The organism is Microcystis sp. LE19-195.1E, from assembly GCF_027532095.1.
In the GTDB taxonomy this organism is placed as follows: domain Bacteria; phylum Cyanobacteriota; class Cyanobacteriia; order Cyanobacteriales; family Microcystaceae; genus Microcystis; species Microcystis aeruginosa.
The window spans coordinates 1-50192 of sequence record NZ_JAPZSZ010000088.1 but is presented as its reverse complement, the minus strand read 5'-3'; the positions used below and the strand labels follow the sequence as shown (position 1 = coordinate 50192).

Genomic DNA, 50192 nt, shown 5'->3' with positions numbered 1-50192 from the left:
CACCGCAAGAACGGTCATCTTCAAAAATAATAATTGTTCCTGTAGGAAGACGTTCTCCTTGTAACTGCCCTCGATTCCACATTCTCCAAGCAGTGTCATAACTGATCCCTTTTTTCTTAGCATAATCTGATAGTTTCATGTTAACTGCAATGTAAACTTGTACTAACCATATTAGCAGTTGTTTGCAGTCATTTGCATATATTTTTTACAAAACTTTACAATACCATTTTTCGGCATGGATGAGAAGCACCTGCGATTGATACCAGCAATTGACGCAGAGGATTGGAAAAAAGCAGGTTGGGAAAAATCTACGGTTCAATCAAATTCTGGGATTCTTGGCGGCGGTGTTGGGCTTTTAATCTTACCAGTTTCAACGGTGGATAAATTAACATTCCTGCTAGGGGTAAAGCAGCAGCAGTTAAACCAGCAAGCAGATAAGAATTAAAGCCAATTACTGCACCAATTCCTGTTAAAATACCTGTAGCTGCCGTCAAAACAGACAAAGCGACAGCCAGCCCCCCATTCCAGGGAATTGCCCTAATTGCTCTGCCAATCGCCCAGCTAATCGCCAGCACCACGCCAAACCCCAGTGAAATCGCCAGCGGTATCTTAATTGAGTCGATAATCTCAAAAGTGTCAATCACTCCCGTACTCGCCCAGCGAATCACCACGCCAATCACCACGCCAATCATCCAGCCAATCGGCCCCAACACTCCTAAAAACATAAACAAAAGCAGGTAAGCCGAAAGCGGATCATCGAACCAATGCCTATTCTTTGACGAGTAAATCCCCAGGGCAATCGCCGTGAAAATCCCCACGGCAATCCACCTGCCAATCACATTTTCCAACAGCCCAACCTGTAACCCAATACCTGAAATGAGCGCTAAAACTAAACCAAAAGCTAATATAAACCCATAAGGCGGAAGAGAAACATTGGGTTGGAGGGGGGCAGTTTTAACCTTAACTTTTAAATAATACTTTTCCTGTCTTGCATTACTGTTTAAAACAATCTCCCTTTCATAATTTTTATTGGCTTTTAACTTGCTGGTATCAACCCTAAGCAAACAATTAACCTGATTACTCTCAAATTTTCGTGGCGAAAAACTAATCCAACTGTGACTATCGGGAGTATGCGGCGGATCTTTAGGATGAGGAGAAACTGACCATTCTCCTTGTAGCATAGTATCAGGAATAGTATTAGTAACTGTGATAGTTTTGCTCAGTTCTTGACCAACGGAATTGGCTACAAAATCTAATTCTAATTTATCTAAACTAACCTCTGGAATGCGGATTAAATCTAGAGATTTTAACGCTTCCAAAGCTAACCGGGCATTTTGGTAACGGTTAGCTGGATTAGGCTCAACCATTTTTTCTAACCATTGAATAAACCCTAAACTAAACTTAGATACTTTGTCTTTGAAAGTAATTTTGTTAGTAGAAAAATCAACCAAAGTACCAATATCAGCCGATTTAGTTTGAGTGATTAAACAGATTAAGGTCGCTCCTAATCCATATAAATCAGAAGCTTTAGTTAATTTTTGATTATGGACTTGTTCGGGAGGCATAAATCCAAGTGTACCCCCTATCAGACTGCTCAAAGCCATTGTACTATTGCCAATTCTCGCCAAGCCAAAATCAATTAAATAAGCTTTTATCTCTCCCCCATCTGCAAGAGACGAGACAGAAGAAATCTCATCAACTAAAACATTTTCTGGTTTAATATCGCGGTGGAAAATGCTCGGCTTTCTCTTTTGCAAATAAATCAAAATTTCTAAGACTTGTGTGGCAATACTTTTGATCTCTTCAGGACTAAAACCACGAAGTTTTGATAAAGGTTGAGCCTCTTTATATTCCTGGACTAAACATAAACCATTACTTGGATCAAATTGCGCCAAATATCGGGGAATACCAGGATGATTTAACCCTTGTAAAACCTCAATTTCTCTTTCAATTGCCTTGTAACTATCCCAATCACTCCTAGTAGCAAAGCGAAACTGTTTAATCACCACTGGCTTTTCGTTGGCGATTTCAAGAGCCTTATAGGTAATTATACCTCCTTGAAGATTCTGATTGAGTTGCTCAGTAACTTGATAACCGTAGGCACTAAAATCAGGCAGGGTAGTCATGGCTGTCAGAGAAAAACAATATAAGTAGGTAGGTGCAATTAATTTTCTGGGGAATTGAGTCACAGCAAGCCTTTCAAGGCTATCCATCTTATATCTAATTCCAACTACCTACTTAGTAACCGTTCAGAGCGGGTCAAGTAGCCACTGGTCTTGACTCTGTGGAAGGACTCTCTTGGGGCAGCAGAGTCAGCATTAATTGTTGGTATCGACCGTAGGTACTTTTCATCGATGTCTCTCAGATTACCAGATTTCGTCCCCCCCTGAACGATTATTAAGTTTCTAACCTTCTTTTTAGGTAGGAGAATTGCCAGATTCTTTCTTGGAGCCTCTTGCCGGTTGCCCCTTGCTCTCAGAAGCTGTTTACTGTTTCCTGATTACCTTAAATATCGGCTTCTCCCCCGACGACCACATCGCGGATACGGAGACTGGGGCCACCGCAGCCGACGGGTAAACCACTTTGACCCCCTTTTCCGCAGCCTCCTGACTCGTCCCAGTAGAAATCATCAGCAATTGCCTCAATATTGGCTAGGGTTTTAAAGACATTACCGGAGAGAGTCACATCTTTAACGGGTTCAGCAATTTCTCCATCGCGAATCATCCAAGCTTCCCCGGCACTAAAAGTGAACATTTCGCCGTTAGTCATGCCTCCCTGCCAATTTTGGGCATAAACTCCCGTTTTTATCCCCGAAAATAACTCTTTAACGGCAGTGGTTCCCCGTTCAATCCAAGTGTTGGTCATGCGGACAATGGGCGGATAATGATAATTGAGACAACGGGCGTTACCGGTCGGTTTTTCGCCTAATTTGCCCGCCGTTTCCCGCGAATGCAGTCTTCCCACCAAAACCCCATCTTTAATTAACTGAGTCGTGGTCGCGGGGGTTCCCTCATCGTCATAAAAATAACTGCCCCGATGACCTTCCGGATAGGCCCCGTCAAAGATTTGCAGGTTATCTGGTCCAAAACGTTTGCCCATACTCATCACTTCCAAAAGGTCGGGATTTTCGTATAACATATCTGCCTCGGAAAGGTGGCCAAAAGCCTCATGGACGAACAGACCGGTTAAAATGGGATCGATGACGACGGTGTAGGTATCGCCCTTGACAGGGGGCAAAACTAGGGCTTGTAGGGCCCGTTTAGCCGACCCTTGCACCTGTTCTTCTAAATTGACCAGATCCTCGAAAGCTTTTCGGGATCCCGTGGTTTCCCGGCCTGTTTGTACGCTGTCCCCATCCCTAGCGGTGGCCGAAAAACGCATTTCTAAGTCTGACCATTTTTGTTCGATTAAAGTCCCGTCAGAAGTGGCTAAAAGAATATGTTGACTGCTATCGCTGTAACGGACGGAAGTGGTGGCAATACTGGAATGGTGTTGACGCAGTAAGTTATTATAGCGATCGCAGAGGGCTTTTTTATCAGCTAATGGTACTAAACGGGGATCCGTTCCTGTTAAAGGCAATTCACAACTAATAATTACAGGTTCTACCGGAGCAATCAGGGTTTCTTCTTCCCCAATTAAACGGGCAGCAGCGATCGCATCTTCTAATCGTTCCTGTAAACTGGATAATTGATTAAAGCTGGCAAATCCCCAACCTCCTTTATAACAGGCGCGTACCTGACCACCGATAGCAATACCTTCGCTGAGGGTTTCCACTCGTTCGGAACGTAGTAGAATATTTGTCCCCCGCGCTTCTTCCAGACGAATTGTCAGAAAATCGACGCGGTTTTTATAACGGTTAATCAGTTCACTAATTAGGTTTTTATAATCGTTTAGAGTATCGGTCATGGGAATTAGGAAGTGGGGTGTGGGGTGTGGGGTGTGGGGTGTGGGGTGTGGGGTATTTGGCTGAAATTTCCCTAAATCCCTATATCCCCTTTCTAACTGATAACTGATAACTGATAACTGAAATTAGGCGAGATAATCCTGTAAAGCTTTCACCTCTAAAGGTTGGGATTGCAGGGATTTTAAGGCCGCTACTGTCGCTTTTGCCCCGGCGATAGTGGTGATAATTGGTAACTTATAATCGAGGGCAGTGCGGCGAATTTGTCGGCCATCGTTTTGGGATTCTTCACCACTGGGAGTATTGACAATAAACTGAATCCAGTCATTTTTGATCCAATCGATAACGTGGGGGCGGCCTTCGTGAATCTTTAGCACTAAATCGATATTTTCGCAACCGTTTTCTAACAAAACTTCACGAGTTCCGGAAGTGGCGACGACGCGAAAACCGAGGGATTGCAGATCCTTAACTACGGGAACCATGGGGGTTTTATCGCGATCGTTCATCGAGACAAAAACCGTCCCACTGGTGGCTAAAATCACGCCAGCGGCCATTTCCGCTTTAGCGAAAGCTTTGCCAAAATCGCTGTCAATCCCCATTACTTCCCCTGTAGAACGCATTTCTGGTCCCAGGAGAGTATCAGCACCGGGGAACTTCTGGAAGGGTAAAACCGCTTCTTTCACGGCGATATGACGGGGAATTGCTTCGCTGATGATGCCCAATTCTGCTAGGGTTTTGCCCGACATGACGAGGGAGGCAACTTTTGCCAGAGGAACTCCCGTTGCTTTGGAAACGTAGGGAACAGTACGACTAGCGCGGGGATTCGCTTCTAAGATATAAACTGTCTCCCCCTGCACCGCATACTGGATATTCATCAAACCGATTACTTTTAAAGCTTTCGCTAGTTCCACCGTCCATTGTCGAATTGTGGTTAAAACCGAGGCGCTCAGGGACGTATGGGGGATAGAACAGGCAGAATCGCCCGAATGTACGCCCGCTTGTTCGATATGTTCCATTAATCCCCCGATAACTACCGTTCCCGTGGCATCTGAGAGGGCATCCACATCCACTTCGATGGCATTTTCGAGGAATTTATCGATTAAAATCGGGTGATCCGGTTCTATCTGTACTGCGTACTTCATATAGCGTTCCAATTCGCTATCGGAATAGACGATTTCCATCGCCCGACCGCCCAAAACGTAGGACGGACGTACTACCACAGGATAACCGATGCGTTGAGCCACCGCTTGGGATTCTTGGAAATTGCGGGCAATACCGTTGAGGGGTTGTCGGATATCTAATTCTCGGAGGATTTTTTCAAAACGTTCCCGATCTTCGGCGGCATCGATCGAATCGGGTGAAGTTCCCCAAATTTTGGTATTTACGGGACAATTAGGCGATTCTAAATATTTTTGCAGGGGAACCGCCAGTTTTAAGGGAGTTTGCCCACCGAATTGAATAATTAAACCCTCTGGTTGTTCCGCTTCGATGATATTTAAGACATCCTCTTTGGTCAGGGGTTCAAAGTAAAGGCGATCGCTGGTATCGTAATCGGTGGAGACAGTTTCCGGGTTAGAGTTGACCATAATCGTCTCAAAACCGGCGTTACTGAGGGAAAAAGCGGCATGACAACAACAGTAGTCAAATTCTATCCCCTGGCCGATGCGATTAGGACCACCACCGAGGATCATCACTTTACGTTTATCGGAGGGTAAAACTTCCGATTCTACCTGTTCGTAGGTGGAATAATAGTAGGGTGTTAGGGCTTCAAATTCTGCCGCGCAGGTGTCCACCATTTTATAGACTGGAACAATACCCAAACCCTTGCGATAACTTCTTACTTCGTCCTCGCTGCTGTTGGTGGCGAAGGCGATTTGGCGATCGCTAAATCCCTGTTGTTTAATAGCGAATAGGTCCTCTTTGCCGAGACTTTTCAGGGGAGTTCGTTTGAGAAACTTCTCGGTTTCCATTAAATCGGCCAATTTATCGAGGAACCAGGGATCAATCCCGGTTAGTTCGTGGATTTCCGACCCATTCATGCCCAATTTAAAAGCATGATAGATACTATAAACTCGTTCGGGGTTAGGTGTCCGCAAACCGGCCCGGACTTCCGAGAGGGGGGGGAGAGTTTCGACTTTATCGCAACCAAAGCCAAAACGTCCCGTTTCTAGGGATCGAAGTGCTTTTTGAAAGGATTCTTGGAAAGTTCGACCGATAGCCATGGCTTCCCCGACGGATTTCATCTGGGTAGTTAGAATCGGTTGGGAGCCGGGGAATTTCTCGAAGGCAAAGCGAGGAATTTTGGTGACGACGTAATCGATAGTCGGTTCAAAGGAAGCCGGGGTTTTTTTGGTGATATCGTTGGGAATTTCGTCTAAAGTGTAGCCTACTGCTAGTTTAGCGGCAAATTTAGCGATCGGGAATCCCGTGGCTTTCGATGCCAGGGCCGAAGAACGGGATACCCGGGGATTCATCTCAATCACGATTACGTCGCCGTTAGTGGGATTAACGGAGAATTGGATGTTCGATCCGCCGGTTTCTACGCCAATTTCCCGAATAATTGCCTTAGAATAGTCCCGGAGGCGTTGGTATTCTTTATCGGTTAGGGTTTGGGCGGGCGCAACCGTAATCGAGTCGCCGGTATGGACCCCCATAGCGTCAAAGTTTTCGATCGAACAGATGATCACCACGTTATCGGCTAGATCGCGCATTACCTCTAATTCGTATTCTTTCCAGCCAATTAGAGATTTTTCGACGAGAATTTGCGATGTAGGCGAACAATCTAGACCATACTGGGCCATCGGTTCAAATTCTTCTTGGTTATAGGCAATACCGCCCCCCGTTCCTCCTAAAGTGAAGGCCGGCCGGATAATGAGAGGATAGGAACCGATCTGATGGGCGATCGCTTTTGCCTCTTCTAAATTGTTGGCAATCCCCGAAGGACAAACGGGAACACCGATTTTCTCCATTGCTTTTTTGAATAGTTCCCTATCTTCGGCTTTTTCAATAGCGGGAAGTTTTGCCCCGATCAGTTCCACGTTATATTTTTCTAAAACGCCGCTTTTGGCCAAAGCTACGGCAGTATTGAGGGCAGTTTGGCCGCCCATAGTCGGTAGAATCGCATCAGGACGTTCTTTGGCGATAATTTTCTCGACAATTTCCGGCAGAATTGGTTCAATGTAGGTGCGATCGGCCATTTCTGGATCGGTCATGATCGAGGCGGGGTTAGAATTGACTAAAATTACCTCATAACCTTCTTCTCGTAGGGCTTTACAGGCTTGAGTTCCCGAATAGTCGAATTCACAGGCTTGTCCGATGACAATCGGGCCAGCGCCCAAGATTAGGATTTTCTGTAAGTCATCACGGCGTGGCATAGGCTTAGGGTTGCTTGAGGATAAACCCCAATCATTGTATATGTTGTCACCCCTCTATTCCCTAAAGCTTTATTTAGGTTTAATGACCTTATTCTAGCTGTCAGCCTTGAATCAGTGATCGGTGATCAGATCTGAGCCTTGCACTAGCGACTGTTCACTATCTCCCCGCTCCCCAACACCCAACCGATCACCGGATAGGTACTGATACTATTTGGGAACGATTGTCAAACAATTGTAAAACTTCGTTATATTTAAGGAACATTTGAGAGACTAAGGAGCATCGGAGTTGTGGCTTTATACGCAGATTTGCATCGGCATTTAGGGGGATCGGTAGTACCGAGAATTCTCTGGCGCTACTTTCACAGACATGAGCGGGATTTAGCGGCCAAATTCCAGGAATACCCCGCTTTTGAGGAATTTTACACCCGTGAACGCAATAGTTTAGATGAGTATTTGGAATTACATACCCTAGTCGAAAGTGTTCAAACCGCCCAAACTTTGCCCTATTTTATCTATCGTCTGATTCGCGGCGCTTACATCTTCGAGAATCTTGCCTATTTAGAATTGCGCTATACTCCCTACTATCGCACCGACGAACATTTGAACCAAACAGAGCGAATCGAGCAAATGCGCTCGATTGTCGAGATCGTCGGTCAAGCCTCGAAAATGAGCGAATATCCGATTATTACCAGTCAAATTCTCTGTATGCACTCGCGACTTCCCTCCGAAGTCAACAAAGCGATCGTTGATCTGGCCCTAGAGATGAAAGAATACGTCTGTGCGATCGATATTGCCGGGGGTGATTCCTACTACCAAACTCGACTAGAGGAATTTGCTGGTTTATACAGTTATGCCAGGGAAGAGGGTTTAAATACCACCGGCCATCTTTACGAAACAAAGGACGGTTGTTATCCCCAATTACTGCCCTATCTGCAAAGAATTGGTCACGGTATTCAAATTCCCCTACAATATCCGGAATTGCTGCCGGAAGTTGCCCGTCGTCATCAATGTTTAGAAGTCTGTCCCACCACCTATTTAAAAACTGGCACCCTCAAAAGTTTATCGCAATTAAAGATAGTCTTTGATCGCTGTTTTGAAGCGGGGGTTGATATTGCTATCTGTACCGATAATGCCGGTTTACACAATGTCCGGCTGCCCTTCGAGTACGAAAATTTACTCACCCTGGACGTGATCGATTTTCGACAATTACAAGCTTGTCAAGATGCGGCTTTTCGTCATGCTTTTGCCTGGCCCTACAGTCAAAAACCCGCCTCACTTTTAACTGGTTTGTTATCAGTGGATAATCCCAAATTACCGGTTTATCAGTAACAGAATTAACCTTAGTTCGGGTTAAGCAACTTCTTGACCGCTCCCGAACTATAGCATTTTTCGACTCTCCTGCATCTGGTTTGGGGAATTCTACTGAATCTTGATTAAACTCAACCCAAAGAGAGTATAGGTACAGAGAGAGCCGAGACCGAACATCAGGGAACGAGCGATCGGGACATTAGTGATATAAAAAAGGGAAAATAAAAGCCGGAGGATCACGAAAGCGATCGCACAGGTAGCGGCCAGGGAGGAGGAGACTCCTGTAACGTAGGCCATGAGAGCGGCGGCACTATAGATCATAAAGGTTTCAAAACCATTTTGATGGGCCCAAGTTGCTCGTTTAGCGTAGTCTGGGAGTTGGTCGAACATTGCCCGGGGGGCGGAGGTATTGTAACCCACCTTAGCCCTAGCGTAAGCGACCAGCAGAAAAGGTAGATAGACAGAGATAGCGGCAGCCACTATCGAATAGAGAAGAATGGCACTGACGGAGAGATTCATCGCTGAATTTAGTCAAAATAAAATAGGGTAACTAGCTTGCGTTGATCTTCCGCTTCCGCGCAGGTTTGCAAAAGGGTCTGACTGTCGTGGAAAGCAAAACAGATTAACTGTTGACAACGATTGATAATCTCGCGATTACAGAGGCTGCTGGCTTCCCCTAGGGATAGATGGTCATTTTCGGGACATTCCACCAGATGGATAACCTGCTGGAGTTGTTCTTGGGATTCCAGGGGCTGGCGATCGAGACTTTGGGGTAAGATCACGGTTAACAGATTAGGATCTGCCCGCATTGCCCCCTTAATGACGGCGGAATTGGTTCCCGTCGCCCCGGAGGTCATAATCCGATTGCCCGCCAGCACGAGGGCATAGGCCATCATTTCGATCAATTGCTGGTGCGTGATGGGAACGTGACGGGAACCCAATAAAGCGACGCGCTTAGAACCGGTCTGCTGAATGGCGGCTAGTTCTTGAGCTAGAGTGTCTAGGGTGTTAGTGGTATCTACAGATTGACTCAAAGACTTTTACTGCAAATTCGGACTGATTAACCGTCCGTTATTGTAGCATCGAATTGTCATGATCGGAAATTTGGCCCAAAAAACCCCAGCGACCGATCGAGGTGTTCTTTCGGTGGTGGTCCCCTATGATCCCTCAGAAATTGTTATTGGTGGGGAAGTGCCTCTAGATTCTGCGGTAAGATAGGTGCATAGACGATATTTACCCCAGAGCCATGACCACTTCTCCTGTTCCCCAAGGGGACGATTTTAGCGATCGCCAGATCCGTCCCGTACAATATCGGGATTTGGAAGACATTGAAGCTTTAACCCTGGATGACTTCGATGAGGATATTGATCGTCGCGCCCAAAATTTCCGCACGCAGGTGCAGCAGGTGCGGCCTTGGTTTGGGTTGTTTAAAATTCTCAGTTTTTTTCCCAATCCTCTCCAACACCGTTTTCATGTCTATGTGGCTGAGTCCATGGCCAATCGGGGAGAAGAAGGGAAAATTCGCGGGGCAATCCAAGTCACCCCTTTTAATAGTAGTCGCAGCACTTGGCGGGTGGAACAGGTGCGGGTGCATCCGGCGGAGTCTTTAAGCGAACCCAAGGGCATCGGGGCGCAATTACTGCGTTATTGTCTAGAAACGGTTTGGGAAGCGCGCACCTGGGTGTTAGAGGTTAATATCAATCAAAAGGACAGTTTGGCACTTTTCCGGCAACACGGTTTTCAGCCTTTGGCGGAATTAACCTATTGGTCTTTACCGCCGCAATTATTACAGGAATTGAGCAAACAAGAGGCAGATTTACCGAATTTACTGCCCGTGAGCAATGCTGACGCTCAATTACTTTATCAGTTAGATTGTGTGTCTATGCCGCCGCTACTGCGTCAGGTATTTGATCGCCATATCCAGGATTTTAAAATCAGTTTAGTTGATAGTTTGCTCTATCGCTGTCAAAGTTGGTGCGGCAGTCCGCAAATTAGTCGCGGTTACGTTTTTGAACCGCAACGAAAAGCGGCGATCGGTTATTTTGAATTAATTCTATCTAATCGGGATGAGCGACCCCATCAAGCGAAATTAATTGTCCATCCCGCCTACACTTGGCTCTATCCTAAGTTATTAATCCAGATGGCCCAGATCACTCGCAAGTATCCCCCTCGCTCGCTAGAGTTGATATCTGCCGATTATCAGCACGAAAGACGGGAATATCTGGAACAATTGGGAGCGATCCGCAGTTCCCACACCCTGATGATGTCGCGCTCGGTATGGCACAAAATCCGCGAAACTAAGCCAGAAAATTCCGCCCTCGCAGAAATGCTGCAGGGTTTACAACCGGTGCCGCGAACTCCTATCCCTAGTCGGATGTCTTGGTTAAAATGGCCCAATAATCCCCCCCTGGACCCCCTCGACAGTCCGGGGGAACTTCCCCCGGTCAAACCGCCCTCAGACCCCCCCGATCAGGGGCATCCAGTGTGATGGAAAGAGTCGCCGCCCTCGGCTTAGATATCGGCAAAAAACGGGTAGGAGTGGCAGGATGTGACGGTACAGGTTTAATCGCCACCGGTTTAACCACGATTATCCGTTCTTCTTTTGTTGCAGAAATATCACAGTTTGAGGCAATTGTCAAGGAAAGAAATATTAAGATTTTGGTGGCGGGACTGCCCTATACCATGGCCGGAGAGTTAGGATTTCAGGCCCAACAGGTGCAAAAATACGCCCAGAAACTAGCGATCGCCTTAGATTTGCCCCTCGAATACATTGATGAGCGTTGCACGTCCCTAGAGGCGGAAGAATTCTTAAAAGCCAAAAAACAGTTTTCCTCTTGGGATAAGGGAGCGATCGATCGGGAAGCGGCGGCGATTATTTTACAACAATGGCTCGATCGCCGACGGCGAGTTAATACTGTTGTTTGAGGAGATAACGGCAAGGGAACTGGTAGCCAAAGCCTCGACTAAAAACTCTCGAATATTTGTCTTGCCGATCGCTGCCATGATGGGGGATCGGATTAACTTGCGGGCGATTTTCGGGGGGATTATTGCTTGGCTAGGAATCGGGATTTTATGCCAATGATTGGTTTATTCATCGGTTTGTAGTCTTGTTTTAGCAATAATGCGGGTTTTCTTTAAATCTCCCTCGCTCAATTCTTCTCCCACCTGTAAACGGGTGGCATTAGTTTGGAGGACAGTGGCGGCGTTTTTTTCTCCCAATTGTAAGGCGGTTTTGGCCGCAGTTTGTAGCATGGTAGCGGCGGCTGCTCGATCGCCCTGTTTTAATTTTTCTTCAGCGATTTGGGTTTGACGATATTTGGCTAAAGTCAGAATCGATTTCTGAACTTGATCGTTTAATTGGGATTGATAGATAGCTTGGGAGGCGATATTAAGGCTAACAGTCGCAGTTTCTAGCCCTTTTTGACCGGAAGCGGGATCATCGTAGCGAATCTTCACCTTAGCTATGGTGTGAGTACCGGGGGGAATTTGGTCAATATAGAGATTGAGGAGGAGAATTTTTTCTTCATCTATCATTAAATCACCCAAACGGGTGATGTAAAAATTGCCCTCTTTTTGTAGGCTCATTTCTATAGTTTCTGGGGCAACTTGGGCAATGGGTTTTAAGTCGGCTAAATGAGTCCGAGCATCTAATTCTAATTGCAGGAAAGCGTTAGTTAACCGGACAGATTGCAAACGGTTAAATAGACGAGTAAATTCAATTAAAGCCTGTTCGGGTCTTTCGATATAAGATAAACTTCCGCCAGCGATATCGGCAATTTTTTCTAGGATATCTTGATTCCAATGATCGCCAAAACCGAAGGTATTTAAGGTGATACCGTACTCGGCCGCCACTTCGGCTAATTTTAAACAGCGTTGATTATTTCCGTGTTCATTTTCACCATCGGTAAGCAGAAAAATATGAGACACATAACCTTTGCTGCCGGTAGAACTTTCTTGAATACCTAATTTTATCCCTTCATCGATCGCCGTACCTCCTCCCGCTTGTAATTGTTGAATTTTTGAGCGAATTAAGGTCAGATCATCCTCTCGCGATTGGGAGGGAAGAATAACTTTGGCGCGATGATCGAAAGCTATGACCGAGAGACGATCGTTAACCCCGAGGGATTCTATTAAACTGAAGGCCGCTTTTTTGACCGTTTCTAGCGGTTTTCCCTGCATAGAACCGCTATGATCGAGAACTAAACAAAGATTAATCGGTAAATTTGTGTTGATCTGTTCACTGGTGGCGGCGATCGAGAGCATCAGTTGACGTTGACTGCTGTTTTGATTAGCATCGATATGACTGTCACTCAAGGCCGATTTTAGAGTTACCCGCATAAGAGTTTTTTTATCGTGGTCGTTGATATTTATATTGTAATGAGTATAGTTAAATTTGTGCTTATTTTCCCGTCTGGCATCGAGTTAGACAAGTTCGAGCATTGAGTGCATCTCATTTTTGTCAATCTACGATGCACACCTGTGGTTGTTCATATATTGGGAATAATTTAAGAGTCACTGATAATTCCCGATTGTCGATATTTCTACAAAGTTAAGATGCGGCCCCAGCAGTTCTTGTGGGAAATTTTACCGTGGCCGGTCGGACTTATTCTTTCGTGGAAGTCATGGCAAAATCTCTTTAACGCGAACTAAAGTTATTTACTCTTTTTGAGATGATAATAAATTGGAATCGATGTTAATCAGGGGAAGGGAGCCTGAACCAGTCATGACGACGGGAAAACGTCCATCCCACTTTTCGATTGCTCGTTGTTGTAAAATTTCTGCTGTTAGGTTTTGGCGCAATAGTTTTTGAGCTTCTGCCTGTCCCTTCGCGCGGTTGATTTCCGCTTTCGCTTCCTGTGCTGCTTGTTGTGCGCGAAAAGCTGCTTCTTGTGCCTTTTGTTCTGCTACTTGTTTGGCTTCAATCGCCGCGTTAAACTCTTCGGAAAAACCAAAATTAACGAGAGATACATCATTGATAATTATCCCATAACGTCTTAATCTTTGGGCGAGGGAATTGTCAATTTCACGTTTGAGTTCTCCTCGCTCTTGCAAGATATTTTGTACGGGACGTTGTGCTGTTGCTGCTTTGACAATTTCCGATACTGCTGGGTTGATAATACTGGAGACAATCACATTGATATCCCCAACTTGTTGATAAATCTGATTGACTTTGTCGGGGTCGATGTGCCAGTTAACGATAATAGTTGTTTCCACATCTTGCAAATCTTTGGAAGAGCCTTTTGCCTTTACTTCCGTTGTTTGGACTCGAACGTTGATGGGCTTGATCTTGGTGACAATCGGTATAACGGGATGAATTCCTTCATCGAGGATTTGTTTTTGCACTTTGCCAAAGTACATGACAACGCCGCGTTCGCCAGTATCAATAACGGCAAAAGGGCGCAGTATGGTAGTAAAAGCTAATATTAAAATTCCCCCCGCCATTAATGGTATTATATTGCGATTGTAATTCATGACAACTCCTGAGATATTTGATCGGTTTTATCGTACCACTGTTATTATAAGTAAGTAATCTCAATTAATTTTTAGATAGTGGGACAAGCTTCTGGTTCTTTGTATTTTATCTTTAATTGTAATTGGCTACTTAGTTGATGATAGGTGGTGCGTTACTTCAATCATAGTCCATCACACAATCACAGTGGATGATAGGTGGTGCGTTACGAGGGATTGTTACCTTCCAGTCACAGCAGCAATTTTGGCCGTCTAACGCACCCTACGTTTTACTTTTTGTTAACCACAAAGACAGGAAGTTAGGAATTTAACTAGGGGAGAGAAGGAAGGTGAGAGGAACCATTCAAGATAAAGCTGCGATCGCTTGTTCTAGGGCCAGGGAAATATGAGTCCAATGGGTTCCCCCCTGACAAAAAACGATATAGGGTTCCCGTAGGGGTCCATCGGCGGAGAATTCCGAGGTGCTACCATCGATAAACGTGCCACCAGCCATCACTACTTGGCTCTCATAGCCCGGCATTTGGGCAGGAATGGGATCCAAGTAGGAACCGATGGGAGAATAGGCTTGAATGGCTTTACAGAAGGCAATCAGCTTATCGGGGGAACCGAGTTTAATCGCTTGAATAATATCGCGTCGAGGCACAAAAGGAGCCGGATTGACTGGATAACCCAACTTATCGCCCACATAGGCAATTAAATGACTGCCTTTCATCGCTTCTCCCACCATTTGCGGTGCTAGAAACAATCCCTGATAAAGAAGACGATTTTGGTCAAAAGTTGCCCCTCCCTCGCTACCGATACCTGGTGCTGTCAGACGATAGCAGGCCATTTCCACTAATTCCGCTTTACCTGCTATGTATCCCCCGGCCGTGACGATTGTACCTCCGGGATTTTTAATTAGAGAACCGGCCATCAGATCTGCCCCCACGTGGGTGGGTTCTTGGGTGTTGATAAATTCTCCATAGCAATTATCGACAAAACAGACCGTATTCGGGTTTTGTTGTTTAACTATACGGACAATTCTCTCGATTTCGTCAATAGACAAACTCGATCGCCAGGAATAACCGCAGGATCTTTGAATATGTACTAAACGGGTTTGGGGTTTAACTGCTGTTGCCAAGGACAACCAATCGATCGCACCGGTAGAATCTAGCTCTAATTGCCGATAACTAACGCCAAAATCCTTTAAAGAACCTTGACCACTGCCCCTAATCCCAATTACTTCCTCTAGAGTATCGTAGGGCGCACCGGCTACCGCTAACATCTCATCCCCCGGTCGAAGAACCCCATACAAGGAACAGGCGATCGCATGGGTTCCTGAAACAAATTGTACCCGCACCGCTGCCTTTTCGGCCCCCAGGGCTTGGGCGAACACTTGATCTAAAGTATCCCGTCCCAAGTCATCATGACCATAACCGCTAACACTGGCAAAATGATGCACCCCGACGCGGTTTGCACGGAAAGCAGTGAGGACTTGACGGAGATTTTCCTTGACCTGTGCGTCAATTTCCGAAAAGATGGGGAGTAGGGCCTTTTCTGCCCTGTGGAGTAGAGAGGGGATATCCATCAAACAATAGACTGTGATATTTGTTACTATTTATTAAGCGTCAAAGTTCCCCCTGTGTCAAATCGAGACAGATAAGACAATGATGCTCTGTCTCCTGTTGTTTCCCTTTGGGTTATTCAATGACTGTTGCGACTTCCGAAAAACTTCCCATTGACTGGGTGACTCTCATCTACATGGCTTTTATCCACTTAGTGGCTCTTTTAGCCTTCTTGCCTAGCAATTTTAGCTGGGGTGCTGTGGGAGTGACATTGATTCTCTATTGGATTACCGGGGGTTTAGGAATTACCCTCGGTTTTCATCGTTTGGTCTCCCATCGGAGTTTTAAGACTCCCAAATGGTTAGAATACTTTCTGGTTTTCTGCGGGACCCTCGCTTGTCAGGGGGGTGCGATCGCATGGATAGGTTTACATCGTATTCATCATAAATATTCTGATACTGCTCCCGATCCCCACGATTCTAATAAAGGTTTCTGGTGGAGTCACATGGGTTGGATGCTGCACGAAATTCCTGCCGACGAAGAAATCGCTCGTTTTACCCAAGATATCGCCGACGATCCTTTCTATAAATTCTGTCAAAATTATTTTGTTCCTATCCAAATTGTTTTAGGCTTAATTCTCTATGCTATAGGTGGTTGGCCGTTTGTAATTTGGGGAATTTTTGTTCGCTTGGTCTTAGTTTTCCACTCCACTTGGTTTGTCAATAGCGCCACCCACAAATTTGGTTATGTTAGCCATGAATCCCACGATAATTCTAAAAATTGTTGGTGGGTTGCTCTCTTAACTTTTGGTGAAGGTTGGCACAATAATCACCATGCCTATCAGTATTCTGCCCGTCATGGTCTACAATGGTGGGAAGTTGACCTGACTTGGATGACCATTCGTCTGCTGCAAATTCTGGGATTAGCTACTAATATTAAGTTACCCCCCAGCACGGCAACGGCGACAGAAAGTTAGTTTTATCCAGTTGTTAAATAGATTATAAATCTAGCCGAACTTATGTTTAAGTTCGGTTATTTTTTCTCCGACTTAACCCAAATCTAACGGCTTTTCCCACGGCACAACTGAGGAATATAGGTACGGCGAATCCTCCCCCAAAAAACGAAATCATTGATAGGATAAACTTGATTATTTCCTCCTCTGTCGAACATTGACTGGGAAAGCACAACTCATCCCAAGAGCGAAGGATAACCAACCAAAAAAGAAAACACACAGGGGAAATAAGAGGCAAAAAACCAGACCCCCCGCTAGACAGCCTAATCCATTGGCCTTTCTATTCGATTTCTTCTCTGTCACCATCTCTATCGCTAACTTTTTCTAAGCCGTAGCATAAAAAGGTCAAACTATCAACTTTTTTAACAAATGTTTAATATTTAGGCTGATGTGCCGGAAAGACCCCGGAGAACGTATATTTAAAGCTAATCCCCAAATTATATTAAGTTTCTAATGAAAAAAATCTCGATTTTAGGCTCTACAGGCTCGATCGGCACTCAAACTCTCGATATTGTCACCGATCATCCCGATAAGTTTCAAGTGGTGGGATTAGCCACGGGTAATAATATTCAACTACTATCGGAGCAAATTCGGCAATTTCACCCGCAAATCGTGGCGATTAATAACGAAGGTCAACTAGAAGACCTAAAAAGCCTAATTTCCGACCTTGACTATACCCCGATTATCCTAGCAGGAAAGGAAGGAGTAATCGAAGTGGCCCGTTATGGCGATTCCGAAAGCGTCGTCACGGGAATTGTCGGTTGTGCGGGATTGCTGCCGACAATTGCCGCTATTACTGCTGGTAAAGATATTGCCCTCGCTAATAAAGAAACCCTGATTGCTGGCGGTCCAGTGGTGCTGCCTTTAGTGGAAAAACACCGAGTTAAATTATTACCTGCCGATTCGGAACATTCAGCTATTTTTCAATGTTTACAGGGAGTTCCCACTGGGGGATTAAAAAAGATTATTCTCACTGCTTCTGGGGGTGCTTTTCGCGATTTACCCGTGGAAAAATTGCCGCAAGTAACCGTAGCTGATGCCCTCAAACATCCCAACTGGTCTATGGGCAGAAAAATCACCATCGATTCGGCTACTTTAATGAATAAAGGTCTAGAAGTTATCGAAGCTCATTATTTATTTGGTGTCGATTATAATGCGATCGATATTGTTATTCATCCTCAAAGTATTATTCACTCTTTAATTGAGTTACAGGATACATCGGTTTTAGCTCAATTAGGCTGGCCAGATATGCGTTTACCCCTGTTATATGCCTTGTCTTGGCCTGAAAGAATTTATACCGATTGGGAACCTTTGAATTTAGTTAAAGCCGGCAGTTTAACTTTCAAAGAACCCGATCATCAAAAATATCCCTGTATGGGATTAGCCTACGCAGCTGGCCGCGCGGGTGGGGCAATGCCAGCAGTATTAAACGCGGCAAATGAACAAGTGGTAGCGTTATTTTTAGAAGAAAAGATTAGCTTCTTAGATATTCCCCGGGTGATCGAAAAAGTTTGCGATCGCTTTGCAATTCATAACACTTCTACCCCTAGCCTAGATGACATTTTAGCCGCCGATAATTGGGCGCGTCAAGAGGTATCTAACTGTCTGATTGCCAATCTGGTCTAGATAGTCTAGATTCTGTAGGGATGTTAACTCTAATGTCTCTACAGGTCTAGGATAGAAAAATTACTAATTTCGGCTATTTTTTCTAGATAACCTTCAATAAACCTCTTGCCTAATTAATTTTTGAGGGTTCAAAAACGGCAAAAATAAGGATTAAATTGCCTAAAATCCGTAAATAGACCATTTAATTGATTATTATTGATTCTTAATTATCCTGACTACTGACTCCTAACCCTAACAACAATTTTTGATTTTTACAATGAGGTCTAATGACCCTGAAACTTGATCAAAAATAAGATAAAATAAACAAGATAGCGGTTATTACTTTTAATTTTCTATGGTTACAACTTCTCTATCCCTCCCCGAAATCGCCAGAGAAACCCGTCAAGCGAGTCGTCAACTGGCTATCCTGACTAACGAAGAAAGGAATGAAGCTTTAGAGGCTATTGCTGAGGCTTTGACTGCCAATGCCGATAAAATACTAGAAGCTAATATCGCCGATGTTCAAACAGCCAAGGCGATGGAATTATCCCCAGCTTTATGTGCGCGATTAGAGTTAAGTCCCAGCAAATTAAAAGCCGCTATTGCCGGGGTGCGAGATGTGGCTAAATTAGCAGATCCTTTAGCTACGATGCAAATTAATCGGGAATTAGATCAAGGTTTAATTCTGCGGAGAATAACCTGTCCTTTAGGGGTTTTAGGCGTTATTTTTGAAGCTCGTCCCGATGCTTTAATTCAAATTACCAGTTTAGCGATTAAATCTGGTAATGGCGTTATTTTAAAAGGGGGGAAAGAAGCGATCCGTTCTTGTCAAGCTTTAGTAACAATTATTCATCAGGCATTGAGTCAAACTAAAGTTAATCCAGCAGCGGTACGATTATTAACAACACGAGAAGAAATTCAGGAACTCTTAAAACTCGATCAATACATCGATTTAATAATTCCTAGAGGTTCTAACGAATTTGTGCGTTATATCCAAAATAATACCCGCATTCCCGTCCTCGGTCACGCCGATGGTATCTGTCATCTCTACATCGACAAAGAAGCCGATTTAAGCAAAGCAATTAGGATTACCGTCGATGGCAAAACCCAATATCCTGCCGCTTGTAATACCATTGAAACTTTATTGGTTCATCAAGACATCGCTAGACAATTTTTACCCGCAGTGGCACAAGCATTAGAGGAAAAAAAGGTTAAATTATTGGGAGATGAAGCAACTCGTCAGATGATTAACGTACCATCGGCCACAGAACAGGACTGGCAAACCGAATATAGTGATTTAATTCTGTCAATTAAAATTGTCGATAGTCTGGAATCAGCGATCGAACATATTAATTATTACGGTTCTCGACACACGGAAGGCATTGTCAGCGAAAATTTTAACACGGCCAAAACCTTTAGCGATCGAGTCGATGCCGCCGGAGTTTTTCATAATTGTTCCACCCGATTTGCCGATGGTTTCCGTTACGGTTTCGGGGCCGAAGTGGGTATCAGTACCCAAAAAATGCCTCCCCGTGGTCCGGTGGGATTAGAGGGATTAGTGACCTACAAATACCAATTAGTGGGAGATGGTCATATTGTCGCCGATTATTCTGGGGAAAATGCCCAATCTTTCACTCATAAGGATTTATAGTCGAGAAAAAAGCCGATGTTTACAGGATTAATTCAAGCCTTGGCAACGATTCGGGTCGTGGATACTGATAGACTATATTTGTCTGTATCCTCTGATACAATTATCCGAGATTTAATGATTGGTGATAGTGTGGCTGTGGATGGGGTTTGTTTGACAGTCGAGGAAATTCTCCCAGAGGGTTTTCTGGCCACCGCTTCCCCGGAAACCCTACAGCGCACTACTTTGGGACGAAGGATTAAAACAGAAACCAACGTTAACCTAGAAACCTCTTTGCGGGTGGGTAGTAAAATCGGCGGTCATTTTGTCACCGGTCATGTGGACGGTATTGGCTGTTTAGTCGAATCGATAATCGTGGCTAATTCGTGGGAAATGACCTTTGCTGCCCCTAGTTCCCTAGAAGAGCAGTGGAATAACTACATAGCTCGTTATATCGTCGGTAAGGGCAGTATAGCTGTTAATGGCATTAGTTTAACCGTGGCCGATTGCGATGCCTCCGGCAGCTGGTTTAAAGTGGCTGTCATCCCCCACACCTACGCCGAAACCAATCTTTCCCATTTAAAATTAGGCGATTGGGTGAATCTAGAAGGGGATATTTTAGGCAAATATGTGGAAAAATTGTTAGGAATGCGCTCTTATCACCCTCCTACCGAGATTAGCCTTGAATTTCTGACTGAACATGGTTATTAGTTTTCCAGAAAAAGCCTTTTCAACATATAAATTTATTGGCAATTTATCCATTAATTTTAGTTTTAAAATTGCCAACCTTCCCGCTCCATTAAACCCTGAACATTGGTACAATCGATAGAAAAGTGTTGACAGACTGTGGGGATTTTGGGAGCATTAGGCTTCAAGGCTTCTTCGGTAATTACGCAACCGTCTTTTATCTTGGCACAGGCAATAATAAATGGGTCAGCCACTGGCTTTCCTTGTAATCTTGCTTTTTCACTCACTAAATCCTTAAAGTTTCTTATAGAAAAAATTTCAGCAATAAATAAAGTTTCCTGAGCAGTGGGTGGTAAAAATATTTGTTGATTGGAGTCTATCCAATCTAAAACAAATTGTTTATTATTGCCATATTCTACTTCGTTAAGCACTTCGCGTACTGATTTTAGCCTACCTTCTGACACAAGCAAATTAATTTTTTGCCAAACGGTAGGAAAACTTTGGGGAAAATAGTTTCCTAAAACCTTAAAACTACTTGTGTCAAAAATGTAAACCATCAAAACAGTCCTTTCTTTAATAAATATTTTTCAAGTTTTTCCACCGTAGCAACTTTTTTAATGTTTAGATAATCAGCAACGCGCTCAATATCGTATTGGCCTTGATAGTATTTATTGAACACCAGTTTTAGGTAATTTTCTCCCAAATATGTCGCCTGATTAGCATAGTAATCACCTCCAGATTTTTTATTTTTGTCCTGACTTTTTCTCACCTGCTCACTGTACCACTCGGTTACTTTAAGACTATATTCTTTCTGAGAAATAAAGTTATTATCTAATAGTTTTCGTAGAACTACTTCTCGACTAACCTTATAATCACTGGAAATTTTCGAGATAATTTTATCGTTAACTATTGTTTCTCTGATTATCTCAGAAAAGACATGATTAGGAAGCAAAAACTCTGCAGCAAATTTATTACAAAATATCTCGATATATTTATTTTCTCCTTGCAAACTATTAATATATCTATCGTCAGACTTAGTAATTCCATTAGTCTGCAAAAGAATATGTGCTAATTCATGAAAAATGGTAAATATTTGTCTAGATTTTTCCGTGCTATTATTAAGATAGATGATCGGAAATTCAATATCTATCAAGCAAAATCCCGAAATTTTTCGCTGCTTAAAAGAACGCTTAAAAATAAAAATACCGGCTTCTTCCACGGCACTCCGCCATTTTTTTAAGGCAGTTTCCTGATCATTCCAGGTCAGTTGTTCTTCTAGAGTAACGTTTAAATAATTTCTGATCTGTTCGGCTAATATCCTTAAATCATCACTAGAGCTAACCGCAATATCCTGAAAGATTTTCTTGGTACTAGGATTAATACCATTATTAATTTCCTGTAGCGACAATTGCATCGCTTTTGCTTGTCTTAAAGCATAGATAGTATCGGCGGCCAGGTTTTCGATTTCAAAGTCTGGCAAAGTTCTAAATTCTTGTTTTTCCTCCGCTTCTAGGGGAGGTTCTGGGAAAAAGAATAAAGCGAGAGGACGTTTATATATTTCTGCTAACTTTTCCAATTGACTATAGGTAGGAAAGTCCTCTCCTGACTCCCATTTCTCGATAACAGAAACCTCTTTTTTAAACTTGACCGCCACAGACTCAAGAGAATATCTCGCCCTTTCTCTTGCCCATTGGATTATCTTGGGATTAACGCCTGTCAGTTTCTCGCCCATCACTTTATCTTATCATCACCAGATAGAGATTTCTAGCTTGATTTAGATCATACAGTAGTTTTATTGTACTATATAATTACCTAAAATAGAGAAAATGTACCGATTTCTGGATAGGTCAGCGAGGGATTGATAACTTTTTACTATATAAAAAACCAGCCGAAAGCTTGACATTAGCCAAAATACCCAGACAATGTTAAGTTAAATTAACCAATAGCCTAGGCTTGTATTTAAGGAAAACCCCTTATGGTAGCAACACCAGTTCAACAGAAATACGACATCAAAGATATTAGTTTAGCCCCCATCGGCAAACAACGCATCGAATGGGCCGGTCGGGAAATGCCCGTTTTGCGTCAATTAGCCGAACGTTACGCCATCGAAAAACCCTTTGCTGGACTGCGTTTAGTCGCTTGCTGTCACGTTACCACCGAAACCGCTAATTTGGCGATCGCACTAAAAGCCGGTGGCGCTGATGCGTTATTAATTGCCAGTAATCCCCTTTCCACCCAGGATGATGTGGCCGCTTGTTTAGTCGCTGATTACGGCATCCCCGTTTATGCAATCAAAGGGGAAGATAACGACACCTATCACCGTCACGTTCAAATCGCCCTCGATCATAAACCCCAGATTATCATCGATGATGGTTGTGATGTAGTGGCCACCCTAGTTAAAGAAAGAAGTCACCAATTACCCGACATTATCGGTACTACCGAAGAAACTACCACCGGTATCGTCCGTTTGCAAGCCATGCTCAAAGCCGGGGTGTTATCCTTCCCCGCAATGAACGTTAACGACGCAGAAACCAAGCATTTCTTTGATAATCGCTACGGTACAGGTCAATCTACCCTTGATGGTATCATTCGCGCCACCAATATCCTCCTCGCCGGTAAAACGGTGGTTGTGGCTGGTTATGGTTGGTGTGGTAAAGGTGTGGCTATGCGGGCCAAAGGTTTAGGCTCTAATGTAATTGTCACCGAAATCAACGCCGTGCGGGCCATTGAAGCAGCGATGGACGGTTTCCGGGTTATGCCCATGGATGAAGCCGCTAAAGAAGGCGATATCTTCATCACTGTCACTGGTAACAAGCACGTTATCCGGGCCGAACATTTCGACCTGATGAAAGATGGGGCGATTGTTTCCAACTCCGGTCACTTTGATATTGAAATCGACCTGCAAGCTTTAGGCGCAAAAGCCGATAATGTCAAGGAAGTTCGCAACTTTACCCAACAATATAGACTAAAAAGCGGTAAATCCGTCGTTGTTATCGGTGAAGGTCGCCTAGTTAACCTCGCCGCCGCCGAAGGTCATCCTAGCGCCGTTATGGATATGAGTTTCGCTAACCAGGCGATCGGTGTAGAATACTTGGTTAAAAATCAAGGTAAATTGGCCCCCGGCATCTACTCGATTCCCTACGAATTAGACCAAGAAATCGCCCGCTTGAAACTGCAAGCCATGGGGATTGAAATCGATACTCTCACCGAAGCCCAATTAGAATATATCAACTCCTGGACTTCCGGAACCTAATATCAGTTATCAGTTATCAGTTTTCAGTTTTCAGTTTTCAGTTTTCAGTTATCAGTTATCAGTTATCAGTTTTCAGGAGTTAGGAGTCAGGAGTCAGGAGTCAGGAGTCAGTACCCGCCACTTCATAATTCATAATTCATAATTCATAATTCCCACTTCCCACTCCCTTTTTTTACTTTTAAACTGTTTTCTAAATCATAAAAAAATATGACTGAATGGATTACAAATACAATGACTTCCATGGGCTATTTAGGCATAGCCCTATTAATGTTTTTAGAGAATCTTTTTCCTCCCATTCCCTCAGAATTAATTATGCCCCTGGCGGGTTTTACCGTCCATGAGGGACAAATGGAATTTATTCCGGCAGTGGTAGCGGGGATTTTTGGTACGGTCATCGGAGCGCTACCTTGGTATTGTCTCGGTCGGGTTGTGGATGAGGAAAAAATCGAAAAACTAGCCGATAAATACGGCAAATGGATTACCGTTTCCGCTAAAGATATTCAAAAAGCTAATCAATGGTTTAACCGTCACGGTAGTAAAGCGGTTTTACTCGGTCGTTTGGTCCCCGGAGTGCGAACTTTGATTTCCCTACCCGCCGGGATGAATCACATGGCGATGATTCCCTTTTTATTTTACTCCACCATCGGCACGACCCTCTGGGTCGTTTTTTTAACAGCAGCAGGTTACTTTTTAGGGAAGAATTACCCCCTTGTGGAAGAATATCTGGCTCCCGTCTCAAAAATCGCCCTACTTGCCCTAGTTATCTGGTTTATCCTCTGGATTATCCGCAAACGTAACCGCCGGTATGAGTAAATGTTGATGAGAGGTGGTGCGTTACGACGGATTATCACCTTCGAGTCACAGCAGCAATTTTTGCCGTCTAACGCACCCTACGTTTTACTACGTTTTACTGCTTATAAAGGGGCAAAAGGATAAGAATATACGAGGTTTTAATATGCCAACAATTAAACTACGTTCTCAGATTGGTAGAGATGGAATCTTACATTTAGATATACCGTCCGATTTTAAAGACACTGAAGTAAATGTTACAGTAACCGTTGAAGCGGTTCAAGAAGTCAGTGAAGATTTAGCAAGTAGAAAAGAGGAAAGAAAACCTCGCTATAATGCCTGGGGCAACCCAGTAGTAGAGCAATCTATTACCCAAGCTATTTCAGGAATGCGCCGCCTTCAAAAAACTGTAGCTTTACCTAAAAGTGAAATTCGTGCCATGCGAGAAGAAGGGAGGCGGTTTTGATTGAGTTCGTTTTAGATTGTTCGGTAGCAATTAGCTGATGTTTGGTCGATGAAGATAACGATTATGCTAACGCAGTATTAGACATAATGCCAAACGCCGAAGCATTTGTTCCCGAAATTTGGTCTTTAGAGATTGTCAATACTCTCCTAGTCGCAGAAAGAAGAAATCGGATGACGGTCGAGCAAACTCAAGCATCGATTAATTGGTTACAGTCTTTACTTATTACTATTTTTGGATTACCGCCGCGATGATTGGATTTTTCTGGGAGGTCAGGGATTCATGAGGAAAGGATGATATATAATGATAGTCTATGACAGAGAGAGACATTAAATACTGTTTGGTATTAGGAGAAAAGCTTTGCCACTGATTAAAATACCAAGGAATTATCTGATTGCTGAAGATGAAAATTTCATTACAGCAGACGTGCCAGATTCACTGCTTCAGCTTTGGCAAAAAGATTATCAAAAGGTGGTTAAAGCCAAAGGTATTCTTAAGGATAAAAAAGCGGCAATGCTATCTCATGTAGAGTCTCTTCGTCGGGAGTGGGATGGATGAAATACGTCTATGATACCAATATTTTTATTTATTATTTAGCCGATGATGATATAGTTACTTCTTTTTTCTCCCCAGCTTTTTTGAGTTTGCATCAGATTTTTATCTCACCAATTGTCAGAATTGAGTTACTCAGTTTTCCTACTTTGTCTAAGGAAGAAGAGCAGATAATTGAAGATTTACTCTCACAGTTTGAATTAATTCCCATATTGAGAGAAATTGAAGATCTGACTATTCAACTGAAACGACAGTATAAAATCAAGATTCCCGATGCCATTATTGCCGCGACAACATTGAGCCAAAATGGATGTTTGGTAACTAGAAATGTTGATGATTTTAAGGGGATTTCCAGTTTAAATATTAAAAACCCGTTTATTGATGAGGGGTAAAGAATAGTAGAAGAGCGAGAATTAAAAGTTGACTTATCTGCAAAGTAGCTTACTACTGGAAACCGATAGATTGATGACAGCAACCAGTGCCAGGTATTGAAGTAGGAAAAAGCCTATGTTTTCGTTCTAGAAATCTCCAAAACTAAGCTTGACAAATTGCCTGAAGTTGTTATATCTTACAGGTTACGAGTCTTTGCGCGAGAGAAGAAAAAACGAGAATCGACCAAAGACCCCCTGTTCCCTTCTCAGATCCACACGCTACGGCTAGGAACATCTCGGCGGGAAAGTGCGTTAGCTAATTCGTACCAACTCCATTTTCCTTTTCCTTTTTCAACTAATTGGAGAAGCACCAATTCAAGTTGGGTTAACTGTACGGTATCTTTCATGATTAATCCTCTATACTTGGGTGAAATAAAACGCCAAATCCTTCTTTTAAACCATAATCTTCAAGGGTTGCTGTGTGAGCATTATTCCACAACTTGTAAGCCATATCTGGATCGGGTGGCTGTCCAGTGGGATAGCCTAGTTTTTTATTTCTTGATAGGATAATTTAAGAATTTTACCTCCCGCTTTAGATGGGTCAAATAGCCTGCCGCTAATAGCTCCTGTCTCTTGCATTATAGATTAATTCATCAGTCCTTTATTTTGATTTTTTAATTTTAGTAACAGCTATTTTTTATGAGAACAACCTTCCCCAAAATCATTTTTCAAGATTTTTCACCTGATTAAGGGCATCTTGGTAATCAACCATCTTGTTCTGTTGCGCGTAAAGTTGTGCCGCTTGATTGTAGTCAGCGATCGCACCTTGCTTGTCTCCTAAGTCAGACTTGGCATTCCCGCGATTGTAGTAAGCTAAACGGCTTTTACTTCGGATCACCGATATAGACTCCAAAAGGGTTATAGCTATTGGATCATGCAGGTTAAGCGCCGTTTAGCTTAGGCAGCAGCATAGTCAGGTTTGATTTTAATGGCTTGATTGTAGTCTGCGATCGCACCTTGCTTGTCTCCTAAGTTTTTCTTGGCAATCCCGCGATTGTTGTAGGCATCAGCATAGTCGGGTTTGATATTAATGGCTTGATTGTAGTCTGCGATCGCACCTTGGTAGTCTCCTAAGTCATCCTTGGCCGACCCGCGATTGTAGTAGGCAGACACATAGTCGGGTTTGATATTAATGGCTTGATTGTAGTCAGCGATCGCACCTTGCTTGTCTCCTAAGTTTTTCTTGGCAACCCCGCGATTCAAGTAGGCAAGAGCATAGTCAGGTTTGATTTTAATGGCTTGATTGTAGTCTGCGATCGCACCTTGGTTGTCTCCTAAGTCAGACTTGGCATTCCCGCGATTGATGTAGGCAGCAGCATAGTCAGGTTTGATTTTAATGGCTTGATTGTAGTCTGCGATCGCACCTTGCTTGTCTCCTAAGTCAGACTTGGCAACCCCGCGATTCAAGTAGGCAAGAGCATAGTCGGGTTTGATATTAATGGCTTGATTGTAGTCTGCGATCGCACCTTGCTTGTCTCCTAAGTTAGACTTGGCATTCCCGCGATTGATGTAGGCATCAGCATCGTCGGGTTTGATTTTAATGGCTTGATTGTAGTCAGCGATCGCACCTTGCTTGTCTCCTAAGTCAGACTTGGCAATCCCACGATTGTTGTAGGCAAGAGCATAGTCAGGTTTGATATTAATGGCTTGATTGTAGTCTGCGATCGCACCTTGGTAGTCTCCTGATTCACCTTTGTTATAGGCACTGTTAAGCCACTCCTCGGCGGTCAATTGTACAGTTTTGGGGTGTAACTCTGGCTTAACTTGGGTAATGCCCCACTGTAGCCGATAAAAAGCCGTAGCATCATCAATCTGCTCAAACTTAACCCAATTAAGTTCTTGTAGGAATAGTAAATCACTAGGAATATTATTAACCCCTGGTAACAAAACAGGAATAACAGGAATTTTTTGATTAACAAATTTAGTAATAAGCGATCGCAGTTCCATGACCTGCCACGTTCCTAATCCCTTAGTACCAATAATAATAGCTGCCGATTTAATCAGGGGAATAGCTTTTTGAATTTCATCCTGAAATGACATCCCTGGTGGGATTTGTTCCTCATCTAGCCAAGGTTTTAACCCTCGTTCCCTCAGTTTTTTAGCGATCACCCTTACTTGCGGTTTATCCACACTATTATGAGCCAGGAAAACATCAAACTGCTGAGACATTTAAAGAACCTCCTCCCCTAATTTTCAACCCCAGCAATCTCTGCTAGAGCCAGTGCATACCGACTTAAATCCCGCCTGAGAGCCTCTAACTCCCTTCGCAATTCAGATTCTTCTGTCCATTGCTGCTCGTATTCCTTCGGACTGACATCAGCAGGGCGCTTGGCCTCCCAAACCTGCAAGCGAGGATGCCACTTGGCTAGAAAACGGCGCAACCCCCGATTCAGGACAGCGATCGCAATACCGCCCACTGAATTGCGAGAAGCCCCCACATCGGGACCAGCTTCCTTGAGAATCTCGCGGGTTGTCCCAAATAAACTATACAGCGAGTTCAAATCCTCACGCAGCAGCCCTTCTTCCCCCTCCAGTGGCTCTACAGCAATGCGCGTCACCAATTCCACATAAAGTGACCATGCAGCCCTTCTCTCAGTCGGATCTGCCTCCCATTCGGCTGAACCAATACCAAAAGGAAGACTGACAGACACTTTCTTCAATACAGCCGGATCGCCCTTCATCTGTTTCCCCTCGCCTCAGCCTCTAATGTTGCCATTCTCCTTTCCAATTATATGACGGGATTTAGCTTATTACTCCCAATATTGGGCTGGGTGGAGAGTGGCGATTGTCCTGAAAAAAACGGCTCCGACTAGATGCAGAAATCGTTAGAATAATCAAAGAATGACTTCTCCTGAACGATAGTCATTTCCGAAACACAACAGGCTCTTTTCTTCTCTCTGTCTCTAGTTAAATTTGTCACCACTGGGCAAAAATTAGCCAAAATGAGCCAAATAACCTCTCGAAAAGTTCCTCTGGGAAGTTCGATTTTTCCTCATCAACATCGCCTTTCTGCTGAAGAAATAGCGAAAATTGAGGCTGAGGATAAAGCTTTAGCTCGGCGTTGTCGAGAGATTTTTGACCGCGTTTATCCACAATTAGCAGGGGAATATTATGACTGGTTTATTGTCATTGAGCCTGAGAGTGGGGACTATCGCTGGAGCAAATTCTTGATGAAGATTTTCTGCCTTTTTAAATATGATTGTTCCAAACTTACCGTACAAAATCAAAAAAAGAAGACAATTATTGCCGACCAATAAAAAACAATTTTGAGGCAGAATGATAAAGTAGCTCATGTTATCAGAGCGATCGCCGCTTGGGATCAAGGTTCTGGTCGGTAATGCGTTATCCTCAGAAAAGGGAAACTCAACTTTACTAGGCATGAGCAGATGCCCCTTGGTCATCCTGAATCATCTGCCCCAGGATGTTTGCTGCTGCTGTTGCGTCGTAGGGCCACCAAATTGGGTACTCTGATGCGGAGAAGATGAATTGTAGTTCAGCGTCTGGGATTTGTGTGGCTAGGAGTTTGAAGAGTGATAATTTGTCTGACTGGCCCAGATTATTGACCAGAGGAATTAACTCAGCGAGTGACATGGCTTAAACTTCTAGAGGTGCGAGAATAAATTCTCAATAAAATCTTAATTGGGGGTATTATCTGGAAAAATTCGTCTAGTATATAGTCAGAGAGAGTTTTAAATAGTTTAGAAACATTCTTTGGTATGTAAAACCTATGGAAGTTAGAGAGATTAAAATTCGTGTTGACGCGGAATCGGCCGAAATTTATGAATCAGCTATATTTGCTGATCGCCAAAAGCTTGATGCTCTTCTTAGTTTGAGGTTGAAAGAATTTGCTAGAAAACGCCGCCCACTAGAGGCTATTATGAGTGATATCAGTCGGAAAGCACAAGCTAGAGGCTTAACTCCCGAAATTTTGAGTAATTTGCTAAGTGAGTAAAGTGCGATACGTTTTTGATACCAACGTAATCATTAGCTCTTTGCTGTTTGAGGGCAGTAATCCTGACTTGGCAATTAGGTATGCACTCCAAAACGGCAACATTTTGTTCTCATTAGAACTAATAGAAGAAATTGACGAAGTTCTCAGTCGTGCAAAGTTTAGAAAATATATCACAGATCAAGAAAGGGAAGAATTTTTAGACAGCTTTATAGATAGGGGAATATTGATTGAGGTGGTAGATGTTGTCAACGAGTGCCGTGATGCCAAGGATGACAAGATTTTAGAGTTATCGCTTAGTGGTAAAGCTGATTTGATTATCAGTGGAGATAAAGATCTGTTGGTTCTTAATCCTTTTCGCTCAATACAAATACAATCTGTTGATCAGTTTCTAAAAAGTGTTGGTCACTATCCACCAAACAAAAAGGAGTGAAAATAATCACTCCTACTGATAATCAGAAGAAAAAATGGCTTAAACCTAGAGAGCGTTGGCTCCCGCTACTACTTCTAGCAATTCTTGGGTAATAGCGGCTTGACGCGCCTTGTTGTAGGTACGGCTTAAAGTCCCGATTAACTCGCTGGCGTTCTCGCTGGCGTTACTCATTGCCGTCATCCGGGCTGCTAATTCACTCGCTGCCGATTCCTGGAGAGCGCGCAGTAATTGGTTATTTAAGTACAAAGGTAGGAGAGAATCGAGGATTTGGACGGGATTCTGCTCAAAAATCATGTCTTGGGGAAAAACCTGCGCTGGTTGGCTGGCCATTTTTTCCCGTTGTACCTTAAATTTTCCTTCTTTAGTCACCAAACGGAAAATCTCGTCATCCTGTACCGCTAAACCTTGGGTAGTTAAAGGTAACAGGGTTTGAATCACCGGAGTGGCACTGATCAGGGAGATAAAACGAGTATAAATTAACTCGACGCGATCGACTGTTTCCGATAAAAATAAGGAAAGCAATTCATCCCCAATCGTGCCAGCTTCATCGGCAGTGGGAATCTGTTCGAGGTTAATAAATTTGGCGGCAATGGGAGCATTCCGGCGCTCGAAATACTGTGCCGCTTTCCGGCCGGCAACCACTAATTGATACTTAATCCCTTGCTCTTTTAATTCATTCATCCGTTGTTCGGCACGACGGATGACGTTAGTATTATAACCGCCACAAAGACCTCGATCGCCTGTGACTATTAACAGAGCCACGGTTTTTACTTCCCGTTGGGCCAGTAGGGGTAAATTAACATCACTAAAGGCTAAACGACCTTGGAGATTATAAAGTACCTGAGCGAGGGCATCGGCAAAAGGACGGGTACAGAGAACTTGTTCTTGGGCGCGGCGCACTTTTGCGGCCGCCACCAGACGCATGGCCTCGGTAATTTTTTTGGTATTTTTGACCGATTGAATTTGGTCGCGAATCGCTTTGAGATTAGGCATAATTCAGTTATCAGTTATCAGTTATCAGTTATCGGTTATCAGTCAAGAGTCGGGGTTTAGGAGGGAATGGAGAGGTGGGGAAACAGGGAAATGGGGAGATAGGAAAATTTCAACTCATACCCCAAAACCCCAAAACCTCAACACCCCATCCCCCAAAACCTAACCCCCATTACCAACATTCATTTACTGATTACCGAGATTATTTAAAAGCCTGTTTGTACTCGTTGATGCCATCTTTGAGCAGGCCTTCCGCTTCGTCGTTGAGTTGTTTTTCAGTGCTGACGATCTCAACGTAGCGAGGTTTGCTGGTTTTCAGGTATTCCCGTAAACCGGTGCAGAAATCGATAACTTTATCGGTGGCGATATCGTCGAGATAACCGTTTAAACCGGCATAAACCACCGCCACCTGTTCCCAAACGGCGAGGGGGAAGTTTTGGGGCTGTTTGAGGATTTGACGCAGACGTTGACCGCGAGCGAGTTGTGCTTGGGTGGCCGCATCAAGGTCAGAAGCGAATTGAGCAAAAGCTTCTAATTCGTCAAACTGGGCTAATTCGAGTTTTAATTTACCGGCAACTTTCTTCATCGCTTTCGTTTGGGCCGCCGAACCCACGCGGGATACGGAAATACCAGCGTTAATAGCGGGACGGAAACCAGCGTTAAAGAGGTCGGTGGAGAGGAAGATCTGACCGTCAGTAATCGAAATTACATTGGTGGGAATGTAGGCAGAAACGTCACCTGCTTGGGTTTCGATAATCGGCAGGGCGGTCATGCTGCCACCACCGAGGGCATCGCTGAGTTTAGCGGCGCGCTCTAGTAAACGGGAGTGGAGATAGAAAACGTCGCCGGGGTAAGCTTCCCGACCGGGAGGACGACGCATGAGCAGGGATAGCTGACGATAAGCTTGAGCCTGTTTGGTGAGGTCATCGTAGATAACTAGGGTCGCTTTGCCTTTATACATGAAGTATTCGGCGATCGAAGCTCCGGTGTAGGGGGCGATATACTGGAGGGTGGCGGGGTCGTTAGCGTTAGCGGCCACCACCACGGTGTAATCCATGGCGCCTCTTTGGGTGAGGGTGTCGATTACTTGGGCGACGGTGGAGGCTTTTTGACCGATGGCGACATAGACACAGATCACGTCTTCGCTTTTCTGGTTAATGATCGTGTCAATGGCGATCGCTGTTTTACCGGTTTTTCTGTCACCGATAATTAACTCCCGTTGACCACGACCGACGGGAATCATGGCATCGATAGCGGTAATGCCGGTTTGCATCGGTTCACAGACGGATTTGCGAGCGACAATACCGGGGGCGGGGGATTCCACCAGACGGGTTTCGCTGGCGAGGATGTCCCCTTTACCGTCGATGGGACGACCGAGAGCATCAACCACGCGGCCGACTAAGGCTTCACCCACGGGAACCTGAGCGATTTTACCGGTAGCTTTCACCGTACCGCCTTCTTTAATCCCGAAACCGTCACCCATTAACACTGCACCGACGTTATCTTCTTCGAGGTTAAGGGCGATGCCGACGGTTCCATCTTCAAATTCTAATAGTTCTCCCGACATGGCTTGTTGTAGGCCGTAGATGCGGGCAGTACCGTCACCCACTTGCAGGACGGTTCCCACGTTGGAGACCTGTACTTCTTGGTTATAGGATTCGATCTGTTGACGAATAATCGTGCTAATTTCGTCGGGTCTGATAGCTACCATAGTTTAATCTGGGAAAAAGTAAAAAATTAGAAGGTGAAAAAACGGCAAAAAAGGGAGATTAGATGACCTTAGCGCAGGGAGAGGCTGAGGCGTTGTAGTTGACCGCGAATGCTGGCATCAAAGACCTGAGAACCGACTTTGATCACCACACCACCGATCAGGCTGGTATCAACTTTGGTTTTCAGTTCGACCACATTCGCCCCGGTCAGGGTTTTCACTTTGTCGATGACGATTTGTTTTTGGCTATCGTTCAATTCGGTGGCCGAGGAAACTTCCGCTAAAACGGTGTTAGTCAGCACTCTAGCCAGGGTGAGATATTGTTGACAAACGGGTTCTAAAAATTGAATCCGACGTTTATCGACTAATAACATCATGAAGTTAGTTAAATAGGGATTGGCACTGGTTCCCATTACTTGGGAAAGAACGGCTTTTTTAGCTTCTTCTTTGATGACGGGATTGCCGATAAAAGCTCTTAGATCGGGAGCATTTTCCAACAATTCTAAGAGGGATTTAATTTCGCCGCCGATCGCTTCTAATTGTCCGCTGCTTTGGGCGACGGAAAGTAATGCTTGGGCGTAGGGTTCGGCGATTTCTGAACTGATTAAACTTCCCTGCATCTATTTACCTCCTAGGTTGGCCAAACTGCGATCAATTAGGGTTTGTTGTACCGATTCTTCCAGGCCGGTGCTTAACTGGGATTCCACGTTAGCTAAGGCTAAAGCGGTAATTCTTTGGCGTAATTCTACTAAAACGCGATCCTGTTCCGCCGAGAGATCTTTAGCGGCACTTTCGCGCATTCTTTGAATATCGAGTTCGGCTTGGGCGGCGATGTCGGCGGTGACAGCTTTAGCTCTAGATCGAGAGTTATCGATAATTTTTTCCGCCTCTTGTTTTGCCAGGGCGAGTTTTTTCTGTTCTTCGGCGAGGGCGGTAGCGGCAATATTTTTCCGGTTTTCAGCTTCGGCTAAAGCTTCCGCAATCTTCGACTGACGTTCTCCGAGGATTTGTCCGAGAACTTTGCGGCCGTAGAAGATGATTAAACCGAGCAGAATCGAGAGGTTAAATAGGTTAGTTCCTAAGATATCGGTGTTGATGCCGAATCCTTCTGCTGCCGCTTCCTTCGCCTCCGTGGCTAATAATAAAACTGTGTCGATGATCATGATTATTGAGGGCGGGGAGTAGGTTATTCAGTTATCAGTTATCAGTTATCAGAGGTAAGTTATCAGTCTTCTAACTCCTGACGACTGAGTTCTATCTTTTTACTGATCACTGTTATTAACCAATGGCTGGGGTTTAGCGAACGAGTTCGGGGCCGAGGAGTTTTTCGAGAATTTGACGGGAAAGAGAGGCCACTTGTCCTTCTAGAGAACGAAAGGCTTCTTCTTTCTGTTGGGCAATTTCGGCGGCGACGGCTTCCTTACGGGCGATCGCTTCTTTTTGGGCTGCGGCAACTCGTTCGCTGGCTAGTTTTTGGGCCTCGGCTTGCGCTTGGGCGATAATCTCTTGGGATTGTTTACGAGCCGAACTTAATTGCAATTCGTACTCTTGTACCAGTGCTTCGGTTTTGGCTAGTTGTTCTTTGGCTCCGCTTTCTGTTTGCCGAATATACTCCGCCCGTTCATCTAAAACTTTACTGAGGGGTTTATAAAAAACGGCGTTCAGGATCACTGCCAAAAGAATAAATTGTAGTGCCATCACTGGCAGGGTGGCATCGAAATCAAACATTGATTTATTCCTGATAAATAGAAGCTATAGGCAGGTTCAAAAAAGGAAGACGATCCCCCTGCTTTAACAATGAACAGTCAGGGGGGATCAGCAAAATTCCCTTAACTAGCTATCAGCCTTCCGTCCCAAAAACCAGACTTTTTAGTTGGCTCCTTTGGCGTTTTTTGAGAGTTTTGAAAACTCTGCCGCCAAGCTGGGGACTGGGGGCTGATAGCCCACTGCTTTTTTAATTAGGCGAAGGGGTTAGCGAACAGTAAAACGAGAGCGATAACCAAGCCGTAGATGGTTAAGGATTCCATGAATGCCAAGCTGAGGAGAAGGGTACCACGAATTCTTCCTTCAGCTTCGGGTTGACGGGCGATACCGGAAACAGCTTCTCCAGAAGCGGTTCCTTGACCAACGCCGGGGCCGATAGCGGCTAAACCAACGGCGAGGGCGGCGGCGATAACGGAAGCGGCAGCTACTGTGGGGTTCATGGTGATTTTTTCCTCTATTTACTAATCAATTTCAATCTGTTGTTTACAGAGCGCGTTCTCAGCCGTAAAAAATGGCTGGTTTTCTGCTCAAAACTCCCGAAAGAGTTTTTGGGAAAGAACGATCTGGGAATTCAGTTGCTCATCCTGAATTCGACCAATAATTTCTTAGTTATTATCCTATTATTTGGACACTTTTCCCTAAGAAATTTTTCTTTTTTCGTCCTTCGCTTTTAAGCGTGTTCTTCTTCGTGTTCCGATTCCAGGGCCTCATGGATATAGGCCCCGGCAAGGGTGGCGAAGACAAGGGCCTGAATAGCGCTGGTAAATAAACCGAGAGCCATCAGGGGTAGGGGTACGACTAGGGGGACAAGGAAGACTAATACGGCCACTACCAACTCGTCCGCGAGGATGTTTCCGAAAAGACGGAAGCTGAGGGAGAGGGGTTTGGTAAAGTCTTCTAAAATTTTGATCGGTAATAGCACGGGAATCGGCTCTAGGTAGTGAGCAAAGTAACCGAGTCCTTTTTTACTGATGCCCGCGTAGAAGTAAGCGAGGGAAGTCAGTAGGGCTAACGCCACCGTGGTATTGATGTCGTTAGTGGGGGCGGCTAATTCTCCTTCGGGCAGTTCGATTAACTTCCAAGGAATCAGGGCCCCTAACCAGTTAGAAACGAAAATAAATAAAAATAGGGTGCCGATGAAGGGCAACCAGGGTCGATATTCCTTTTCTCCTAGCTGGTTTTTGGCTAAATCGCGCAGAAATTCCAGAACGTACTCCATGAGGTTTTGAATACCGCTAGGAACTTTCTGGATCTTGCGGGTAGCGGCGATCGAGGCGATGATTAAGATAGCGAAGACGATCCAGGAGACCGCAATCACTTGCCCGTGAATTTTTAGTCCGCCGATGTGCCAGTACCAGTGTTGTCCCACTTCCAGGGAAGCGAGGCTATAAAAATTAAGCACACTTAAACTGTCTAACATTTTCACCTTGGAGAGATTCGGGTTCGCAAATCAGGGTTATTTTAACGGTGAAAGGGTTTAGGAATCGGCTTTCTGCTCCAACTTGAAGATGGTTTGCAGAGTATAGACGATGATCGCCCCTTTATAGGTCAAAAAACCCAAAAAAACTGGCACTATGTGCAGTTCTTGCCAACGACTGGCGATGATGATTAATCCAGCGAATAGGGCTAATCCTTTTTTGCCCACCCGATTTTTGGTTACCCCCAATTTTTCCACTTCCCCGGCCAGGAGTTTTAGGTAAACAACTCCCACCATTGCCCCTAATAGGTAATTAAGGGCGGTATTGAGGGAATAAAACCACCACACGGGAATAAAGATCAGACCGCTTAAGATCAGGGTGGTGATCAATAAGGTGTTTTGTAGTTGATAGTATTCCCGCATCGGATCTGACGGCGGGTTGGTTTCTGGGGTTGGGGGAGATTCGATCGATGGATCAGACAAGGTACACCTAAATCAGCGATAGACTAATCTCAATATCTAGATTGCTTTCCGAGCTATGACGCTCAGGTGAGCCACAAGACATATTATCACGGCAGTGGCAACAATTATTAAGCAATTGTAAATGGCCATGATTCCCCCCGCTCTCAGCCGTCATCAGCTTTTTTCTCCCCCCTCCCCTGCTCCCTTCTCCCCACTTCCCCAACTCCGGCGCTCCCTCTTGCCTGTTCCCTAAAACCAGAGACTTCCTACCTCTGCTTGGGAAAAGGTAAGGGTCACTATTTTTGGCTCTTCTGGTTTCTGTGTGGAAACGGGGTCTATACTGATAGAATATCCGCAAAATAGTCCTAAAAGTCTTTACCAGTAAACATTTCACGATTCTATAAGCAAAAATTATCACACAAAGTCGAGAAGAACCCTATTATTTTTTTCTATCTTGATTTTTAAACTGAACATCTATAAGAAAAAAAGTTTTTGTGTGCTTCTCTCTGACAACAATCTCTAGGCAAAAAGCCCGAGATTTTTTTTAAAGCTGATAACTGATCACTGATCACTGATAAAAACTAACTGGGAACAATATTTAAGAAAGCATCGAAGTCTTTTAATGCTTCTTGGAATTGAGTAGCAGCAAGACTAGCATCTTTTTCTTTGGCTGCCGCATCGATACGTTCAAAGTGAACGAAAAGATTTTTCGCTAACTGCTTGGCTTTTTCTTGGTCTTTGGGCAGTAAATTACGGGATAATCCTACCATTTCCTGACGCAATTGCCCCAAAGGACCGTGGATATAGGTGCGAGTATCTACCCAATTTTTGTCAGCGATGAGGTCTTGCAAAACGCTCATTTTTTGGCGAAATCCTTCTATGGGTTGGATGTAAACCTGTAACTGTTCGATTTTTTGCGGACTATAGACGGTGGGGATAGTTGCTTGGGGACCACTGCAACTAACCAGCAGCGTAGTAACTAGGACTAAAACTAGGGAAATAATCGAGCGAAGACGTGGCATTGGTTTATATGTACTATTTAACAAACTATTGACGTTCTCTCCCTTAACCAGTCAAGGTATCGGGACGATTTTTACTTTATCAGAATTTTGGGTTTAAAACCTCGCCCCTTTTAGGGTATCCATTGGTCACATCTTTCATTAACAAAAAGAGAAGAAACTTAAAAAAGGGCTCTTCTAGGTTCTGTGTGATAAGTTTAACTTATATAGTAGCGATCGGTCTTTGTGTCCTCTGTGTCTCTGTGGTTCGTTCGACTGAAAAGTTCCTGAACAGTAATGATTGTAACGGAAATGGAATGACGGGACGCATTAGCAATAACTTGGGGATGATTGCGAAGAATTAGGGAAATATGGTCAGTATCGAGAATATATTGAGACACAAATCTTTATCCTCTACAGATAATATGAGGGATCTACTTCACTGTCATCATCTAAAGGGTGAGGGGTTATCTAGAGGTGTTGTCCATGATATCGTTTCAATTTGGCTAATTTGTTCGATAAAGGTTGTTTGTAGTTGGGAAATGGCTTCTTGTTTGGTGGGTGCTTGGACTCGAAAATGAGGCAATTCAGCGATAGATACAGCATATTGACCATTTTTAAGGGTTTCTATCAGTATTTTTACCTTTAGATTAGCTGATGGTTGGGAGGGCGGGATATTGAGATTGATGACCATAGCATTTTGTTGATTTATCGCTTTACTTCCTTATTTTATTGGAAGTCATGATAAGTATGAGGCATTTTTTGGTAAGTTAGGATTTAGAGAGTTGCGTTGCCGAAGGCAGACTGTGTGATCACTCGTTTTCAATTATGGGTAATATCAATTATGGCTAAAATGTTTCCCCCAGATGCGCCTTCTAATCCTGATTTACGGGGAGAATCAGACGTATATCATTTACTATCTCAACTTGACGATGATTTTTACATTTTTCAAGACAGATACTGGATTTTTAAGAATAAATATGGAGCTAGAACTGAAAGAGAAACGGATTTCTTGTTAGTTCATCCCCAGAAAGGTCTATTGATTATTGAAGTCAAGGGAGGAACTCGATTTTCTTACGACGGGGAACATGATAAGTGGAAATCGGGAGATAATATTTCTTATCAAAATCCCTACAAAAAACAATTAGCTAACTCAAAGAATTTGCCGTTATTCCTAAAAAGTAAACTACCTAGTTTGACAAATCATTGGATAACTTGTGGATATGCAATTTGTTTTCCTCATATTGATATTTTAGAGGGAAATTTAGCTCCCTTTATGGAAAGAGAAGTTACTTTATTTAGAGATGATCTAAAAAATCTAGGTGAGAAAATCAACGAAATATATAGTCATTATAGTAATAATAGTCATAAACATCTTGGTAAAAATATAGTAGAAGAAATTAAAACTTTAATTACCCGTAATTCAGAATTTAGAAAATCCCTCAGTGCAGAACTAGAAGATGAGAAACAAACTATAATTAAGCTGACTAAAGAGCAACAAGAAATTTTAGATGGTTTTTATAAAGTTAAAACTCCAATCCTTATTGATGGACCTGCGGGAACAGGAAAAACTCAACTCGCAATCTCACAAGCTATTTCAGATATTCAATCTGATAGATTGGTTTTATTCATTACTAATTCTCAGGATTCAAAAGATTATATCTATAAGGAAATTTCGCTTAATGTTGCAATTAATAATGATCTTTTAAAGATATTTACGCTTAAAGAACTTAGTTTATTACAAAAAGTTTTAGAAAATAAAGAAAATTTAGAAGAAGTCAGAATTATTATTGATGAGGCACAACAATTAGATGGTGATTTTTTAAGAAAAATAGCTGACTATGCTAGTCAAATGTTTAATCGATCAATTTTAATTTTTAAAGATGATTCTCAAAAAACTAATGAAAATGATATACAAGAGATATTTAAACCCTTTAATTATACCCTGCAAAAAGTAATCAGAAACACAATTAATATTTTTGATTCTTACGAAGAATATATTAGTCCAACCTATAAAGTAAAAAAGCCTGTCAGACAGTTTAAGGAAGTCATCACAGATTATTACATAACTGATGAAGACTTAATTAAAGCCATAAAAAGCAATATTTTGGCATTAATAAACGATGAAAAGGTTTTACCTAAACACATAACAATCCTCTTTTCTAAACAACCAAGTCAAAACTTTCTTGACTCGATAGCATCAAAAATTTCTACTTTCAAATTTAAGCGATTCTCTCTCGCTAGTCCTCAAACAATTACTTGGTCAACTATTTACGATTTTCAAGGCTTAGAAAATCATATAATTTTATTAGTGGAATTAGAACCAGAACCCATTTCTGAGACCATTCGCTTAAGAAGATTAAGATATATTGGTCGCTCAAGAGCTTGTAGTATTTTATACATCTTTTTAAGAAAAGATATGTCTTCAGATATAATTAATATTGCCGATATATTTTAAAATTTGTAAAAGTCATCAAGTCATCTAATCCTTCACTCTCACTATTCTAATCCTTCACTCTCACTATTATTCGATAGCTCAGTAAAATCAAAGTAATCACAAAAGTTGAAATTATCTTTATGGGAAAAAATTGATGACAAAACCCTTGAAATAGTATGAGAAATTGGTCGAGGTAAATAATTTTCTACATTTTTACGAAATAAATTTTCATCAAAAGTCTGGCCATTATCTTGATGAGATAAGATCCATAATGCGTACAATGCGTTGAGATTTAAGTCAATGGATTTTGTAGAAAGAAAATTTTGAAATATAGCAATTAGTTTTTCACGCGATCTTTCACGATTTTTAATCATCATGAGAATATATGGCGGATCTTTTTTTCGAGGTTTTACTAAATGATGAATTAATCTTGTTCTGGCATAATCCATGATATTTTGATTCTCAAAAATATCATTCCTTGCTTTGTATGCGGAAAATATTATGTTATTAGGAAATCCAAAGATAATAAATTTAACAACAGTCCAAGTATTTTTTTTGATTGTTTTTGGATACTTAAAAATGATTTCTGGGATTTTATTGATTAATTGTATAACCAAGTTTTCATCGTAATCATGATCATCTTTTAAAGAAAATAAATAATTAGTTATTCGATGACAATCTTTTTCTTGAAGGTTGGCTGTAAGATTAATAGTATTTATGTCAAAATCTTCATCTTCATCTTTTTCTGTTTTCTGATTATCTTCCCAATGTTCCTCATTTATAAGTTCATTACCATAAGCTATTTGATGATCTTTTCTAAAAAAATCTTTGACATATTTAGGATTATGTATAATTTCCGTTTTTGCCGAGTTTAAGTTTAGTCCTATCCTATGTAGTTCTTCTTGCAAAATATTAACCGCTTTGATTACTTCATCTTTAGTATTAGTAATAATTTTAATATCATCAACGTATCGAGCATAATGAAAGCCATAAGCAATCATCAATTCATCTATTTTACTTAGTAAAATATTTGCCAAATAGCCATCAGTTATATTACCTACTAAAAGTCCTTGTTCTTTTTTTTCTAACTTTAATAATTTATCAACAACTGAGTAAAATTCAATTTCTGGCTGCAATATTTTCTGCAACAACGGTTTATATTTTTGAGGTAGAATACTCCCTGTTAAATCAAAAAGATTATTGATTAAGTAATGAGGTGATACACTATCATAAAATGATGTTATGTCGGCGTTTAATAAATAAGACTCTCTCTGCTCTTTTTTAAATTCTTTAATAAGATTTTCCCCCCATTGGATGAATTCTTTATATTGATCATTATAAAGTTTAAACAAATGGATAAATCCACTGAGTGATCGTTGAGTTCGGTTAGCATAGCTTGTTTTAATAAAAGAATTTTCAACTGCCAAGGAAAGGACATTAATCAAATGATATCTAATTGCATATTCTTTGAAAGGCAAATATACACATCTTCTAATAAAGAAATCTTCTTTGGGATAAGTATAAGCAAATGACTCATCTGGTATATAAGGTTGTTTTAAAGAGTAGATATTTTTAATATATTCAACTAAAAGGTTGATTTTATTTTGATTTTTACAATTGATACTTAGTTCAAAAAAATTACAAAATTGATCGTCATTAAGCCTACTATTCATTGCATAGTAAATCGACATTTTAATTAATTTTGTATCCGTTAAATAGTCTTCTATGTTAAAATTAAGCATAAATATCCTCTTGGCTCTAAATCTATATTAGAGCTATATTGCTATTTATTTTTCCCTTAGAGCCAAATTTTTTAAGATTCTTTCGATGTTTGCAGTTTCTCATCTCAGCAAAAGAGAGAAAACAGCGATCGCAAACTGCGCCTTCAAATTCTTCAAACTCCCACAAAGCAGCAATCTTAAACTTTCTCTCACGATTTGGACATTTAGACAACAACTTTAAGTCATGCTTCTCACACCTCCCAACCGACTTAAACTGCCATTCAATCCGATGACAAAGCAACTCATCATTTCTGTTCAAATTGTCTCATAAAAGCTCGATCGATCCGATCTTTCCATGACCATAATAACGGTGATTGCCATGCGAAACCGCCCCAAGATGCGATCGCTTTTTGGTCTCCTGTCCCAATTAAACTCAGATAATTTTTCTGGGGAAAATAGGGTTTTAAGGGCTGATTTTGCAGAATTCTGACTAAATTATCGAACAGAGGTTTTCCTTGTCGGACGGCAAAAACTCCCGCTTTCGGACGGGGATAATCTGGAATCGTGGCAATATCTCCCACGGCAAAAATATGGGGATGGGAAAGAGATTGCAGATAATTATTCACTAAAATAAACCCTTTTTCATCTGTCAGTAATCCTGACGCTTTTATCCAACTAGGGGCCGAGGCAGCCGTTACCCAAATTGTATAATCCATGGGTAAAACTAAACCCGATGAACAGATAATCCGATCTGCTTGCACTGCCGTCACATCCGTTGATAAATATAATCTAATTCCCCTTTGTTTAAAAATATTCTCTAAACGTTGGCCGACCCAATTATTATGGTTCGGTAGTAGTTTTTTTCCTCGATGAATTAGAGATAAATTCAAATTACTGATAGAGTTGAGAATTTTGGCCAAACGGGACTGCATATTTAAAGCTAATTCGACCCCGCCCGCGCCACCACCAACAATGACGATATTTAAAGTATTATTAGGGTTATTAACCGCTTTTTTGAGGATTTCTTGCCATCCTTCCCGAAAAATCGGCACCGGTTTGGCGGGAATAGTGTACTCTTTAGCACCGATAACATTATCTACTGCCGGGATGCTGCCGATATCGATCGAGAGATAATCAAAGGGAATCGGTGAAGAATTATGACAAATTACTTGACATTTTTCCGTATCTATGAAATTAGCCTTGTCTAAACAGAATTGCGCTTGAGAATACCTAGCTAGAGAAGGTAAATCGATATGAGTCTCAGCAAAATCATAAAAACCGGCGATGTGGCCGGGTAACATTCCCGAATAGGGGGTATGGGTGACATCGCTAATTAAAGTTAATTGAACGTTTTTTAGGGGTGATTGCCCCCAAAGACGAAGGGCGATCGCATGACTATGACCCCCACCGATAAAAACTAAGCGCTTGACTAAATCCATAAAAAAACGGGATTGCTGCCAGAAAAGTTAAATTCTAATGAATATATCTTCTTACACAGAAATTCTGTTGCAAAATCGAGGGTAGATAGACAAAAACTCAAGGCATCGAGGCCATAAACTTTTAACCAATGACAGTAAATTGGGATTTTGATTTTTTCGGACTCGATATTCTTAAGCAAATTCTATCTATTATCTTCGCTTCCCAATAGAGAGAAGTCTATGCAAGAAGTTTATATCGTGGCCGCAGTCCGGACTCCAATTGGTCGTTTTGGTGGGGGATTGATGGGATTATCCCCGGCCGATTTAGGGGCAACAGTGATGAAATCCGCCCTAGAAATCGCTAATTTGCCCCCAGAAGCCCTAGATTTGTACATTTTCGGCAATGTTTTGGGAGCGGGTCATGGTCAGTTAATTCCCCGGCAAGCGGCGATTAAAGCGGGAATTCCCGTAAGCGTGGACGGATATCGGGTGGATATGGTTTGTTCTTCGGGAATGATTGCCGTTAGTAACGCTGCCACCTCAATTCGCGCACGCGAAGCGGATCTCGTCCTCGCTGGTGGCATCGAATCCATGTCCCAAACCGGCTTTTTTCTCTCCCATCGGGCCCGGTGGGGTTATAAATTCCTCATGGGTGCGCCAGAACAATTAACCGATTTATTACTCCACGATGGCTTAACTGATGCTACCACGGCTGAGGGCATGGGTTCCCAAGTGGATCGCCTCTGTCTCGATCGCGGGGTTTCTCGGCAAGCATTAGACGAAATTGCCGCCTTATCCCACCAAAGAGCGGCCACAGCCACAGAAAAAGGCTGGTTTAAGGGCGAAATCGTGCCAATTGAACTTAAATCTAAGAAAGGTTCCACAATTCTTGATCAAGATGAGGGTATTCGTTCCGATAGTACCCCAGAAGGGTTAGGAAAACTGCGGCCGGCTTTTAATCCGTCGGGAGTTTTAACCGCGGGGAATAGTAGTCAGATTTCCGATGGGGCCGCCGCTATCCTTTTAGCCAGTAAAAAAGCTGTGGATCAGTACGGTTTAAAACCAATTGCCAAAATCCTTGGCGGCGCTGTGGGTGCTGGAAAAACCGAGCGCTTCCCAGAATTCCCCGTCCTAGCGGTGAAAAAATTACTATCATCTCTAGATAAAACGATCGAAGATTTCGATTTAGTGGAAAATAACGAAGCTTTTGCCTTAAATAATCTGCTTTTTGAGATGGATCTGGGGTTAGCTAGGGAAAAACAAAACGTTCACGGTGGTGCGATCGCATTGGGTCATCCTATCGGCACTTCTGGCGCGCGGATTCTGGTGACGTTAATTAATGCGTTGAAAGTACAGGATAAAACCCTCGGTATGGGGGCCATCTGTCATGGGACCGGTGGCGGAACAGCGATCGCAATTGAAAGAGTTTAGGAGGAAAAAGCTATGGTATCTCTGGGACTAGAGGAGAAAGTTATCGTCGTTACGGGCGGAAATCGAGGCATTGGGGCGGCTATTGTCTCTCTTTTGATAGATTTGGGGGCCAAGGTGGCCTACACCGATTTAGTCACCGATAATCCCCAGGGGTTAGGCATTGTGGCCGACGTGACTAAGTTGGAATCGATGGAAGCGGCAGCTAAACAAATTGAAGCGGAATTGGGGCCAGTGTATGGCATCGTCGCTAACGCGGGGATTACCAGAGATAACTTTTTCCCTAAATTAACGCCGCTAGATTGGGATTTAGTGATTAATGTCAACCTAAAAGGGGTTAATCACACGATTAAGCCGTTTATTGAGGGAATGTATCAACGACAAGCGGGATCGATCGTTTGTATTAGTTCTATTTCCGGTGATCGCGGTAATGCCGGCCAAACTAATTACGCGGCCACAAAAGCGGCAGTTATCGGTTTGGTCAAATCCTTAGCCCGGGAAGCTGCCCGTTATAATATTCGCGCCAATGCGATCGCACCGGGGTTTATTAACACCGAAATGACTTTAGCGATTCCCGATAAAGTTCGCGATAAAATCACCGCCGAAATTCCCTGTCGTCGCTTCGGTGAACCCGCAGATATCGCCTGGGCAACTGCCTATTTACTCTCTCCTGTTGCCAGCAGTTATGTCTCTGGAGAAGTCCTCAGAGTTAATGGGGCCCATCACACCTAATCAGTTATCAGTTATCAGTTATCTAATTCAAAGATGGAAAATGTGTTGGTTATTGTCCCTGCTAAGTTGCTTGATAGTAGCATAAATCTATGAAATTTCAATGGGATCAAGACAAGGCAAATAACAACATCAAAAAACATAGTATATCTTTTGAAGAAGCAGTGACCGTATTTGGGGATCCATTGGCCGTAACGATTTTAGATCCCGATCATTCAGTGGGCGAGTTTCGTTTTCTGACGATAGGACAGTCAAAATCACAAAAGCTGTTAGTCATATCCCATACAGAAAGAGAAAATGAGATTCGCTTAATTAGCGCCCGTTTAGCTAGTAAACAGGAGAGAAAAAATTATGAATCAGGAGTCTGAAGAAACGGTTAATGACGAGATGCGGACTGAATATGACTTTTCTGGTGGTATTCGTGGCAAATATTATCAAGCTTATCGACAGGCTAGTAATGTGATAATTCTCGATCCCGATGTGGCGGAAATTTTTCAAGATTCAGCCTCAGTCAATGAAGCGTTAAGATTACTAGCAAAAATTGCCAAGTCTGGAAAAATATGACTTATCAGTTATCAGTTATCGGGTGTAGGGTGGGTTAGTAAACTAGCGAAATCAGCGTTAAAGGAAAAGGGCAAAAATAATGGATAAACCGACACAAGCTTGGAGTGAGATGGCCGCCGATTACGTCAATCTTTGGACAGAAACCGGGGCAAAAATGTGGTCAAGTTGGTTTGATATGATGGGGGCGATACCGACTCCTATGGGCAATATTAAACCAGAATTGCAAGAGGCAACCCAGCGCTATTTTGATAATCGGGATTTATTGATCAAATTCCTAAAATTATCGATGGAAGCTTGGGAAAGTATCTTCCCAAAAATGCAAACAGGAGAAGACTGGCAAACAATTTTAGATAATTATACCCAACAGATGCGCGGTCAACTGAATAGTTTTACTACCACCACTTCCCAAAGTAGTCAAGATGTCAGTCAACTATGGACAATTTACCTGCAACAATTGCAAAGTATCAATCATTTATGGTTCGATCCTTTCGTCCTGTCAAATGATACAATAACTAAAGCTTGGTTAGGTAATACTTCTTCTTTGATCGAACTCAATAATATCTATTGGCAGAAGTTTTATGATGAAACTTTTGGCCAATGGTTACAGATGCCTTTATTGGGATTGCCGCGAGAATTTAACCGCAAATTACTCGATAGTTTTGAAACTTGGCGGGTTCTTTATCAAGCTAGTATTAACTATCAAATTGTGCTGGCTGATATTCAAGTTAAATCCTTTGAAGCTTTAACTAAAAAATTAGTTTTCCTAGCAGAAAAAGGTCAACCTGTCAAGGATTGGCGAGAATTTCAAGATCTGTGGAGTGTCGTCGCTGATGATATTTTTGAAAAGGCTTTTTGTCAACCAGAAAACCTAAAAGTAAGGGGAAAATTTATTAATTCTCTCAATGATTATCGCCTCAAACAGCAGGATTTAATGGAAATTTACCTGCGCTCAATGAATCTGCCTACCCGCAGCGAAGTCGATGAAATTCATCGAACCATCTATGAATTACGCAAAGAGGTAAAAAGTCTCAAAAAAGCTTTAGGAGAAAAAAAAGCAGTAGAAAGTAACAATTAGTTAATTGTGCTTGACAATATCAGGAGTCACTTATCAGTTATCAGTTATCGGATTGCAGTTTTAAGTATATAGTGTTAGGTGAAAACTTCGGAACTTTCTTTTCACTGATTACTGTTTACTGTTTACTGTTCACTGCTCACTGAAAAATCCCCACTTCCCTAGGAGAATTAAATTATGTGGCCATTTTTGACGCAAGTGAAACTGGAAGATTTTACCCAAGATTATCTAGAATTAACTCAAAAAAATCTCAAAGGTTTGGACAATCTCAAACGAGTTAAAGAAGAAGATATTCAGTGTGGAGTCTCGGAAAAAGAAGCAGTTTATCGGGAAGATAAAATCATTCTCTACCACTTTAAACCCGTGGTCGAAAAACCCTTCGAGATTCCCTTGTTGATGGTTTATGCTTTGGTCAATCGTCCCTACATGGTAGATTTACAGGAAGGGCGTTCTTTAGTAGCCAATCTGCTGAAATTAGGCTTAGATATCTACTTAATTGATTGGGGCTATCCCACCAGAAGCGATCGCTGGTTAACCCTTGATGATTATATCAATGGTTATGTGGATAATTGTGTCGATTTTATTCGTCAAAGTCACCATCTCGACAAAATTAATCTGTTAGGGATCTGTCAGGGAGGAACCTTTAGTTTATGCTATAGTTCCCTCTATCCCGATAAGGTAAAAAATCTGGTGACAATGGTGACACCAGTGGACTTTTATCAAACCGAGACCCTCTTAAATATGCGCGGGGGGTGTTCCTTGGGAGCCGAAGCATTAGACATCGATTTAATGGTAGATGCTATGGGCAATATTCCGGGAGATTTTCTCAACTTAGAGTTTCTGGAATTGAAACCTTTACAGTTAGGTTATCAGAAATACCTTGATTTTCCTGACATCATGGAAGACGAATCAAAATTAGTTAATTTTCTGCGTATGGAAAAATGGATTTTTGATAGTCCCGACCAAGCGGGAGAATCCTATCGACAGTTTCTCAAGGATTTCTATCAGCAAAATAAACTGATTAAAGGGGAAGTGATGTTAGGAGATAAACGGGTAGATTTACACAATCTGACCATGCCAATTCTCAATCTTTATGCGGATAAAGATCACCTTGTACCTCCCGCTTCTTCCCTCGCTTTAGGGAATTATATCGGTACTTCTGACTATACCGCTTGTGCTTTCCCGGTCGGACATATCGGAATGTATGTCAGTGGCAAAGTGCAACGGGATTTACCCCCCGCTATTACTGATTGGTTGAAAGCAAGAGGTTAAGAATCCTCGCACCTATCCCCTTTTCCAGTTTGGGAGAGGGGTTTAGCACTTTTTTTCTCTACGGGTGTAACACAATACAACACATCGATAAAAAAACATCTACGGGCAGTAAAATAAACTTTTGTAACAGAGGATGTTAAGCACTGTTGCAAGATCGGGCAGAATCGGAGAATCCCGTTTCTTTCGGCTAAACCCCTGTGGTACACTGCAAAGCGTACTCGCTCGTAAGTATGTAGGAGAAAACCTGAGTGTTAAGAGTCGCTGTTGTGGGTTCAGGGCCGGCCGGTTCTTCGGCGGCAGAAACATTAGCTAAAGCAGGCATTGAAACCTATTTATTTGAACGCAAATTAGATAATGCTAAACCCTGTGGTGGAGCGATTCCTCTCTGTATGGTGAGCGAATTTGACCTACCTCCTGAAATTATCGATCGCCGGGTGAGAAAAATGAAAATGATCTCCCCCTCTAACGTCGAAGTCGATATTAATCTCGATAATCAAGACGAATATATCGGAATGTGTCGTCGGGAAGTCCTCGACGGTTTTATGAGAGAACGCGCCCATAAATTAGGAGCGCATTTAATCAACGGAACCGTTTACGGTCTCGACATTCCCACCAATAGCACCGATCCCTATACCCTACACTACGCCGATCACTCCCACGGCAATTCCCAAGGGGAAATGAAATCTCTGAAGGTGGACGTGGTTATCGGTGCGGACGGTGCTAATTCTCGCATTGCCAAAGCTATTGATGCCGGGGATTACAACTATGCGATCGCTTTCCAAGAACGCATCCGTCTCCCCCAAGATAAAATGGCCTACTACGAAGACCTGGCCGAAATGTATGTAGGAAAAGACGTATCCCCCGACTTCTACGCTTGGGTATTCCCCAAATACGATCACGTCGCCGTCGGTACTGGCACAATGAAGGTCAATAAAGCCATGATTAAAGACCTACAAGCTGGTATTCGCGCTCGCGCGGCCCGTCGTCTGGAAGGGGGCGAAATCATCCGCGTGGAGGCTCACCCCATCCCCGAACATCCCCGTCCTCGTCGTGTAGTTGGTCGCGTGGCACTGGTGGGAGATGCTGCGGGAACAGTTACTAAGTCTTCGGGAGAAGGCATCTATTTCGCCGCTAAATCGGCGCGGATGTGTGCGGAAACCATTGTCGAAGTCACTAACGGCGGCCAACGTATTCCCACAGAGGACGAATTGAAACTCTACCTCAAGCGTTGGGATAAGAAATACGGTATGACCTATCTGGTATTAGATATCCTGCAACGGGTTTTCTACCGTACCGATGCCACCCGGGAAGCTTTTGTGGAAATGTGTTCCGATAAGGACGTACAGAAGATGACTTTTGACAGTTATCTCTATAAAACCGTTGTTCCCGCTAATCCTCTCGTACAGATGAAGATTACTGCTAAAACCATCGGTTCTCTCCTGCGCGGTAACGCTTTAGCTCCTTAAAATCAATTCATAACCAGAAAACCCAATCTCCCCATCGCGGTGGTTGGGTTTTCTTTTGGGTTGTTTCATCTCCTGTCTTCTCTAATTGAAACAAAAATAAGGTATGTTACCGAAATTTTGGGTTAAAGCCCCGTCCTTTTAGGACGGCTTTTTAAACTATATCTTGTTAACTTAACTTTTATTGTGCTATACTGATTTTGTCTAAGTCCCCCCTGCGTAAAATGTTTGTCTTAGAGTTTAAAGTTAAAGCTAAAACTCAACAGTATCAAGCCATAGACGATGCTATTCGTACTGCTCAATTCATCCGTAACAAATGTGTAAGGTTATGGATGGATACAAAAGGTACGGG

The 50192-nt window shown here is 42.9% G+C and carries 54 protein-coding genes and 2 pseudogenes; 29 read left to right on the top strand and 27 right to left on the bottom strand.

Annotated elements, in window-relative coordinates; all coding sequences use genetic code 11:
- From O9300_RS05600 to carB, 4 genes and pseudogenes are all read right to left on the bottom strand, one after another.
- Positions 1 to 139, bottom strand: a pseudogene (locus O9300_RS05600) (IS607 family transposase); the annotation flags it as partial.
- 169 nt (positions 140 to 308) lie between these two features.
- Complete coding sequence (locus O9300_RS05595; RefSeq protein WP_287970488.1) at positions 309 to 2126, bottom strand: serine/threonine-protein kinase; 1818 nt, start codon at positions 2124 to 2126, stop codon at positions 309 to 311.
- 379 nt (positions 2127 to 2505) lie between these two features.
- Positions 2506 to 3906: a TldD/PmbA family protein gene (locus O9300_RS05590; protein ID WP_287970485.1), complete on the bottom strand. Its 1401-nt coding sequence runs from the start codon at positions 3904 to 3906 to the stop codon at positions 2506 to 2508.
- A 123-nt stretch (positions 3907 to 4029) separates the two neighbouring features.
- Positions 4030 to 7275, bottom strand: a complete 3246-nt coding sequence (gene carB / locus O9300_RS05585) for a carbamoyl-phosphate synthase large subunit (protein ID WP_287970483.1) — start codon at positions 7273 to 7275, stop codon at positions 4030 to 4032.
- A 288-nt stretch (positions 7276 to 7563) separates the two neighbouring features.
- Here carB and O9300_RS05580 point away from each other — a divergent pair, with 288 nt between their 5' ends.
- On the top strand, positions 7564 to 8604 hold the full coding sequence (locus O9300_RS05580) for an adenosine deaminase (RefSeq protein WP_002795879.1): 1041 nt from the start codon (positions 7564 to 7566) through the stop codon (positions 8602 to 8604).
- Positions 8605 to 8694: 90 nt separating this feature from the next.
- Here O9300_RS05580 and O9300_RS05575 read toward each other — a convergent pair whose 3' ends face one another.
- The gene (locus O9300_RS05575) at positions 8695 to 9102 is read right to left on the bottom strand and encodes an MAPEG family protein (protein ID WP_149987325.1); all 408 of its coding nucleotides are present in this window, start codon (positions 9100 to 9102) and stop codon (positions 8695 to 8697) included.
- Between the two features lie 8 nt (positions 9103 to 9110).
- Complete coding sequence (locus tag O9300_RS05570; RefSeq protein ID WP_002741066.1) at positions 9111 to 9617, bottom strand: hypothetical protein; 507 nt, start codon at positions 9615 to 9617, stop codon at positions 9111 to 9113.
- Positions 9618 to 9675: 58 nt separating this feature from the next.
- Between O9300_RS05570 and O9300_RS05565 the strand changes: the two genes are divergently transcribed.
- Genes O9300_RS05565 through O9300_RS05550 form a run of 4 tightly spaced genes read left to right on the top strand, consistent with a single transcriptional unit; the run spans position 9676 to position 11665 of the window.
- Positions 9676 to 9801, top strand: coding sequence for a hypothetical protein (locus O9300_RS05565; RefSeq protein WP_268807312.1), 126 nt, complete (start codon positions 9676 to 9678; stop codon positions 9799 to 9801).
- A gap of 28 nt (positions 9802 to 9829) precedes the next feature.
- The gene (locus O9300_RS05560) at positions 9830 to 11071 is read left to right on the top strand and encodes a GNAT family N-acetyltransferase (RefSeq protein WP_287970482.1); all 1242 of its coding nucleotides are present in this window, start codon (positions 9830 to 9832) and stop codon (positions 11069 to 11071) included.
- On the top strand, positions 11071 to 11508 hold the full coding sequence (gene ruvX / locus O9300_RS05555; RefSeq protein WP_287732205.1) for a Holliday junction resolvase RuvX: 438 nt from the start codon (positions 11071 to 11073) through the stop codon (positions 11506 to 11508). The genes O9300_RS05560 and ruvX overlap by 1 nt, the downstream gene beginning before the upstream one ends.
- Positions 11501 to 11665 (top strand): hypothetical protein, encoded by a 165-nt coding sequence (locus O9300_RS05550; protein WP_287970480.1) that lies wholly within the window; start codon positions 11501 to 11503, stop codon positions 11663 to 11665. Before ruvX ends, O9300_RS05550 begins: the two co-directional genes overlap by 8 nt.
- A gap of 5 nt (positions 11666 to 11670) precedes the next feature.
- Here O9300_RS05550 and O9300_RS05545 read toward each other — a convergent pair whose 3' ends face one another.
- The 3 genes from O9300_RS05545 to O9300_RS05535 all read right to left on the bottom strand — a co-directional run bounded on the left by O9300_RS05545 (position 11671) and on the right by O9300_RS05535 (position 15619).
- On the bottom strand, positions 11671 to 12921 hold the full coding sequence (locus O9300_RS05545) for a vWA domain-containing protein (protein WP_287970478.1): 1251 nt from the start codon (positions 12919 to 12921) through the stop codon (positions 11671 to 11673).
- A 318-nt stretch (positions 12922 to 13239) separates the two neighbouring features.
- Positions 13240 to 14055 (bottom strand): prohibitin family protein, encoded by an 816-nt coding sequence (locus O9300_RS05540; RefSeq protein WP_287970476.1) that lies wholly within the window; start codon positions 14053 to 14055, stop codon positions 13240 to 13242.
- 340 nt (positions 14056 to 14395) lie between these two features.
- The gene (locus O9300_RS05535) at positions 14396 to 15619 is read right to left on the bottom strand and encodes a methionine gamma-lyase family protein (protein WP_287970474.1); all 1224 of its coding nucleotides are present in this window, start codon (positions 15617 to 15619) and stop codon (positions 14396 to 14398) included.
- Between the two features lie 119 nt (positions 15620 to 15738).
- Between O9300_RS05535 and O9300_RS05530 the strand changes: the two genes are divergently transcribed.
- From O9300_RS05530 to O9300_RS05515, 4 genes are all read left to right on the top strand, one after another.
- A complete protein-coding gene (locus O9300_RS05530; protein ID WP_190722723.1) occupies positions 15739 to 16572 on the top strand; it encodes an acyl-CoA desaturase in 834 nt (277 codons plus the stop codon).
- A gap of 489 nt (positions 16573 to 17061) precedes the next feature.
- Positions 17062 to 18234, top strand: coding sequence for a 1-deoxy-D-xylulose-5-phosphate reductoisomerase (dxr, locus tag O9300_RS05525; RefSeq protein WP_287970470.1), 1173 nt, complete (start codon positions 17062 to 17064; stop codon positions 18232 to 18234).
- A 334-nt stretch (positions 18235 to 18568) separates the two neighbouring features.
- A complete protein-coding gene (proA, locus tag O9300_RS05520; protein ID WP_287970467.1) occupies positions 18569 to 19864 on the top strand; it encodes a glutamate-5-semialdehyde dehydrogenase in 1296 nt (431 codons plus the stop codon).
- Positions 19865 to 19879: 15 nt separating this feature from the next.
- Positions 19880 to 20551 carry a riboflavin synthase gene (locus O9300_RS05515; protein WP_287970465.1) on the top strand — a complete coding sequence of 224 codons (672 nt, stop codon included), beginning with the start codon at positions 19880 to 19882 and terminating at the stop codon, positions 20549 to 20551.
- Positions 20552 to 20613: 62 nt separating this feature from the next.
- On the opposite strand, the gene O9300_RS05510 is transcribed toward O9300_RS05515, so the two are convergent.
- Positions 20614 to 21084, bottom strand: coding sequence for a PIN domain-containing protein (locus O9300_RS05510; RefSeq protein WP_287970463.1), 471 nt, complete (start codon positions 21082 to 21084; stop codon positions 20614 to 20616).
- Positions 21084 to 22259 (bottom strand): ImmA/IrrE family metallo-endopeptidase, encoded by a 1176-nt coding sequence (locus O9300_RS05505; RefSeq protein WP_287970461.1) that lies wholly within the window; start codon positions 22257 to 22259, stop codon positions 21084 to 21086. The genes O9300_RS05510 and O9300_RS05505 overlap by 1 nt, the downstream gene beginning before the upstream one ends.
- A 243-nt stretch (positions 22260 to 22502) precedes the next feature.
- Here O9300_RS05505 and ahcY point away from each other — a divergent pair, with 243 nt between their 5' ends.
- From ahcY to O9300_RS05470, 7 genes are all read left to right on the top strand, one after another.
- Positions 22503 to 23780 (top strand): adenosylhomocysteinase, encoded by a 1278-nt coding sequence (ahcY, locus tag O9300_RS05500; RefSeq protein WP_002732258.1) that lies wholly within the window; start codon positions 22503 to 22505, stop codon positions 23778 to 23780.
- Between the two features lie 207 nt (positions 23781 to 23987).
- Positions 23988 to 24593, top strand: coding sequence for a DedA family protein (locus O9300_RS05495; protein WP_287970459.1), 606 nt, complete (start codon positions 23988 to 23990; stop codon positions 24591 to 24593).
- Positions 24594 to 24716 (top strand): hypothetical protein, encoded by a 123-nt coding sequence (locus O9300_RS05490; protein ID WP_287970457.1) that lies wholly within the window; start codon positions 24594 to 24596, stop codon positions 24714 to 24716.
- A 19-nt stretch (positions 24717 to 24735) separates the two neighbouring features.
- Positions 24736 to 25035, top strand: a complete 300-nt coding sequence (locus tag O9300_RS05485) for a hypothetical protein (RefSeq protein WP_002795863.1) — start codon at positions 24736 to 24738, stop codon at positions 25033 to 25035.
- Positions 25036 to 25121: 86 nt separating this feature from the next.
- Positions 25122 to 25286 carry a type II toxin-antitoxin system VapC family toxin gene (locus O9300_RS05480; RefSeq protein WP_223211133.1) on the top strand — a complete coding sequence of 55 codons (165 nt, stop codon included), beginning with the start codon at positions 25122 to 25124 and terminating at the stop codon, positions 25284 to 25286.
- 106 nt (positions 25287 to 25392) lie between these two features.
- Positions 25393 to 25590 carry a hypothetical protein gene (locus O9300_RS05475; protein WP_002789758.1) on the top strand — a complete coding sequence of 66 codons (198 nt, stop codon included), beginning with the start codon at positions 25393 to 25395 and terminating at the stop codon, positions 25588 to 25590.
- Positions 25587 to 25976 (top strand): type II toxin-antitoxin system VapC family toxin, encoded by a 390-nt coding sequence (locus O9300_RS05470; protein WP_271926813.1) that lies wholly within the window; start codon positions 25587 to 25589, stop codon positions 25974 to 25976. The genes O9300_RS05475 and O9300_RS05470 overlap by 4 nt, the downstream gene beginning before the upstream one ends.
- Positions 25977 to 26221: 245 nt before the next feature.
- On the opposite strand, the gene O9300_RS05465 is transcribed toward O9300_RS05470, so the two are convergent.
- The 4 genes from O9300_RS05465 to O9300_RS05450 form a co-directional block, all read right to left on the bottom strand.
- Positions 26222 to 26362: a hypothetical protein gene (locus tag O9300_RS05465; protein ID WP_164502940.1), complete on the bottom strand. Its 141-nt coding sequence runs from the start codon at positions 26360 to 26362 to the stop codon at positions 26222 to 26224.
- 314 nt (positions 26363 to 26676) lie between these two features.
- Positions 26677 to 26853, bottom strand: coding sequence for a hypothetical protein (locus O9300_RS05460; RefSeq protein ID WP_287970454.1), 177 nt, complete (start codon positions 26851 to 26853; stop codon positions 26677 to 26679).
- 59 nt (positions 26854 to 26912) lie between these two features.
- The gene (locus O9300_RS05455) at positions 26913 to 28184 is read right to left on the bottom strand and encodes a tetratricopeptide repeat protein (RefSeq protein WP_287970453.1); all 1272 of its coding nucleotides are present in this window, start codon (positions 28182 to 28184) and stop codon (positions 26913 to 26915) included.
- A gap of 17 nt (positions 28185 to 28201) precedes the next feature.
- Positions 28202 to 28696, bottom strand: coding sequence for a hypothetical protein (locus tag O9300_RS05450; protein ID WP_287733566.1), 495 nt, complete (start codon positions 28694 to 28696; stop codon positions 28202 to 28204).
- A 261-nt stretch (positions 28697 to 28957) separates the two neighbouring features.
- Here O9300_RS05450 and O9300_RS05445 point away from each other — a divergent pair, with 261 nt between their 5' ends.
- The 3 genes from O9300_RS05445 to O9300_RS05435 all read left to right on the top strand — a co-directional run bounded on the left by O9300_RS05445 (position 28958) and on the right by O9300_RS05435 (position 30397).
- Positions 28958 to 29272, top strand: coding sequence for a hypothetical protein (locus tag O9300_RS05445; RefSeq protein ID WP_002755562.1), 315 nt, complete (start codon positions 28958 to 28960; stop codon positions 29270 to 29272).
- Between the two features lie 470 nt (positions 29273 to 29742).
- On the top strand, positions 29743 to 29967 hold the full coding sequence (locus O9300_RS05440) for a hypothetical protein (RefSeq protein ID WP_110579143.1): 225 nt from the start codon (positions 29743 to 29745) through the stop codon (positions 29965 to 29967).
- On the top strand, positions 29960 to 30397 hold the full coding sequence (locus O9300_RS05435) for a putative toxin-antitoxin system toxin component, PIN family (protein ID WP_287733565.1): 438 nt from the start codon (positions 29960 to 29962) through the stop codon (positions 30395 to 30397). The genes O9300_RS05440 and O9300_RS05435 overlap by 8 nt, the downstream gene beginning before the upstream one ends.
- A 45-nt stretch (positions 30398 to 30442) precedes the next feature.
- Here O9300_RS05435 and O9300_RS05430 read toward each other — a convergent pair whose 3' ends face one another.
- From O9300_RS05430 to psbQ, 9 genes are all read right to left on the bottom strand, one after another.
- Entirely contained in the window at positions 30443 to 31390 is a 948-nt protein-coding gene (locus tag O9300_RS05430; RefSeq protein ID WP_190357086.1) for a F0F1 ATP synthase subunit gamma, read from the bottom strand.
- A gap of 199 nt (positions 31391 to 31589) precedes the next feature.
- Complete coding sequence (gene atpA / locus O9300_RS05425) at positions 31590 to 33098, bottom strand: F0F1 ATP synthase subunit alpha (RefSeq protein ID WP_002763364.1); 1509 nt, start codon at positions 33096 to 33098, stop codon at positions 31590 to 31592.
- A 68-nt stretch (positions 33099 to 33166) separates the two neighbouring features.
- Positions 33167 to 33715, bottom strand: a complete 549-nt coding sequence (atpH, locus tag O9300_RS05420) for an ATP synthase F1 subunit delta (protein WP_002795847.1) — start codon at positions 33713 to 33715, stop codon at positions 33167 to 33169.
- Complete coding sequence (locus O9300_RS05415) at positions 33716 to 34258, bottom strand: F0F1 ATP synthase subunit B (RefSeq protein WP_061432323.1); 543 nt, start codon at positions 34256 to 34258, stop codon at positions 33716 to 33718. It lies immediately after the preceding gene.
- 133 nt (positions 34259 to 34391) lie between these two features.
- On the bottom strand, positions 34392 to 34823 hold the full coding sequence (locus O9300_RS05410) for a F0F1 ATP synthase subunit B' (RefSeq protein WP_002795845.1): 432 nt from the start codon (positions 34821 to 34823) through the stop codon (positions 34392 to 34394).
- A 230-nt stretch (positions 34824 to 35053) separates the two neighbouring features.
- Positions 35054 to 35299: an ATP synthase F0 subunit C gene (atpE, locus tag O9300_RS05405; RefSeq protein ID WP_002740068.1), complete on the bottom strand. Its 246-nt coding sequence runs from the start codon at positions 35297 to 35299 to the stop codon at positions 35054 to 35056.
- A gap of 230 nt (positions 35300 to 35529) precedes the next feature.
- Positions 35530 to 36279, bottom strand: coding sequence for a F0F1 ATP synthase subunit A (gene atpB / locus O9300_RS05400; protein ID WP_002739857.1), 750 nt, complete (start codon positions 36277 to 36279; stop codon positions 35530 to 35532).
- A gap of 57 nt (positions 36280 to 36336) precedes the next feature.
- Positions 36337 to 36699, bottom strand: coding sequence for an ATP synthase subunit I (locus tag O9300_RS05395; protein ID WP_149988376.1), 363 nt, complete (start codon positions 36697 to 36699; stop codon positions 36337 to 36339).
- A gap of 620 nt (positions 36700 to 37319) precedes the next feature.
- On the bottom strand, positions 37320 to 37760 hold the full coding sequence (gene psbQ / locus O9300_RS05390; protein ID WP_287734637.1) for a photosystem II protein PsbQ: 441 nt from the start codon (positions 37758 to 37760) through the stop codon (positions 37320 to 37322).
- A gap of 137 nt (positions 37761 to 37897) precedes the next feature.
- Here psbQ and O9300_RS05385 point away from each other — a divergent pair, with 137 nt between their 5' ends.
- Positions 37898 to 38101 (top strand): hypothetical protein, encoded by a 204-nt coding sequence (locus tag O9300_RS05385; RefSeq protein WP_272079406.1) that lies wholly within the window; start codon positions 37898 to 37900, stop codon positions 38099 to 38101.
- Between the two features lie 83 nt (positions 38102 to 38184).
- Here O9300_RS05385 and O9300_RS05380 read toward each other — a convergent pair whose 3' ends face one another.
- On the bottom strand, positions 38185 to 38430 hold the full coding sequence (locus O9300_RS05380) for a hypothetical protein (protein WP_002801056.1): 246 nt from the start codon (positions 38428 to 38430) through the stop codon (positions 38185 to 38187).
- 150 nt (positions 38431 to 38580) lie between these two features.
- Here O9300_RS05380 and O9300_RS05375 point away from each other — a divergent pair, with 150 nt between their 5' ends.
- The gene (locus tag O9300_RS05375; RefSeq protein WP_287970448.1) at positions 38581 to 40194 is read left to right on the top strand and encodes a nuclease-related domain-containing DEAD/DEAH box helicase; all 1614 of its coding nucleotides are present in this window, start codon (positions 38581 to 38583) and stop codon (positions 40192 to 40194) included.
- A 41-nt stretch (positions 40195 to 40235) separates the two neighbouring features.
- Here the strand turns inward: O9300_RS05375 and O9300_RS05370 are convergent, their stop codons facing one another.
- Positions 40236 to 41915, bottom strand: a complete 1680-nt coding sequence (locus tag O9300_RS05370; protein WP_287970446.1) for an RNA-directed DNA polymerase — start codon at positions 41913 to 41915, stop codon at positions 40236 to 40238.
- A gap of 284 nt (positions 41916 to 42199) precedes the next feature.
- On the bottom strand, positions 42200 to 43333 hold the full coding sequence (locus O9300_RS05365) for an FAD-dependent oxidoreductase (protein ID WP_287970444.1): 1134 nt from the start codon (positions 43331 to 43333) through the stop codon (positions 42200 to 42202).
- 219 nt (positions 43334 to 43552) lie between these two features.
- Here O9300_RS05365 and phaA point away from each other — a divergent pair, with 219 nt between their 5' ends.
- The 8 genes and pseudogenes from phaA to O9300_RS05325 all read left to right on the top strand — a co-directional run.
- Complete coding sequence (gene phaA / locus O9300_RS05360; RefSeq protein WP_287970443.1) at positions 43553 to 44743, top strand: acetyl-CoA acetyltransferase PhaA; 1191 nt, start codon at positions 43553 to 43555, stop codon at positions 44741 to 44743.
- 12 nt (positions 44744 to 44755) lie between these two features.
- Positions 44756 to 45472 (top strand): acetoacetyl-CoA reductase PhaB, encoded by a 717-nt coding sequence (phaB, locus tag O9300_RS05355; RefSeq protein WP_159251533.1) that lies wholly within the window; start codon positions 44756 to 44758, stop codon positions 45470 to 45472.
- Between the two features lie 89 nt (positions 45473 to 45561).
- Entirely contained in the window at positions 45562 to 45837 is a 276-nt protein-coding gene (locus O9300_RS05350; RefSeq protein ID WP_190722734.1) for a BrnT family toxin, read from the top strand.
- Positions 45821 to 46033, top strand: a complete 213-nt coding sequence (locus tag O9300_RS05345) for a hypothetical protein (protein WP_002784823.1) — start codon at positions 45821 to 45823, stop codon at positions 46031 to 46033. The genes O9300_RS05350 and O9300_RS05345 overlap by 17 nt, the downstream gene beginning before the upstream one ends.
- A 79-nt stretch (positions 46034 to 46112) precedes the next feature.
- The gene (gene phaE / locus O9300_RS05340) at positions 46113 to 47108 is read left to right on the top strand and encodes a class III poly(R)-hydroxyalkanoic acid synthase subunit PhaE (protein ID WP_287970439.1); all 996 of its coding nucleotides are present in this window, start codon (positions 46113 to 46115) and stop codon (positions 47106 to 47108) included.
- A gap of 174 nt (positions 47109 to 47282) precedes the next feature.
- A complete protein-coding gene (locus O9300_RS05335; protein WP_287970437.1) occupies positions 47283 to 48377 on the top strand; it encodes a class III poly(R)-hydroxyalkanoic acid synthase subunit PhaC in 1095 nt (364 codons plus the stop codon).
- 248 nt (positions 48378 to 48625) lie between these two features.
- Complete coding sequence (chlP, locus tag O9300_RS05330; RefSeq protein WP_002735532.1) at positions 48626 to 49843, top strand: geranylgeranyl reductase; 1218 nt, start codon at positions 48626 to 48628, stop codon at positions 49841 to 49843.
- Between the two features lie 221 nt (positions 49844 to 50064).
- Positions 50065 to 50192, top strand: a pseudogene (locus O9300_RS05325) (RNA-guided endonuclease TnpB family protein); the annotation flags it as partial.

Coding starts and splice junctions, on each gene's coding strand:
- O9300_RS05465 (WP_164502940.1), bottom strand. CDS start 26,362: ATGAAAGATACCGTACAGTTAACCCAACTTGAATTGGTGCTTCTCCAA.
- ahcY (WP_002732258.1), top strand. CDS start 22,503: ATGGTAGCAACACCAGTTCAACAGAAATACGACATCAAAGATATTAGT.
- O9300_RS05395 (WP_149988376.1), bottom strand. CDS start 36,699: ATGCGGGAATACTATCAACTACAAAACACCTTATTGATCACCACCCTG.
- O9300_RS05375 (WP_287970448.1), top strand. CDS start 38,581: ATGGCTAAAATGTTTCCCCCAGATGCGCCTTCTAATCCTGATTTACGG.
- carB (WP_287970483.1), bottom strand. CDS start 7,275: ATGCCACGCCGTGATGACTTACAGAAAATCCTAATCTTGGGCGCTGGC.
- O9300_RS05440 (WP_110579143.1), top strand. CDS start 29,743: ATGGAAGTTAGAGAGATTAAAATTCGTGTTGACGCGGAATCGGCCGAA.
- O9300_RS05535 (WP_287970474.1), bottom strand. CDS start 15,619: ATGGATATCCCCTCTCTACTCCACAGGGCAGAAAAGGCCCTACTCCCC.
- phaE (WP_287970439.1), top strand. CDS start 46,113: ATGGATAAACCGACACAAGCTTGGAGTGAGATGGCCGCCGATTACGTC.
- O9300_RS05350 (WP_190722734.1), top strand. CDS start 45,562: ATGAAATTTCAATGGGATCAAGACAAGGCAAATAACAACATCAAAAAA.
- O9300_RS05565 (WP_268807312.1), top strand. CDS start 9,676: ATGATCGGAAATTTGGCCCAAAAAACCCCAGCGACCGATCGAGGTGTT.
- O9300_RS05430 (WP_190357086.1), bottom strand. CDS start 31,390: ATGCCTAATCTCAAAGCGATTCGCGACCAAATTCAATCGGTCAAAAAT.
- O9300_RS05530 (WP_190722723.1), top strand. CDS start 15,739: ATGACTGTTGCGACTTCCGAAAAACTTCCCATTGACTGGGTGACTCTC.
- O9300_RS05490 (WP_287970457.1), top strand. CDS start 24,594: ATGTTGATGAGAGGTGGTGCGTTACGACGGATTATCACCTTCGAGTCA.
- atpB (WP_002739857.1), bottom strand. CDS start 36,279: ATGTTAGACAGTTTAAGTGTGCTTAATTTTTATAGCCTCGCTTCCCTG.
- O9300_RS05505 (WP_287970461.1), bottom strand. CDS start 22,259: ATGGGCGAGAAACTGACAGGCGTTAATCCCAAGATAATCCAATGGGCA.
- atpA (WP_002763364.1), bottom strand. CDS start 33,098: ATGGTAGCTATCAGACCCGACGAAATTAGCACGATTATTCGTCAACAG.
- O9300_RS05480 (WP_223211133.1), top strand. CDS start 25,122: ATGCCAAACGCCGAAGCATTTGTTCCCGAAATTTGGTCTTTAGAGATT.
- O9300_RS05380 (WP_002801056.1), bottom strand. CDS start 38,430: ATGGTCATCAATCTCAATATCCCGCCCTCCCAACCATCAGCTAATCTA.
- proA (WP_287970467.1), top strand. CDS start 18,569: ATGGTTACAACTTCTCTATCCCTCCCCGAAATCGCCAGAGAAACCCGT.
- O9300_RS05540 (WP_287970476.1), bottom strand. CDS start 14,055: ATGAATTACAATCGCAATATAATACCATTAATGGCGGGGGGAATTTTA.
- O9300_RS05515 (WP_287970465.1), top strand. CDS start 19,880: ATGTTTACAGGATTAATTCAAGCCTTGGCAACGATTCGGGTCGTGGAT.
- dxr (WP_287970470.1), top strand. CDS start 17,062: ATGAAAAAAATCTCGATTTTAGGCTCTACAGGCTCGATCGGCACTCAA.
- O9300_RS05455 (WP_287970453.1), bottom strand. CDS start 28,184: ATGTCTCAGCAGTTTGATGTTTTCCTGGCTCATAATAGTGTGGATAAA.
- O9300_RS05575 (WP_149987325.1), bottom strand. CDS start 9,102: ATGAATCTCTCCGTCAGTGCCATTCTTCTCTATTCGATAGTGGCTGCC.
- ruvX (WP_287732205.1), top strand. CDS start 11,071: ATGGAAAGAGTCGCCGCCCTCGGCTTAGATATCGGCAAAAAACGGGTA.
- O9300_RS05345 (WP_002784823.1), top strand. CDS start 45,821: ATGAATCAGGAGTCTGAAGAAACGGTTAATGACGAGATGCGGACTGAA.
- O9300_RS05470 (WP_271926813.1), top strand. CDS start 25,587: ATGAAATACGTCTATGATACCAATATTTTTATTTATTATTTAGCCGAT.
- O9300_RS05510 (WP_287970463.1), bottom strand. CDS start 21,084: ATGGTTTACATTTTTGACACAAGTAGTTTTAAGGTTTTAGGAAACTAT.
- O9300_RS05365 (WP_287970444.1), bottom strand. CDS start 43,333: ATGGATTTAGTCAAGCGCTTAGTTTTTATCGGTGGGGGTCATAGTCAT.
- phaA (WP_287970443.1), top strand. CDS start 43,553: ATGCAAGAAGTTTATATCGTGGCCGCAGTCCGGACTCCAATTGGTCGT.
- O9300_RS05410 (WP_002795845.1), bottom strand. CDS start 34,823: ATGTTTGATTTCGATGCCACCCTGCCAGTGATGGCACTACAATTTATT.
- O9300_RS05415 (WP_061432323.1), bottom strand. CDS start 34,258: ATGATCATCGACACAGTTTTATTATTAGCCACGGAGGCGAAGGAAGCG.
- O9300_RS05370 (WP_287970446.1), bottom strand. CDS start 41,915: ATGCTTAATTTTAACATAGAAGACTATTTAACGGATACAAAATTAATT.
- O9300_RS05545 (WP_287970478.1), bottom strand. CDS start 12,921: ATGCGGGTAACTCTAAAATCGGCCTTGAGTGACAGTCATATCGATGCT.
- O9300_RS05485 (WP_002795863.1), top strand. CDS start 24,736: ATGCCAACAATTAAACTACGTTCTCAGATTGGTAGAGATGGAATCTTA.
- O9300_RS05590 (WP_287970485.1), bottom strand. CDS start 3,906: ATGACCGATACTCTAAACGATTATAAAAACCTAATTAGTGAACTGATT.
- psbQ (WP_287734637.1), bottom strand. CDS start 37,760: ATGCCACGTCTTCGCTCGATTATTTCCCTAGTTTTAGTCCTAGTTACT.
- atpE (WP_002740068.1), bottom strand. CDS start 35,299: ATGAACCCCACAGTAGCTGCCGCTTCCGTTATCGCCGCCGCCCTCGCC.
- O9300_RS05595 (WP_287970488.1), bottom strand. CDS start 2,126: ATGACTACCCTGCCTGATTTTAGTGCCTACGGTTATCAAGTTACTGAG.
- O9300_RS05450 (WP_287733566.1), bottom strand. CDS start 28,696: ATGAAGGGCGATCCGGCTGTATTGAAGAAAGTGTCTGTCAGTCTTCCT.
- atpH (WP_002795847.1), bottom strand. CDS start 33,715: ATGCAGGGAAGTTTAATCAGTTCAGAAATCGCCGAACCCTACGCCCAA.
- O9300_RS05560 (WP_287970482.1), top strand. CDS start 9,830: ATGACCACTTCTCCTGTTCCCCAAGGGGACGATTTTAGCGATCGCCAG.
- O9300_RS05495 (WP_287970459.1), top strand. CDS start 23,988: ATGACTGAATGGATTACAAATACAATGACTTCCATGGGCTATTTAGGC.
- O9300_RS05335 (WP_287970437.1), top strand. CDS start 47,283: ATGTGGCCATTTTTGACGCAAGTGAAACTGGAAGATTTTACCCAAGAT.
- O9300_RS05445 (WP_002755562.1), top strand. CDS start 28,958: ATGAGCCAAATAACCTCTCGAAAAGTTCCTCTGGGAAGTTCGATTTTT.
- phaB (WP_159251533.1), top strand. CDS start 44,756: ATGGTATCTCTGGGACTAGAGGAGAAAGTTATCGTCGTTACGGGCGGA.